This is a genomic window from Natrialba chahannaoensis JCM 10990, assembly GCF_000337135.1.
In the GTDB taxonomy this organism is placed as follows: Archaea; Halobacteriota; Halobacteria; order Halobacteriales; family Natrialbaceae; genus Natrialba; species Natrialba chahannaoensis.
Map to the genome: position 1 here is coordinate 56,427 of NZ_AOIN01000059.1, position 56,691 is coordinate 113,117.

Annotated in this window: 54 protein-coding genes and 2 pseudogenes (1 of these 56 cut by a window edge); 24 read left to right on the forward strand and 32 right to left on the reverse strand. The window is 62.6% G+C overall.

Annotated elements, in window-relative coordinates; all coding sequences use genetic code 11:
- The 5 genes from C482_RS10485 to C482_RS10505 form a co-directional block, all read left to right on the forward strand.
- A protein-coding gene (locus C482_RS10485) for a 50S ribosomal protein L10 (protein ID WP_006167579.1) crosses the window boundary here: on the forward strand, positions 1-302 show its 3' portion. It extends 736 nt beyond the left edge of the window; 302 of the gene's 1,038 nt are visible here — the last part of the coding sequence; its start codon lies off the left edge, out of view; its stop codon occupies positions 300-302.
- A 24-nt stretch (positions 303-326) separates the two neighbouring features.
- Positions 327-668, forward strand: coding sequence for a 50S ribosomal protein P1 (gene rpl12p, locus C482_RS10490; protein ID WP_006167580.1), 342 nt, complete (start codon positions 327-329; stop codon positions 666-668).
- A gap of 113 nt (positions 669-781) precedes the next feature.
- Positions 782-1,474: an HAD family hydrolase gene (locus C482_RS10495; protein ID WP_049896631.1), complete on the forward strand. Its 693-nt coding sequence runs from the start codon at positions 782-784 to the stop codon at positions 1,472-1,474.
- 121 nt (positions 1,475-1,595) lie between these two features.
- On the forward strand, positions 1,596-2,837 hold the full coding sequence (locus C482_RS10500; RefSeq protein ID WP_006167582.1) for a tripartite tricarboxylate transporter permease: 1,242 nt from the start codon (positions 1,596-1,598) through the stop codon (positions 2,835-2,837).
- A gap of 113 nt (positions 2,838-2,950) precedes the next feature.
- Complete coding sequence (locus C482_RS10505) at positions 2,951-3,142, forward strand: hypothetical protein (RefSeq protein ID WP_006167583.1); 192 nt, start codon at positions 2,951-2,953, stop codon at positions 3,140-3,142.
- A gap of 40 nt (positions 3,143-3,182) precedes the next feature.
- On the opposite strand, the gene C482_RS10510 is transcribed toward C482_RS10505, so the two are convergent.
- Positions 3,183-4,019, reverse strand: a complete 837-nt coding sequence (locus C482_RS10510; protein WP_049896632.1) for a BtpA/SgcQ family protein — start codon at positions 4,017-4,019, stop codon at positions 3,183-3,185.
- 159 nt (positions 4,020-4,178) lie between these two features.
- On the opposite strand from C482_RS10510, the gene C482_RS10515 reads away from it, so the two are divergent.
- Entirely contained in the window at positions 4,179-5,279 is a 1,101-nt protein-coding gene (locus C482_RS10515) for an NADH:flavin oxidoreductase/NADH oxidase (protein WP_006167585.1), read from the forward strand.
- A 135-nt stretch (positions 5,280-5,414) separates the two neighbouring features.
- Positions 5,415-5,894, forward strand: coding sequence for a twin-arginine translocation signal domain-containing protein (locus tag C482_RS10520; protein WP_049896634.1), 480 nt, complete (start codon positions 5,415-5,417; stop codon positions 5,892-5,894).
- Positions 5,895-6,298: 404 nt separating this feature from the next.
- Here the strand turns inward: C482_RS10520 and C482_RS10525 are convergent, their stop codons facing one another.
- A complete protein-coding gene (locus tag C482_RS10525; RefSeq protein ID WP_006167587.1) occupies positions 6,299-6,865 on the reverse strand; it encodes a thioredoxin family protein in 567 nt (188 codons plus the stop codon).
- A gap of 174 nt (positions 6,866-7,039) precedes the next feature.
- Here C482_RS10525 and C482_RS10530 point away from each other — a divergent pair, with 174 nt between their 5' ends.
- The 3 genes from C482_RS10530 (at position 7,040) to C482_RS10540 (ending at position 9,412) form a co-directional block, all read left to right on the forward strand.
- Positions 7,040-7,669 (forward strand): hypothetical protein, encoded by a 630-nt coding sequence (locus C482_RS10530; protein ID WP_006167588.1) that lies wholly within the window; start codon positions 7,040-7,042, stop codon positions 7,667-7,669.
- 82 nt (positions 7,670-7,751) lie between these two features.
- Positions 7,752-8,237, forward strand: coding sequence for an Lrp/AsnC family transcriptional regulator (locus C482_RS10535; RefSeq protein ID WP_006167590.1), 486 nt, complete (start codon positions 7,752-7,754; stop codon positions 8,235-8,237).
- Between the two features lie 17 nt (positions 8,238-8,254).
- Positions 8,255-9,412: a pyridoxal phosphate-dependent aminotransferase gene (locus tag C482_RS10540; protein WP_006167592.1), complete on the forward strand. Its 1,158-nt coding sequence runs from the start codon at positions 8,255-8,257 to the stop codon at positions 9,410-9,412.
- On the opposite strand, the gene C482_RS10545 is transcribed toward C482_RS10540, so the two are convergent.
- A complete protein-coding gene (locus C482_RS10545) occupies positions 9,409-10,164 on the reverse strand; it encodes an HAD family hydrolase (RefSeq protein ID WP_006167595.1) in 756 nt (251 codons plus the stop codon). The two genes, C482_RS10540 and C482_RS10545, sit on opposite strands and share 4 nt — an antisense overlap.
- A gap of 96 nt (positions 10,165-10,260) precedes the next feature.
- On the opposite strand from C482_RS10545, the gene C482_RS10550 reads away from it, so the two are divergent.
- Together C482_RS10550 and C482_RS10555 are read left to right on the forward strand one after the other, a co-directional pair.
- Entirely contained in the window at positions 10,261-11,544 is a 1,284-nt protein-coding gene (locus C482_RS10550) for a GNAT family N-acetyltransferase (RefSeq protein WP_006167596.1), read from the forward strand.
- A gap of 177 nt (positions 11,545-11,721) precedes the next feature.
- Positions 11,722-12,561: a hypothetical protein gene (locus C482_RS10555; RefSeq protein ID WP_006167597.1), complete on the forward strand. Its 840-nt coding sequence runs from the start codon at positions 11,722-11,724 to the stop codon at positions 12,559-12,561.
- A gap of 69 nt (positions 12,562-12,630) precedes the next feature.
- On the opposite strand, the gene C482_RS10560 is transcribed toward C482_RS10555, so the two are convergent.
- Positions 12,631-13,221 (reverse strand): dihydrofolate reductase family protein, encoded by a 591-nt coding sequence (locus C482_RS10560; protein ID WP_006167599.1) that lies wholly within the window; start codon positions 13,219-13,221, stop codon positions 12,631-12,633.
- A gap of 168 nt (positions 13,222-13,389) precedes the next feature.
- On the opposite strand from C482_RS10560, the pseudogene C482_RS10565 reads away from it, so the two are divergent.
- A pseudogene (locus C482_RS10565) lies at positions 13,390-14,706 on the forward strand (RNA-guided endonuclease InsQ/TnpB family protein).
- 85 nt (positions 14,707-14,791) lie between these two features.
- On the opposite strand, the gene C482_RS10570 reads toward C482_RS10565, so the two are convergent.
- Both C482_RS10570 and C482_RS10575 read right to left on the reverse strand, forming a co-directional pair.
- Positions 14,792-15,970, reverse strand: a complete 1,179-nt coding sequence (locus C482_RS10570; RefSeq protein ID WP_006167603.1) for an NAD(P)/FAD-dependent oxidoreductase — start codon at positions 15,968-15,970, stop codon at positions 14,792-14,794.
- A 66-nt stretch (positions 15,971-16,036) separates the two neighbouring features.
- Complete coding sequence (locus C482_RS10575; protein ID WP_006167605.1) at positions 16,037-17,257, reverse strand: NAD(P)/FAD-dependent oxidoreductase; 1,221 nt, start codon at positions 17,255-17,257, stop codon at positions 16,037-16,039.
- A 132-nt stretch (positions 17,258-17,389) separates the two neighbouring features.
- Between C482_RS10575 and C482_RS10580 the strand changes: the two genes are divergently transcribed.
- On the forward strand, positions 17,390-18,391 hold the full coding sequence (locus C482_RS10580; RefSeq protein ID WP_006167606.1) for an ornithine cyclodeaminase family protein: 1,002 nt from the start codon (positions 17,390-17,392) through the stop codon (positions 18,389-18,391).
- Between the two features lie 273 nt (positions 18,392-18,664).
- The gene (locus C482_RS10585; RefSeq protein WP_006167608.1) at positions 18,665-20,686 is read left to right on the forward strand and encodes a sensor histidine kinase; all 2,022 of its coding nucleotides are present in this window, start codon (positions 18,665-18,667) and stop codon (positions 20,684-20,686) included.
- 66 nt (positions 20,687-20,752) lie between these two features.
- Here the strand turns inward: C482_RS10585 and C482_RS10590 are convergent, their stop codons facing one another.
- On the reverse strand, positions 20,753-21,343 hold the full coding sequence (locus C482_RS10590; protein WP_006167610.1) for a response regulator: 591 nt from the start codon (positions 21,341-21,343) through the stop codon (positions 20,753-20,755).
- Between the two features lie 152 nt (positions 21,344-21,495).
- The gene (gene purL, locus C482_RS10595; RefSeq protein WP_006167611.1) at positions 21,496-23,700 is read right to left on the reverse strand and encodes a phosphoribosylformylglycinamidine synthase subunit PurL; all 2,205 of its coding nucleotides are present in this window, start codon (positions 23,698-23,700) and stop codon (positions 21,496-21,498) included.
- A 135-nt stretch (positions 23,701-23,835) separates the two neighbouring features.
- Here purL and C482_RS10600 point away from each other — a divergent pair, with 135 nt between their 5' ends.
- Both C482_RS10600 and C482_RS10605 read left to right on the forward strand, forming a co-directional pair.
- Complete coding sequence (locus C482_RS10600) at positions 23,836-24,522, forward strand: PHP domain-containing protein (protein ID WP_006167612.1); 687 nt, start codon at positions 23,836-23,838, stop codon at positions 24,520-24,522.
- Positions 24,519-25,691, forward strand: coding sequence for an asparagine synthase C-terminal domain-containing protein (locus tag C482_RS10605; protein ID WP_006167617.1), 1,173 nt, complete (start codon positions 24,519-24,521; stop codon positions 25,689-25,691). The genes C482_RS10600 and C482_RS10605 overlap by 4 nt, the downstream gene beginning before the upstream one ends.
- Before the next feature lie 2 nt (positions 25,692-25,693).
- On the opposite strand, the gene C482_RS10610 is transcribed toward C482_RS10605, so the two are convergent.
- From C482_RS10610 to C482_RS10640, 7 genes are all read right to left on the reverse strand, one after another.
- Positions 25,694-26,032, reverse strand: coding sequence for a cupin domain-containing protein (locus C482_RS10610; RefSeq protein ID WP_006167619.1), 339 nt, complete (start codon positions 26,030-26,032; stop codon positions 25,694-25,696).
- 77 nt (positions 26,033-26,109) lie between these two features.
- Positions 26,110-27,201 (reverse strand): Mrp/NBP35 family ATP-binding protein, encoded by a 1,092-nt coding sequence (locus C482_RS10615; protein WP_006167620.1) that lies wholly within the window; start codon positions 27,199-27,201, stop codon positions 26,110-26,112.
- Between the two features lie 308 nt (positions 27,202-27,509).
- Entirely contained in the window at positions 27,510-27,818 is a 309-nt protein-coding gene (locus C482_RS10620; RefSeq protein ID WP_006167622.1) for a hypothetical protein, read from the reverse strand.
- A complete protein-coding gene (gene nrfD, locus C482_RS10625) occupies positions 27,815-29,230 on the reverse strand; it encodes an NrfD/PsrC family molybdoenzyme membrane anchor subunit (protein ID WP_006167623.1) in 1,416 nt (471 codons plus the stop codon). The genes C482_RS10620 and nrfD overlap by 4 nt, the downstream gene beginning before the upstream one ends.
- On the reverse strand, positions 29,227-30,873 hold the full coding sequence (locus C482_RS10630) for a 4Fe-4S ferredoxin N-terminal domain-containing protein (protein WP_006167624.1): 1,647 nt from the start codon (positions 30,871-30,873) through the stop codon (positions 29,227-29,229). The genes nrfD and C482_RS10630 overlap by 4 nt, the downstream gene beginning before the upstream one ends.
- Before the next feature lie 190 nt (positions 30,874-31,063).
- Positions 31,064-31,738 carry a helix-turn-helix domain-containing protein gene (locus tag C482_RS10635; protein WP_006167625.1) on the reverse strand — a complete coding sequence of 225 codons (675 nt, stop codon included), beginning with the start codon at positions 31,736-31,738 and terminating at the stop codon, positions 31,064-31,066.
- A gap of 178 nt (positions 31,739-31,916) precedes the next feature.
- On the reverse strand, positions 31,917-32,795 hold the full coding sequence (locus tag C482_RS10640) for an alpha/beta fold hydrolase (protein ID WP_006167626.1): 879 nt from the start codon (positions 32,793-32,795) through the stop codon (positions 31,917-31,919).
- Between the two features lie 194 nt (positions 32,796-32,989).
- Here C482_RS10640 and C482_RS10645 point away from each other — a divergent pair.
- Positions 32,990-33,873: pseudogene (locus C482_RS10645) on the forward strand (nitrite reductase).
- A 327-nt stretch (positions 33,874-34,200) separates the two neighbouring features.
- On the opposite strand, the gene C482_RS10650 reads toward C482_RS10645, so the two are convergent.
- Positions 34,201-35,259, reverse strand: a complete 1,059-nt coding sequence (locus C482_RS10650; RefSeq protein WP_006167628.1) for a transcription initiation factor IIB — start codon at positions 35,257-35,259, stop codon at positions 34,201-34,203.
- 267 nt (positions 35,260-35,526) lie between these two features.
- Here C482_RS10650 and gatC point away from each other — a divergent pair, with 267 nt between their 5' ends.
- The 3 genes from gatC (at position 35,527) to C482_RS10665 (ending at position 37,650) form a co-directional block, all read left to right on the forward strand.
- Positions 35,527-35,805: an Asp-tRNA(Asn)/Glu-tRNA(Gln) amidotransferase subunit GatC gene (gatC, locus tag C482_RS10655; protein WP_006167629.1), complete on the forward strand. Its 279-nt coding sequence runs from the start codon at positions 35,527-35,529 to the stop codon at positions 35,803-35,805.
- 6 nt (positions 35,806-35,811) lie between these two features.
- Positions 35,812-37,119: an Asp-tRNA(Asn)/Glu-tRNA(Gln) amidotransferase subunit GatA gene (gatA, locus tag C482_RS10660; RefSeq protein WP_006167630.1), complete on the forward strand. Its 1,308-nt coding sequence runs from the start codon at positions 35,812-35,814 to the stop codon at positions 37,117-37,119.
- A gap of 180 nt (positions 37,120-37,299) precedes the next feature.
- Positions 37,300-37,650 (forward strand): hypothetical protein, encoded by a 351-nt coding sequence (locus tag C482_RS10665; RefSeq protein ID WP_006167631.1) that lies wholly within the window; start codon positions 37,300-37,302, stop codon positions 37,648-37,650.
- 57 nt (positions 37,651-37,707) lie between these two features.
- On the opposite strand, the gene C482_RS10670 is transcribed toward C482_RS10665, so the two are convergent.
- The 12 genes from C482_RS10670 to C482_RS10725 all read right to left on the reverse strand — a co-directional run bounded on the left by C482_RS10670 (position 37,708) and on the right by C482_RS10725 (position 49,306).
- Positions 37,708-38,058 carry a helix-turn-helix transcriptional regulator gene (locus C482_RS10670; protein WP_004267708.1) on the reverse strand — a complete coding sequence of 117 codons (351 nt, stop codon included), beginning with the start codon at positions 38,056-38,058 and terminating at the stop codon, positions 37,708-37,710.
- 103 nt (positions 38,059-38,161) lie between these two features.
- Entirely contained in the window at positions 38,162-39,052 is an 891-nt protein-coding gene (locus C482_RS10675) for an NRDE family protein (RefSeq protein WP_049896636.1), read from the reverse strand.
- A 94-nt stretch (positions 39,053-39,146) separates the two neighbouring features.
- A complete protein-coding gene (locus C482_RS21140; protein WP_006167633.1) occupies positions 39,147-39,302 on the reverse strand; it encodes a rubrerythrin-like domain-containing protein in 156 nt (51 codons plus the stop codon).
- A gap of 98 nt (positions 39,303-39,400) precedes the next feature.
- Complete coding sequence (locus C482_RS10680) at positions 39,401-41,098, reverse strand: class I adenylate-forming enzyme family protein (protein ID WP_006167634.1); 1,698 nt, start codon at positions 41,096-41,098, stop codon at positions 39,401-39,403.
- The gene (locus tag C482_RS10685; protein WP_006167635.1) at positions 41,095-42,186 is read right to left on the reverse strand and encodes a mandelate racemase/muconate lactonizing enzyme family protein; all 1,092 of its coding nucleotides are present in this window, start codon (positions 42,184-42,186) and stop codon (positions 41,095-41,097) included. Before C482_RS10685 ends, C482_RS10680 begins: the two co-directional genes overlap by 4 nt.
- Positions 42,187-43,125 carry a 1,4-dihydroxy-2-naphthoate polyprenyltransferase gene (locus tag C482_RS10690; RefSeq protein WP_006167636.1) on the reverse strand — a complete coding sequence of 313 codons (939 nt, stop codon included), beginning with the start codon at positions 43,123-43,125 and terminating at the stop codon, positions 42,187-42,189. It lies immediately after the preceding gene.
- A gap of 112 nt (positions 43,126-43,237) precedes the next feature.
- A complete protein-coding gene (locus C482_RS10695; RefSeq protein WP_006167637.1) occupies positions 43,238-43,960 on the reverse strand; it encodes a hypothetical protein in 723 nt (240 codons plus the stop codon).
- Positions 43,957-45,387: a DUF7350 domain-containing protein gene (locus tag C482_RS10700; protein WP_006167638.1), complete on the reverse strand. Its 1,431-nt coding sequence runs from the start codon at positions 45,385-45,387 to the stop codon at positions 43,957-43,959. Before C482_RS10700 ends, C482_RS10695 begins: the two co-directional genes overlap by 4 nt.
- An 88-nt stretch (positions 45,388-45,475) precedes the next feature.
- Positions 45,476-46,780, reverse strand: coding sequence for a DUF7405 family protein (locus C482_RS10705; protein ID WP_049896633.1), 1,305 nt, complete (start codon positions 46,778-46,780; stop codon positions 45,476-45,478).
- A 215-nt stretch (positions 46,781-46,995) separates the two neighbouring features.
- Entirely contained in the window at positions 46,996-47,898 is a 903-nt protein-coding gene (locus C482_RS10715) for a 1,4-dihydroxy-2-naphthoyl-CoA synthase (RefSeq protein WP_006167641.1), read from the reverse strand.
- 68 nt (positions 47,899-47,966) lie between these two features.
- Positions 47,967-48,920, reverse strand: coding sequence for a permease (locus C482_RS10720; protein WP_006167642.1), 954 nt, complete (start codon positions 48,918-48,920; stop codon positions 47,967-47,969).
- Positions 48,921-48,922: 2 nt separating this feature from the next.
- Positions 48,923-49,306, reverse strand: a complete 384-nt coding sequence (locus C482_RS10725) for an ArsR/SmtB family transcription factor (RefSeq protein WP_006167643.1) — start codon at positions 49,304-49,306, stop codon at positions 48,923-48,925.
- 580 nt (positions 49,307-49,886) lie between these two features.
- Here C482_RS10725 and C482_RS10730 point away from each other — a divergent pair.
- Positions 49,887-50,885 carry a DnaJ domain-containing protein gene (locus C482_RS10730; protein ID WP_006167644.1) on the forward strand — a complete coding sequence of 333 codons (999 nt, stop codon included), beginning with the start codon at positions 49,887-49,889 and terminating at the stop codon, positions 50,883-50,885.
- Between the two features lie 30 nt (positions 50,886-50,915).
- On the opposite strand, the gene menD is transcribed toward C482_RS10730, so the two are convergent.
- From menD to C482_RS10745, 3 genes are read right to left on the reverse strand one after another with little or no spacing between them, the layout of a single operon-like run.
- The gene (menD, locus tag C482_RS10735) at positions 50,916-52,766 is read right to left on the reverse strand and encodes a 2-succinyl-5-enolpyruvyl-6-hydroxy-3-cyclohexene-1-carboxylic-acid synthase (RefSeq protein WP_006167645.1); all 1,851 of its coding nucleotides are present in this window, start codon (positions 52,764-52,766) and stop codon (positions 50,916-50,918) included.
- A complete protein-coding gene (locus tag C482_RS10740) occupies positions 52,763-54,388 on the reverse strand; it encodes an isochorismate synthase (RefSeq protein ID WP_006167646.1) in 1,626 nt (541 codons plus the stop codon). The genes menD and C482_RS10740 overlap by 4 nt, the downstream gene beginning before the upstream one ends.
- Before the next feature lie 32 nt (positions 54,389-54,420).
- Positions 54,421-55,059, reverse strand: a complete 639-nt coding sequence (locus tag C482_RS10745; RefSeq protein WP_006167647.1) for a sulfite oxidase-like oxidoreductase — start codon at positions 55,057-55,059, stop codon at positions 54,421-54,423.
- A 281-nt stretch (positions 55,060-55,340) separates the two neighbouring features.
- On the opposite strand from C482_RS10745, the gene C482_RS10750 reads away from it, so the two are divergent.
- Entirely contained in the window at positions 55,341-55,640 is a 300-nt protein-coding gene (locus C482_RS10750) for a hypothetical protein (RefSeq protein WP_006167648.1), read from the forward strand.
- A 234-nt stretch (positions 55,641-55,874) separates the two neighbouring features.
- Complete coding sequence (locus tag C482_RS10755; protein ID WP_004215841.1) at positions 55,875-56,099, forward strand: ribbon-helix-helix domain-containing protein; 225 nt, start codon at positions 55,875-55,877, stop codon at positions 56,097-56,099.
- 263 nt (positions 56,100-56,362) lie between these two features.
- Here C482_RS10755 and C482_RS10760 read toward each other — a convergent pair whose 3' ends face one another.
- On the reverse strand, positions 56,363-56,560 hold the full coding sequence (locus C482_RS10760) for a DUF7550 family protein (protein WP_006167649.1): 198 nt from the start codon (positions 56,558-56,560) through the stop codon (positions 56,363-56,365).
- Between the last annotated feature and the right edge of the window lie 131 nt (positions 56,561-56,691).

A 56,691-nucleotide genomic window follows, 5' to 3' on the forward strand; every position in this document is an offset into this window, starting at 1 on the left:
CAACGGGCGAGGCCAAGAGCCTCGGCCTGCAGGCCGCCATCGAGGACGAAGAACTCATGCCCGACCTCGTCTCCAAGGCCGACGCACAGCTGCGTGCGCTTGCGGCCCAGATCGACGACGAGGAAGCCCTGCCCGAGGAACTGCAGGGTGTCGAAGCGCCCGCTGTTGAAGCGGCCGCCGACGAGGGCGAAGACGAATCGGAAGCCGACGAGGACGCAGAGTCCGACGCTGACGACGACACCGACGACGATGACGAAGACGACGGTGACGGCGCAGAAGGACTCGGCGCAATGTTCGGCTAACTAACACTACTGGAGGATACAACAATGGAATACGTTTACGCTGCACTCATCCTGAACGAATCGGACGAAGAGATCAACGAAGACAACCTCACCGACGTGCTCGACGCCGCTGGCGTCGACGTCGAAGAGTCCCGTGTCAAGGCGCTCGTCGCCGCACTCGAGGACGTCGACATCGACGACGCCGTCTCCGAGGCCGCAGCCGTCCCAGCCGCCGGTGCCGCCGCAGGCGGCGCTGCCGCAGCTGACGAGGCTGCTGACGACGGTGCCGACGAGGAAGAGACCAGCGACGTCCCGGACACGACGGACGACGACGATGACGAGGACGACGAGGCAGACGGCGAAGGCCTCGGCGAACTCTTCGGCTAAGTCGCTTCGCAACTCGCACACACGCGACTGCGACCACGACGACACAGTCACTTTTGTTTTCTTCGACGCTCACCACCGATAGTTACTTCTTCGTTCTCCGTGCCAACTCATTCGTGACAACCGCCGTGTACTTCGACCTCGACGGAACACTCTGTACGTACGACAAATCGTTCGAGTCGCTGTTTCGGCAGACTGTCTCCCCCTACGACATACCGACTGCCACGGCATATGACGCCTACGTCGAGCACCTGTTAGACGCACTCGATCGCTGCGAGCCCGACCCGTACCGCCGTGCGTTTGTAACCATCGTGACGAAACACGATCTCGAGGCCGACGTGACGCCGGCCACACTCGCCGCCGACCACTGCGAGCGCGAAGTCGACGCGACAGTTACCACGACCGGCGCGACGGAAGTACTCGAGTCCGTCGCCGCCACGAACCCGACTGGCATCATCACCAACGGCGACGGCGACCAGCAGCGCGCGAAACTCGAGTGCCACGGACTCGACGACCGGGTTGACGAGGTGCTCGTTTCGAACGAGCAGGGGGTCCGGAAGCCCGACCGGGAACTGTTCGCGACCGCGAAAGCGCGCCTCCCGGCGGACGACTACGTCTACGTCGGCGACAGCTACGAGGAGGACATCGTCGGAGCCCGCGACGCCGGCTTCCGGACAGTGTACGTCACCGGTGCCGGTGAGACCGATGTCGAAGAGCCCACTGCTGCGGACGCCGTCGTCGAGAAAGTTGGCGAGTTACGCGACCCCGGTTCGCTCCCAGGGGTACTTGAGGACGCGTTCGGATCGTAACCGAATCGGAACGCGTACCGGTCGGCGCAGGTGCGTTGTTGGACCTCATCACCAGGGTGGACGAGAGCGAGTCCACCTCACGGGCGCGAGTTTAAATTCGAAGCCGAAACCAGATGGAGCGATGGCTGTCGCCCCGGTCGAGCTCGTCACCGATCCAGCACTGACCCTCCAGCTGCTGGCCTGGACGCTAGCTGGTGCGTCGCTAGGGAGTCTGAGCGGGCTTGTACCTGGCCTCCACGCGAACAACTTCGCGCTCTTGCTCGCCGGCATCGCGGCGTCGGTTCCGGGTCCGCCGCTGTTCGTCGGCTGTGCGATGCTTGCGGCGGGCGTCGTCCACACCTTTCTCAACGCTGTGCCGGCGATGGCACTCGGCGTTCCTGACGCCGAGATGGCAGTGACAGCGCTGCCGGGCCACCGGCTGGTGCTCGATGGTCGGGGCTACGAGGCGATCCGGCTCTCGGCGCTGGGCAGTATCCTCGCCGTGCTCGTCGCGGTTCCGCTTGCAATCCCCGTGACTAGCGCCGTGACGGCGGTATACCCGACGCTTCGGTCGAATCTACCGCTCGTGCTGGCGATGGTCGTCGTCGCGCTCGTCGCCTCCGAGTACACCTGGCGTGCCCGCCTCGGCGGGCTGCTTTCCTTCTCGCTGGCGGCCGCGCTCGGTGTGCTGACGCTCGACCTCTCGCCGGATGCACCGCTCGAGGCCGGCGGGATGCTCGCGCCGCTGTTCGCTGGCCTGTTCGGCGCACCCGTGTTGATCGACGCGATTTTCGGGTCGGGAATCCCGCCACAGCGCGATGGGACGATCGAACTCCCGCGCTGGCTCGTGGGTGCAACGGCACTCGCCGGTGCACTTGCGGGCGCGGTCGTCGGCTATATTCCTGGCATTTCGGCCGCGATTGCAGCCGTTGCGGTGCTCGTGCTGGTCCCGGGAAATGCCGGCGACCGCGGCTACATCGTCGCGACGAGCGGCGTCGATACGGCGAATACGATTTTCGCGCTGTTCGCGCTCGTCGCGATCGGCCAACCCAGAACCGGCGTGATGGTCGCCTTCGAGAACGTGAACGCGCCGCTCGAACTCCCGATCCTGCTCGGTGCCGTGCTCCTCGCGGGTGTCTGTGGCTTCGTCCTCGTAATCGTCGTCGGCGAGCGCTACCTCGAACTCGTCGGGCGTATGGCGTACTGGAAGATTTCAACCGCCGTGCTGGGCCTGTTGCTCGTCCTCTCGTACCTGTTCACTGGTCCACTCGGCATCGTCGTCTTCGGCGTCGCCGCCGCAATTGGTATGGTGCCGGTCCGCCTGCGAGCACGACGAGTCCACCTGATGGGCGTGCTGATCGGCCCGCTCATTCTCGGTGGCTGACTCCGTCCAGCGAATGGTCGACACCCAATGTAAGTCACGAATACGAGGCAGGTCGTGGTGTTTCAGGACGGCATATGATTGCTAATTAATACTACGAGGATGTAATATATCCTATGACCAACACTCATCTCAGTCTCGTCGGAATACATCTCTCGCTGGTTGGCAGCGTCCTGATTATCGAAGCACGGTTGGCTGGGTTCGACCCCGGAGCTCTCTCCTACATCATGCTTATCGGCGGATTGTTTATCACGCTCTTTTCGCTCTTCAACCGACTGTCACCCGCTCCAACCAGCAGCGACACGTGATTACTCGTCGCAGTTGCTCAGGTCGCGCAGTACTCAGGTATCACTCGAGTACGCGCTGCGCTGCCGTCACAACGGACTCCACTCGACTCGAGTCGACCGGGTTCGTCGTCACACCATCCTCCTTGAGTGCCGTCCCGACGATAGCGCCGTCAGCACCGGCAGCGAAGCAGTCGCCGACCGTGTCTGCGGTGACGCCACTACCGACGAAGACCGGGGCCTGGACGCCGTGAGCAGAGAGCCCAGAGACAACGCGTTCGACGTCCTCGAGTGCAGCCTCGTTCCCGGTTCCACTCCCGGAAACGATCACGCCGTCCGCCTTCCCGCGCTCGACCGTCTCGAGTGCCGCTCGCTCGATGGCTGTCTCGCCGACCGGTGTGGCGTGTTTGACGTGCACGTCCGCAAGAATCGCCACGTCGGGTGCGATCCGCTCTCGGCGGCGGACCGTCTCGTGGGCCCGGCCCTCGAGTACCCCCTGATCAGTTGCGGCCGTGCCGACGTGGACGTTGGTGCGAATGAAGTCGGCGTCGACGGCGGCTGCGATCGAAAGGGCGGCGTCGGCGTCGTTTCTGAGGACGTTGATCCCGAGCGGCACGTCGACAGCGTCTGCGACGGTGCTGGCGATGGCGGTCATGTCGGCGACGACGTGGGATGGAACAGTCTCGGGGTAGAAGGGCGCGTCGCCGAAGTTCTCGAGCATGATCGCGTCGATGTCACCGGACTCGAGTCGAGTTGCATCCGTACGTGCTCGCTCGTGCAGAGTGTCGCGGTCACCGTCAAACTCGGGCGCGCCGGGGAGTGCAGGGAGGTGAACCATACCGATGAGCGGCCGCTCGCGGTCGAACCTGTCGAGGAATGAGTTCTGGTGTGCTGTGGTCATACGTGGTGTGACGGCGAGCGACGGTAAGTGCGGTTCCATCGATCCGGCCCGCGTGTTGTCGGCATTTCACCCCACCATGCGCCATGCCGACGTACTCGCAAGTCGGCAAGCACGTCGCCGTCCACGGGCGTTTTTGCTCCGCCGTCACTAGTCCGCTCGATGGGAGACACCGACCTGTTCTCGCCGCTCACGCTTCGGGACCTCGAGATTCCAAACCGGATCGCCGTCTCGCCGATGTGCCAGTACTCCTGTGACACCGACGGCCTGCCAACCGAGTGGCACCGCGTCCACCTCGGCAGCCGCGCTGTCGGCGGTGCCGGCATCGTCATGACCGAGGCCACCGCCGTCGAACCGCGCGGGCGGATCACACGCCACGACCTCGGCATCTGGGACGACGAGCAAGCGAGTGCACTCGAGCCGACCACCGAGTTCATCCGCGACCAGGGTTCGGTGCCGGCGATTCAGCTCGCGCATGCGGGCCACAAAGCAAGCAAGCGAAAGCCCTGGGAGGGGAACGACCCGATCACGCCCAAAGAGGGCGGTTGGGAGGTTCTCTCACCATCGCCCGAGGCGTACCCGCCGTTCGGCGAGGAACGTCCAGAAATGCGGAAGGCGACGGGAGAGGACATCCAGGACGTTGTCGATGCCTACCGCGAGGCCGCCGAACGATCGCTTTCGGCCGGGTTCGAGATTGCAGAGGTTCACGCCGCTCACGGCTACCTGCTTCACGAGTTCCTCTCGCCCGTGACGAACCAGCGCGAGGACGACTACGGCGGGAGCTTCGAGAATCGGACGCGATTCGTCCGCGAAGTGACGGCAGCCGTTCGTGAGGTCTGGCCCGACGACAAGCCAGTCTTCGTTCGCATTTCGGGCACTGACTGGCTGGACGACGGGCCGGAATCGTGGGATGTCGAACAATCCGCACGGCTTGCAGCCGATCTCGCCGAACTCGGTGCAGACCTGATCGACGTTAGTTCCGGCGGGCTCCACCCCGACCAGGACGCCACTGGCGGCCCGAACTTCCAGGTCCCGCTGGCCGAGCGCGTGGACGAGGGTGGCGATATCGCTGTGGGGGCCGTCGGCGGCATCACCGAACCCAAGCAGGCCGATGCCATCGTGAGAAACGGCCGCGCGGATCTCGTGCTAGTCGGTCGCGAGTTCCTGCGCGATCCGTACTTCGGACTGCGCGCTGCGGACGAACTCGCGGGTGAGGAGGCCCCAGCAAAGTGGCCGATTCAGTACCGACGAGGAGTTCGGTGAGCGACTGGTTCGGAAAACAGAGAGATAAGGGAATGCGAACTTATTCGCGCGAATATGTTCGTCACACTCCCACCTGTTGGGAACAACTACCTGTTTTCAACCCTTGCAAGTGCCAAGCGGAAAGTGACGACAACGATGACCGACCAGACCCACACTCGACGAACCGTCCTGCAGGCTGCAGGCGCGACATCCGTCGTCGCTCTCGCTGCCGGTTGTTTGAGCGACGATGAGGATGAGAACGGTGGCGGAAACGGCGACGATGACGACGACGAGATCGACCCATCGGAGTGGGAAGACGTCGACACGATCGAACTCGACGGCGCGGTCGGCGGCTGGGAAGGCGTCGCTCCCGACATGATCGCCGGCGAGCAGAACCCGACGATCGTCCTCTTTGAGGGTCAGGAGTACGACTTCACCTGGTACAACGCGGACAACGGTACCCACAACATCGAGATCTGGGACGAGGACGAAGAGGTTGTCGACGACTACGCGACTGACCAGGTTAACGACGACGAGCAGACACTCGAGGGTGTCGTTGCCTCCGAAGAGATGGCCTACTACCGTTGTTACCCACACGACCAGATGCAGGCACCAATTCAGGTCGAAAGCGAATAAGTGGGCCAATTCAACGCCCCTTCCACCACAGCCGACCCTGTGTGTTCCTGGGACATACGCGAACACACAGTCCGGATTCGATAGCGACGAGAGCACGGTTCCAGTAGGCACCCAGTGTCCATCCACACCAAATCACACCTGCACCCACCCAACACTACCATCCAACCGCGCATCTCGTACCCGCTATCGTCTTCCTGTCTGCATACCTGCAACCACAGCACACCCACCCTGTACCTTCTTCCCGAATCACACCGCGTAGACAGTCCTCTATCCTGTTAGCCGCCAGTCTTCCGCATATTGGAACCGAATACTTCTCACGAAGCCAAACACACGGCACAATCACCACACCACGCCTGGACAGACCGAACAGACCGAACAGCCATCACACCACCTCTCCAATACCCCTACGTCTCCACCCACTTGATCGAACAGCCACGCGACGGCTCCCACTCGAGTGCAACCTCCTCACCTGCGAGCACTGACTCGATGGCCTCCCGGATGTGGAACCGGCTCGGATCTTCGTCGGGATTGAGCGCGTCGTCGAGGCGGCCCTGATAGGCGAGAGTGAACTCGCCTGTCTCATCGTTGCGCCGGAACAGGAACGGGTCCGGTGTACAGACCGCGTCGTAGGCCTCGGCGACATCCTGTGACTCGTCCCGAAGATAGGCGTCGTACTGGATCGTCCCGTCGTCGACAAGTTCCTGCATCCGCTCGAACGAATCGTCCGGATACTGCTCGGCGTCGTTTGGATTGATCCCGATGACAGCAACGTCGTCGTACTCGGCTGCGAGGTCGTTCAGCAGATCGAACTTCGCCTTCGCGTACGGGCAGTGGTTGCACGTAAAGACCAACAGCAGCGCCTCGTTGTCAGCGAACGACGCAAGTGAGTAGGTTTCGCCGTCGGTGCCCTGGAGTTCGAACGCCGGTGCCGCGTCGCCTGCCGCAAGCTCGGTTTCGGATTCTTTGGCCATACGAACCGTTTTGTGGAGTGTCATCATATAGCTCTCGCTCCCATCACCTGTTTTCTGGGTCAGAATACCACGATGCAGGGAGGATTGACGGACGGTTCGAACGTCGCGACAGTTCGGCGAGCGAGTGTCACACGACGGCCTACATATTTGTACCCACCGGCGTATCGATGTGGTATGAAGACGCTCGAGGTCACCGACGAACAGTACGAGTTCATCCAGCGCCTGCGGGAAGAAATTTCGAAGGACGTCGTCGGCCGCTACGGCTTTGTCCGCGAACAGGACGCCCTCCAGTTCCTGCTCGACAACATCGATGAGGAGGTCGCGAACGCGATCGATCTCGAGGCTGAGTTCTCCGCGACCGACGACGTGGCGGCCTCCGTCGGCGCGGCAATCGAGGGCGAAGCAGATCCGCATGCACTCAAGGAAATCACGTACGACGAAGCCGGCGATGTGGACGGGGCGACGGACAAGAAGGCAGCGAGCGAGTCGAGCCTCGATAAATCAGCGGGTGACTCGAGTAACGTCGGAACCGAGACGGAAGCAGACGGGGACGCTGACGACAAAAGTGGCGACGACAGCGACGGTGACGACGACAACAACAGTGACAGTGACACCACCAGCGGTGAGGCCGACGATGACGACATGCTGGACGAGATGATGAGCCTCCTCGAAACCCACGACGACAAGTGGGAGGAATCCTCCTCAGCGGACTACCGCTACACCGTCACCCTCCCCGACGGTTCGACGGAAGACGTCCAGACAAAAGACGACGTGCGTGCGCTGCTGTTCAAAAATTACCGCTAACGCCCGTCTCTCCCACGTTGCGCTCTATCACGAAAAACAACAAAGAACAACGTTTTTACACACGGTCGCGCTTCGCAGTGGTATGAGCGAACGCGAGGTGCTCGAGTTGCTTCGTGAGAACGCGCGCTATTCGACGGCCGATATCGCGCGAATGACCGACCTTGAGGAAGACGAGGTCGCCGCCGCGATAGACAATCTTGAGGCGGCGGGCGTGGTGCGGGGCTATCAGGCCGTCATCGACTGGGACGAACTCGAGGAAGAGCGAGTCCGCGCCGAGGTCGAGTTGAACGTCCGACTCGATCGTGAAACCGGCTACGATGACATCGCAGAGCGTCTCGCCCGGTTCCCGGAGGTCACCGCCCTCCGACTGGTCAGCGGCGACTACGACTTCGATATGGAGGTCGAGGGCGACTCGATCCGCGAGGTCTCGCAGTTCATCAGCGAGAAGGTCGCACCAGTCCCGGAGATCACGCAGACGGTCACCCACTACGTGATGACTTCCTACAAGGAGAATGGCATCGAGTTCGGTGACGGGGAGGAGGACGACCGCCTCTCGTATACCCCATAGTGAGTGTGATTTGAGCGATGCCATTCGACCTTTCAGACCGCGTGCAGACGGTGCCACCATCCGGTATCAGACGCTTCTTCGAAATTGCCGAGGAGCGCGACGACGTCATCTCGCTTGGCGTTGGCGAGCCCGACTTCGCGACGCCGTGGGCCGCCCGCGACGCCGCCATCGCCTCTCTCGAGGCCGGGAAGACCTCCTACACGGCGAACCGGGGCAAGCGCGAACTTCGCGAGCGGATCGCCGACTACGTCGCAGACGGCTTCGGCCTGGACTACGATCCAGCGGACGAGATCATCGTTACCGCAGGCGCGAGCGAGGCCGTCGACCTGGCCTTTCGCGCGCTCGTCGATCCCGGCGACACCGTCGCGATCGCCCAGCCGTCGTACATCTCCTACGAACCGGGCGTGATCTTCGCCGGCGGCGAGGTTCTCTCCGTTCCGACCAGCAAGGCGGACGAGTTCACACTCACCGTCGAGGCACTCGAGGCGGCCGGCGCGGACGAGGCCGACCTGCTCGTCCTCTGTTACCCCAACAACCCGACCGGCGCAGTGATGAGCAAGGCCGAACTCGAGCCCGTTGCCGAGTTCGCTCGCGAGCACGACCTGACGGTGCTTTCGGACGAGATTTATGCCGAACTAACCTATAATGGGTCTCACACATCGATCGCGACACTCGAGGGGATGCGCGAGCGAACCATCGTCTTCAACGGCTTCTCGAAGGCCCATGCCATGACCGGACTCCGACTCGGCTACGCGCTTGGCCCTGCGAAGGCGATCAACGCGATGAACAAGATCCACCAGTACACAATGCTCTCAGCGCCGACAACGGCCCAGCACGCGGCAATCGAAGCGCTCGATTCGTGTGATGAAGAGGTGCGCGAGATGGTCGCCCAGTACGACCGCCGCCGGCAGTTCGTCCTCTCACGATTCCGTGAGATCGGGCTCGATGTCTTCGAGGCCAAGGGCGCGTTCTACTGTTTCCCCGAGGTCCCCGACGGCTGGACCGCAGAGGAGTTCGCAGAGGGCGTGCTCCGCGAGGAAGGCGTTGCGGTCGTCCCCGGGGATGTCTTCGGTGCTGGTGGCGAGGGCCATCTTCGGGTGTCCTACGCAACCGGGCTGAACGACCTCCGCGAGGCACTCGACCGGATCGAGACGTTCGTCGAGGAGCACGTCTAAGCCGACCAAGTCGATTTTCCTGAGAACAGTCCACGACAAACGACACGTTGTCGTGCACCGAAGCGACTCAAACACAGCTGGGAGATCGCCCATCGATGCAAGCTGTGCTGTCGGTTTGGGCTGTGGCTCGGCGGGAGGCTCAACTGCCGGTTCGGGAACCCAGACCGATTGCCAGGAGGCCGCACGCGCACCGCCAACGTCTTTTTTGAGATCGTTCCCGATGTAGTGTAGACGGTCTCGGTTGGACGCGTTCTGAGCACCTCGAGCGCCCGCTCGAACGGCTCGGGATCTGGCTTTCCCGGGATAGTCGTCGCTGAGCCGCAAAAGACGGTTACATCGAATGTGTCGGCAAGTTCCAGAACCTCAAGCTTCGCCGTCTGCATCTCCACGCTTCCCTGTGTAATCAGCCCGATCGGACCTCGTTCGCGAGCGACCCGAAGTGCCTCCTGAGCACCGCTTCTGAAGCGTACTGGTGGCTCGGTTTCGAGTACTGTTACCGTCGCTTCTGCGAGCTGCGGCGCGTGTGCAGGATCACCGCCAGCAGCGGTCGCGACCGCGTGGTAGATGTGCTCCCAGAACTCCGTGATCGACTCGGCAGACGGAAGGGCAGCGGGGTCGACAGCGTTCACCGCCTGGGGTCCGAAGAACGGGTCAACATCGACGCGGTCGAAGACGGCTTCGTGGAACAACTCATCATCGCGAAAGCAGAGCGTGCCATCCAGATCGAAACAGACGGCTTCGATAGTGTCCATATAGTTCTTGTCTGAGTGGGAGAAGTATTAATCTTCTATCACTTACTGACGAACCGAACCACGAACGTTCATCTCGGTCGCTGGACTTCTCTTCATATGGTCCACTACCGTCCGCTTCGTGACGGCGAAGCCTTTCACGAGTTCCGCCAGTACGCGTTCAGACCTGCCTCCGGCATCGAACCGTACGATCCAGACGAACACGAGACACCGCGGGATCGTCGCGGTGGCCGCCGTGCGATCTACGAACACGACCCTGGCGAGAACGAAGACGAGGGCGGGGACAGCGACAACACAAACCCAGACCCGCGGAGTATCTGCCGACACTACTGGCTCGAAACGCACGTCCGCGGGGACACCCATCCAACCGCCGGCCTCGCCTCTGTTGCAACTCCGCCGGAGTTCCGCCGACAGGGCTACGTCCGCGACCTCCTCGCCTACTCGCTCGAAGAATACCGCGAGCGCGGCTGCCGGTTCTCCGTCCTGTGGCCCTTCTCCTACAGCTTCTACAACACCTACGGCTGGGACACAAGCAACCAGCTCGCCCGCCACGCGTTCGACCCAGACCTGCTCTCGTTCGCGAGCGCAGCCCTCGACGCGAGCAGCGCCGACTACTCGTTCCAGCCACTCGAGTCCAACGCGTTTGTGCGACTCCAGTCGGTCTACGAAGCCCACACTGAGCGATACGCGCTCGCAATCGAGCGCGACGAGTGGTGGTGGCGTCATCGGGTTTTCGAAGGCCACGACGTGGACCCATACGTCTATGCCGCAGAGCGCGACGGTGACACGGTTGGCTACCTCGTCTACGGCTTTGACAGCCACGGCGACAGCGAACTCGGCGGACGAACAATGGTCGTCTCCGAACTGGTCGGCGAGGATCACGAGGCGTTCCTGGCGCTGCTCGCGTTCTGTCACCGCCACGCCTCGCAAGTCGAGGAGGTGGTACTCGAGTTACCCCCCGAAGCGCCGTTCCGGGAGACAGTTCGCACACCGGGCGAGGTTGAGACGACGGTGAAGAACGGGCCGATGGTTCGGGTGATCGATGTTGCAGAGACGCTCTCGGCGCTGTCCTACCCGCAGGGTGTGGAGACGACGCGCTTGCTGTCGGTGACGGACCCGCTCGCCGACTGGAACAATGGGACGTTCGAGTTCGCGGTTCGGGACGGAAGCGCTGCGTGTGAGCGTGTTCTGGATGGAGATGACGAGCACGATTCTACCGCCGACGCTCGCCTCGACATTGCCACACTCTCCCAGCTCGTTGTCGGCGCTCGCAGTGCCCGCGAACTTGCACGGACGAATCGACTCGAGGCGTCAGATGAGGTCGTCTCGGAACTCGAGGAACTCTTTCCGAAGACTGGCGTCTACCTGAGTGACCACTTCTGAGACGGGAACTAGTATCCTCGGCACAACTACGGACAGGTTGCGGTTACCGTCGAATCGGTACTCGGTCCAGATCCAGATGGCGAGCAAGCGCTGGAACCGATCGTGGGAGAGCGCACGGTACAAGGCATATTTTAGTTAGCCAACAGGCTTTCCGTCTCGACCACGATTGTTCGACCGATGCGACGGCGCAGGTACCTCACCGGGCTTTCATCGGTCGCGACCGCCGGAATCGCAGGCTGTGCAGGACACACCCCGGCGGACGACGACCAGTCAGCACCAGGCATCGGCGGGCGCAGCGATACTGATGTCGACGTCGATATTGTTACCGAAACACAGTTCGAGGACGATCTGACGCCGCTTTGCGGAGCCGGCGAATCACTCCCGGCGAATGTCGACGGTGTGAACGCGGCCTTCGTGACCGACCACGAGTTCGTCCCCGATCACGAACGCGGGCACTACGGCGTTCGTGGCCGGATTGTGCAAGGAGACTCCGAAGAATCCGGAGCTGACGGAGCGCCCAGACGACGCGGAAACGTCCCCAGCGTCCACGTAGCGTTTTCCGACGGTTCGACCGCATCGGAACGCATCTACGGTCTCGAGTCGGACGAATCGTACGCGTTCACGGTTGTGACAGCAGCAGGTGACCTCGACGACATCAAGTCGTACGAGCTCACCGTTCCTGACGGTGCAACCGCTGACATCGGACACGTCCCGGCGGCGTACGCGACGATCGACGACGAACAGTGGGGACAGATCGGAACTCACGACGGCGACGCCGTCTACGGCTGCGTCGCATCCGTAAAGAACGACCACGACCGGTCCGTGGAACTGTATCCGCGGTACAAGGCGTTTCTCGACGAGACGACGGTCGCAGCCAGCGGCACAGCCATCGAGTCGAGCCTCGTTCTCGATCCGAATGAGACGCAAACGGTCTCCTTCCCGTACCGACGGTGCGATCCGGGTGCAGTCGTCTCCGTCGACACCTGGCTCGAGTGGTCGACGATGTTGTACCCGTGACTAGCCGGCCGTCGAACTGCTGGGGCGAATAGGCACGTACTCGAGTGCTACTTCACCAAAATCGATGACTCACCGCTCGCCGGTCGCCTCGATCCGGTACCGGAGTTCGACCACCCCGGTTTCGCGCGGTGTCGTCTCGAGTAACTCGAGTGTGCGGTGCGTCCCGTCCTCGGAATCGCCGAACAGTGAGATGCCACTGCCAAGCAGGAACGGGACCAGCGTCAGTCGGAGTTCGTCGACGCAGTTCGCGCGTAACAGCGACTGTGCGGTGGTTGCACCGCCGACGAGCCAGATGCGATCGTGCTGCCGTTTCAGCCGTTCGACGAGCGCGGCTGGCTCGTCGTCGACCAGTTTCACGGCATCGGTCGCCAGTGGTAACTCGCGGCTCGTGAGGACGTACGTCGGCCGGTCTTCGTAGGGCCATTTGCCGAAGCCGAGCACCTGCTCGTACGTCGTGGATCCCATCACGAGGCAGTCGACGCTGGCGAAGAACGCGTCGTACCCATCGTCTGTAGGTTCGGTATTTTCTGTGGTCGTGGTATCGGCTGCGGACCCATCGGCCTCCGCGTCCGAGACCTCCTCGAGCCACGAGATGCCACCGTCGTCGGTCGCGATGAAGCCGTCCACGCTGGCGGCGATGTAGAGGATGCAGTCGGCCATGTGTTGTTATATGCTGAACAGGCGTAATACCATGGCCTGCAGGCCGTGGATACGCGCCGTCACTCAGTGCCATGTTCCACCGACTTCGACAGGGCTGGATATTCTACTGTTCTCAATCTTAACCTTTACAGATGAAGCGAGTATAAGTAGTTATACAGGCGCTTAACGATGCTGGAGGTCCACCGCACCCATCGAGCGAAAATCCGCAACCACGCACAGGTAGCGGAGTCGCTCGACCGGCACGGGTGGAGTGCCAGCAAGCTCTGGAACGTTGCGAACGATCACTCCCGGGAAGTCTGAGAGGAGACGGGCGAGATTCCTGACCACAAGGAGTTGAAAGACGAGTTGAAGGAACATCCAAAATACAAAGGACTACACTCACAGTCCAGTCAGCGGGTTCTGGAGGAACTCGCTGAAGCCTTCAACTCGTGGTACTCAAGTGACGATAACAGGGACAATCCGCCCGGCTACCGCAAACGCAACTACTACGACGATGAGGGCCGTCGCGTCCACGAAGAACACCCGCGTTCCACCGTGACGTGGAAACAAAACGGTATCCGCCACGACACCAAACACAACCGTGTCCGCCTCTCCAAGGGTGCGAATCACAAGGAACACCCGAAAGCGTGGGAGTACATCCTTGTCGAATACGAGACGCGCCCCGGCGTCACGGTCGAGAACCTGCAACAGGTTCGCGCTGTCTACGACCAATCGAAAGAGCGGTGGGAACTGCACCTCGTCTGCAAAGACGAAATCGAGACGCCCACTGCGCCCGGTAACGAGACAGCGGGCATCGACCTCGGCATCAGCAACTTCGCTGCTGTCGCGTATAGCACCGATGACGCCGACCTGTACCCCGGCAACCGCTTGAAACAGGACGGGTACTACTTCCCGAAGGAAATCGCCAACTGTGACGACAGTGGTGGTGAACGAGCCACACGTCTCCACACGAAGTGGTCTGGGCGGCGCACCCATTTTTTCCACAGTCTCGCCAAACACATCGTCCAACGATGTATCGAGAGGGGTGTTGGCCGAATCAATATCGGGGAGTTGGAAGGCGTCCGCGAGGACGAGAACGGCGGCTCGAAGAACTGGGGCAAACACGGCAACCTCGACCTACATGGGTGGGCATTCGACCGCTTCACCTCGATTCTCGAATACAAGGCGAAAGTCGAAGGTATCGAAGTCGTGGAGGTGGACGAGCGCGACACGAGCAAGACGTGTTGTGTGTGCGGTCGGGAAGATGAGAGTCAGCGTGTTGAACGCGGGTTGTACGTGTGTGATGAGTGTGATGCGGCGTTTAATGCGGACGTGAATGGGGCGGAGAACATCCGTCTCAACATCAACGGTGAAAGTAACTCCGAGTCTCCGGCCAGTTTGGGTGGGGATAGGAGTACCGGCTGGTTGGCACAGCCCGGAGTCTACCTGTACGACTTGTCCAGCGGATTCCAACCGCAGGAACAAGTGGTAGACTGCAAACCCTAATATCCCAACCTCGGGATTCCTCCGCCTTCAGGCGGAGGAGGATGTCAAGGATAACAGCGAACCGCTCTCGCAACGCGGTGCCCGCTCAGACCACGTTTCGCTCCGTGCGCTCGGCGGCCGCTCCATCATCGTCGTCCTGATCGAAGCGGGTACTCGAGAGCGCTTCGATATCGAGCAGCGAGGGCTCGCCATCGAGGGCCAGTTCGGCGACGAGTTGACCGAGTGCGGGCGCGTGCTGGAAGCCGTGCCCGGAGAAGCCGGCGGCCGTGATGAAGCCCGGAATCGTCTCCTCGACGATCGCGTTGTCGTCGGGTGTGACGGCGTACAGGCCGGCCCAACCGCGCTTGATCGCGGATTCGGGGCCGAAGTAGCTGGTCCAGTCAGCCGCGGCCTCAAGGGCGTCAACCGCCCACTCGAAGTCCATCGAGCGGGTGTAGCCATCGGGATCGCGGGCAGGGTCCGTCTCAGCGAAGTGGCCGCCGACGAGTGCGTCGCCGTTGCGTTCGGGGCGGAAGTACGAGCCACGATCGAGGTCGATGGTGAGCGGGTCCGTTTCCGGAACCGGCGTCTCCGGCTCTGCGATAGCGATCTGTCGACGCTTCGGCGTGATTGGCAAGACGACGTTCGCCATCGCGGCGGCCTCGTGCGCCCACGGGCCGGCAGCGTTGACGACAACGTCGGCCTTGAGCCGTTCGTCGGGCGTTTCGACGCCCGTCACGCGCGGATCGCCACCCGAATCGTCACGGAGCACGTCGACGACGGGCGTCTTCGTTCGCACGTCAGCGCCCGCCGCCGCAGCGGCCTTCGAGTACGCCTGCAGCGCGAGATGGGGGTCGGCGAAGCCGTCGGTCGGCGAGTACGTCGCGGCAATGAATGTGTCTGCATCGATACCCGGACAGTGCTCCTGTGCGTCCTCGGGGCTCAGGATCTTGCTCGGCACGCCGCAGTCGTTCTGCATCGCAACGGTATCCTCGAAGGCCGCTGCGGTCTCCTCGCTGCGCGCGAGAAAGAGATAGCCGTTCTTCCGATAGTCGATATCCGTCCCGAAGCGCTCGTCGAACTCATCCCAGACACGCATGCTCTCGCGGGAGAGTTCGACGTTGATCGGTGTCGAGAACTGCGCGCGGATACCGCCGGCGGCGCGCTCCGTGCTTCCAGAACCGATCGACCCCTTCTCGCAGACAGTCACGTCAGCGCCGCGTGCTGCCAGTTCGTAGGCGCTCGCCAGGCCGACGATCCCTCCACCGATAACGACGACATTCATGTGGTGTCCAAACACACCACGACGAATAAGGATTCGCTCGCTCGGCTGGCACTACAGCGAGTCCGATCAGAACCGTTCTGGACCCACCCGCTCCAGATGCTCCCGATCCAACTCGCCCGCAACCGCGTCGGCAACGAGGTCGGCCACCGCCGGCGCGAGCGTAATCCCGAGTCCCGTCAAGCCGCAGGCGACGACGAAGCCCGACACCTTCGTCTCGCCGACGATCGGCCGGCCGTCAGGCGTCACCGTCCGGTAGCCGACCCACTCCTCGGTGATCGTCGCATCGTCGAATCCGGACACAAGACTGGCGACATCCGGTGCATCGCTTCGGAACGAGTCGGGGAGGTCGCGCTCATCTAACTCGAGTACACTCTCCTCAGCGTACCCGGTGTTGAACTCGCCGACGACGGCACGACGTGGTGCCGGTGAGCCGTCTGCGGCACCGGGTCTGACGTAGCGTTTGGACTCGAGGATGGTGAACGGGGTGGCTTTGGGGTTGGAGTTGGACCTGGTGGTATCGGCGTCCTGGGACGCGGACGAGGGGCACTCGAGTTCAGCCATCGGGCCGACGGTGTGTGCGAGGGGGAGGGAGACGCCGACTGTGTTGTTCAGTTGCGGTGCCCAGGGACCGGCGGCGTTGATGACGGTGTCGGCGTCAAGGTGGGTGGTATTGGTGACGGTGTTGGTGTCAGTGCTGATGTCGACACCGGAGACAGATCCATCTCGAGTTCGGATGTCAGTGACCTCGACGCCGGTACGAACGTCCACACCAGCATCTCGGGCGCAGGCTGCGAACCAGGACGCGACGGCAGCCGGATTGCATCGCAGGTCCGCGGTGGTGTGTAGCCCGCCGGCGAACTCGTCAGGGACCTGTCCGTCGTCGAAATCCGTCGAGCCGTCGAATCCCGTGGGGTCGATACCGTACTCGGTGAGTTCGTCGGACGTTCGAAACGCGGCATCGACACCGTGTTCGGCAAGCGTCGCCGCGGAGCGCTCAAGGCGCTCGGCGTACGCCGGCGTTTCGGCGAGGTAGAGCGTTCCAATCCGTTCTGCCTCGAGATCACTCTCTTCGAAGAGTCGCTGGTAGGCCTCCCAGGCGCGGTTCCGGAGCCCCACGTCGAACGGCGTCGGCTCGACCGCGGCGCGCATGACCATCCCCGCGGAGGCCGCCGTCGTTTCGGTTCCGATCTCGCCGCGCTCGACGAGCGTAACCTCGTGGTCCGTCGGGCCGAGCCGCGCGGCGGTCGCGGTACCGATACTGCCGCCGCCGACGATAACGATCTTCATGAGATATAGTACCACGGCATCCGGGAAACGCGCTTCTATTCTGGTAGTCTCGTCGAACACATGGGACCTGACGGATGAACCCGCGCGTCCGACATAGACTGAAGTAGCCACCGAACAATGCACCGGTAAACCATGGTTCGCGTCCTCTCTGCCGACGACGTGGCGTCAGTCCTCGAGATTGACGACCTCTTGCCAGTCGTCGCCGAAGCGTTCGAAAAGCAATACGCCGGCGCGGTCGAACGACCCGACCGTCCGCACTACCCGATCGGTATCGGGCTGGACGCTGACGCGCCCGAAGAGCCAACCAGCACGGGGCTCTGCATGCCCGCCTACATCCACGGTGCAAACTACGCTGCGACGAAACTCGTCGCCGTCTGCGAAGACAACGCTGAGCGAGATCTGCCGACGGTCACCGCACAGCTCTCGCTGACCGACGCCGAAACCGGCCAACCCGTGGGCTATCTCTCCGCCAATCGAATCACCAGCGCCCGGACCGGCTGCATTGGCGGCCTCGCCGCGCGCGAACTCGCCGCCGACGGCCCCATCGACCTGGGAGTCATCGGCGCTGGCACACAGGCTCGCTGGCAAACCCGTGCCATCGCCGCCGCGACGGACGGTGCACTCGAGTCTATCCGCATCTACTCGCCGAGCGAGTCGCGGGTCGCCTGCGCAAACGAACTCGAGAAGGAGTTGGGCGTTCCCGCGGAGCCAGTCTCGAGCCCGCGCGAAGCAGTGTCGGACGCGTCGGTTATCGTGACGGGGACGACGAGCACGGAACCGGTGTTTCCGGGTGACGAACTCGGGCCGGGGACGCTCGTGATTGCCGTGGGAGCGTACACGCCAGAGATGCGGGAGTTGGACGACGAGACGATCGAAAGTGCAGATCGGATTATCGGTGACGTGCCGGACGAGGCGGCAGAGACGGGCGACCTCCGAGACCATCCAGATCAGGAGATAGAGCCATTGGGAGCGGTTCTGAGGGACGAGACTGGACGACAGCACGACGATGAACGCATCGTCGTGAAGAGCGTCGGGTCAGCGGTCCTCGACGCCGCGAGTGCAGAGACGGTGTTCGACCGAGCGGTCTCGGATGGGGTTGGAACGACTGTTCCATTAACTGGTGATGAGGTGTGAGAAGTTCGAGAGTGGCGAAGGTAATGAGAGTGACGAGAGCGATGAGAGGAGCGAGAGTTGGAAGAGGAGCGAGACGAGTAAGAGCACTAAGAAATGTATGAACCGGCACGTATTGACCTCGGCCGCGACACTGAAATATGGGCTTCGATAAGTACCTCTAGAGTAGTTGAGAATGGGCCGCACGAGTGTCGATTCTCCGGGAAGGGAATCATGGTGGCGTTGGTGGAATTGGACAGCCGGTTCGGGCTGGCTGAGCACAGCGGGTGAGCAGTTGTGACGCTTCGCTCCGTTCCGGTCGTCGACCGGATCACGGACGCCTTCTTCGCGCTCGATACGGACTTTCGGTTTACATACCTCAACGATCGCGCTGAGACACTACTGGAGCGCTCTCGGGCCGACCTGATCGGTCGCGTCATGTGGGACGAGTTTCCACAAACCGTCGAGACGCAGTTCCCCGATGGCTTTCACCGGGCGATGGAGAAGCAGGTCTCAGTCTCCTTTGACATCTACCACGCCCGGCTCGAAACGTGGTTCGAGGCGACGGCCTACCCCTCCGAAACCGGCCTCTCAGTGTACATGCGCGATGTCACCGAGCGCAAGCAACAGGAACGCGTGCTCGCACAACACGCCGCCGTCGTCGAGGCTATCTCCGATGGCGTCATCACGCTGAATCGAAATCGCGAAATCGTCTCGGTCAACGACGCCATGGAGTCACTTCTCGGCGTCGACCGTGAGAGCCTGCTCGGCGAACACGTCGAGATCGTACCCGAACTAGCTGCGATCGACAACGAGGACGCTGTCGAGATCGGCCGCGCCATCACTGACGTCGACATCGGTACCGCCGACACACGTCACGTCGAAGTCCCGTTTACTGACGCAGACGGGACGGACCGGATGGTCGAGTTCCGCTTCGTCCCTATCGAGGACAACAACGCAACCGTCGCCGGCATCATTCGTGACGTTACCGACCAGTACGAGTACGAACGCGTCGCCGCCTCGCTCCACGAGGTCACGCGCTGGCTACTCGAGTCCGACGATCCCGAGGAGGTCTGCTCAATCGCGGTTCACGCCGGCAGTGACCTTCTCAACCTGCCGATCAGCGGTATCTGGCTGCTTGATGAGGAGCAGGGGTATCTCGATCCCGTTGCGGGAACGGCGGGTGCATATGAGGAGTTCGGCGGGCTGCCACGGTTCAACCCGCCGGAGGGTCTCGTCTGGGATGTCTTCGAAGCGGGTGAGGTCGAATACTTTGACGACCTCACCGAGGTCGATGGGTTGTACAACGACGAAACGCCGTTGCAGTCAGAAATTATCGCGCCGATCGGCACCCACGGCGTCCTGATGACCGGATCGCTACAGCCAAACCGGTTCGACGAAACCGATGTTGAACTGCTCTCGACGCTGGTGGAGAACACCCGTGCGGCGCTCGACCGCGCCGACCGCGAGCAACTCCTTCGTGAGCGTACGAACGACCTCGAGCGCCAGACCGAGCGGCTCCAAGGCATCGCAGACGTGCTCTCGACTGATCTGAAACACCAGCTCGATGCTGTCTCCGAGGCACTCGAAGACGAGCGCGCAGGGACTGATGCCGGAAGCGGAACCCAACACAACACAGGCACCGCCAGCACCGACAACGCCTGGCAGTTCCCGCTCGCCGAGGACTCCGTTGAAACGATGCTCGATCGCACGGAACGGCTCGTCGACGATGTCAGAGAGTTCGCCCGGAACGCGACTGCCGTCGGCACGCGAAACCGTATCCTCCTCGAACAGGCAGTCCACACGGCCGCAACCGCGTCGCGACTCGACGCGGATGCAGTGGCACTCGAGGAGCCCGCCGTCCTCCGGGCGGACGCTGAGCGCTTTGCCCGACTGCTGGAGACGGCGTTCGACGACATTGCTGCCCGCGTCGATGAGGATGAAGCACCGGCTGGTGGGAGTGGTGATGAGACTGATGGTGCTGATGGCAATCGCACCACCGTTCGCATCGAACTGCTCGGCGTTTCAGACGACGGGCAGCCAACACCCACCCAGCCACAGGCTGTGATTGGGAGTGAATTCAACGAGCGCTCGCGTGGATTCGTCCTCGTCGACACCGCCGCGTCACCACCGATTGAGCCGTCTGATCGCGTGTTCGACGCCGACGCAGACGCCGACGACTCCGAGATGGTCGACGGACTTGGGCTCGCACTCGTCCGCGCGATTGCTGACGCACACGACTGGACGCTGTCGATCGAGTCAGCAGAGAACGGAACCCGCATCGAAGTTCGAGATGTGACGACGCTCGAGCCGCTGTAGACGGACACAAAGAGAGAAAGGGAGGAAAAGAGAAAGAGAGTGTATTACTCGGTTTCGCCGGCTGTATCAGTTCATCTCGTCAGCGTCGTCCGTCTCGTTCACCTCACGTTCCTCACTCGCCCTGTTCGCTTCGATCGCATCCGCAACCACCGTCGATATCTCCACTCGTGACCCCGCGAGCTGTGCTTCCAGTCGCTCGTACGCCTCGCTGTCAGCGAGTTGTTCCGGCGTCTTCTCGGTATCGAGCAGCGCCTTCTTCTCCGCAAGTGTAAACAACTCCTGGAGTTCCTCGTCGTACGTTGCACGCACTTCGAGTCGTTCGACTGCCTGTAACAACTCGTCCTTTGACACTGGCTTGACAAGGTAGTCGTCGAATCCCATGCTGACGATATCGAAATCCGGTTCGACTGCAGTCACCATTGCGATGCTGCAGTCCAGCTCGCGCTCACTGATCGTCTCCAGAACGGTGTCGCCAGAGAGTTCGGGCATCCGTCGATCGAGCAAGACAACGTCGACCGACTCGTCGATCAACTCGAGTGCCTCGGAACCATTCGAGGCCATTCGAGTGTCGTACTCGTCACCGAGCCAGACGGTGTAGAGATTCGCAAGATCGGGCTCATCCTCAACGATCAGAACGGTCGGGGTGTCAGTAGCCATGAAGCGAGATCCTCCGGTGTGTCGTTGGGGAACGACAGGGTTGTCATGGCAGTTGAACTGAGAATATATCAACATACCGGGACCAGATTCAGAACAGGGCGGTACGTGACGACGCAGTCCGATCGCAGCGACACGCGGCGTCGTGTATCGACTTACTCGAGTTCGTCCTCGATCGTCGAGCGCAGATTGCGAATCTCGGTTGCGTCGACCGTGATCGTCTCGTCGTCGACGGTCAGCGAGAGGGTGCCGTCGGTAGTCGCCGCGCCGAGAGAGACGACCGGCGCAACGTCGTCGAACGCGTCGCGGACGGCTGCAGGCGAGTCGGTCTGAATCACTGCGCGGCCGGGCTGTTCGTGGAACAGCGCACCCGCGGGATCGCTCACGTCGGGAATCGAGATGTCGAGACCCGCATCGTCGGTGACCATCTCTGCGAGTGCAACCACGAGGCCGCCGTGGCTCACATCGTGTACCGCGAGCGTCGCCTCGTCGTCTGCGACAGACGCGAGCGTGCTAACCAGATCGGCTGCCTGCTCGTCCGATGGAAGTACGGGGAACTGATCGCTGCCGTCGAACTGCGCGAGGTACTCCGACCCGCCGAGCGCGAACGCGTCGGACTCGAGTGCGAGGTCGCCGACGAGGAGGAGTTCACTGTCACCCTCCGCTGTGGGCTGGGCCTCGAGCGGCGGCGCGTCGTAGCCCGCCTTCGTGCCGACCATCGCGAGCGTCGGCGTCGGCGGGATCGGGCCGGCGACGGAGTCGTTGTACAGCGAGACGTTGCCGCCGACGACGGGCGTCGAGAGCGTCTCGCACATGTCTGCGAGACCGTCAACGATTCCTGTGAAGCCACCGTAGACATCCGGTTTCTCCGGGTTGCCACCGTTGAGACAGTCGACTGCCGCGAGCGGCGTCGCGCCCTTGGCCGCGATATTCGTCGCGTTCTCGAGTGCGATTGCGCGCGCACCGTCGTACGGTGCGGTGGTCGTCCAGTGTGGGGCTGCGCCGGAGGAGATAGCGAGTCCGGTGTTCGCTTCTCGAACAGCAACGATAGCCGCGTCGTCGCCCGGCCCGACGCTCGTCCGCACGCCGACTTCGTGGTCGTACTGGCGGTAGACCCAGCGTTTGGAGGCCGTGTTCGGGCTGGAGACGACCGAATCGAGGGCCTCGGAGAGATCGGCGTCCGGCAGGACGGTGTCGGGTTCCGCGGGGTCGTCCGCCGGCAGATCGTTCATCGGCGCACCCTCACCCAGGAAGTACGCGTCGACATCGACGACCGTCTCGCCCTCGAAGGTACAGGTGTAGTTTTCCTCGGTGACTTCGCCGATGACCGAGCAGCCCAGATCGAAGCGGTCTGCGATTTCTGCGACGCGGTCGACGTTCTCGGGTGCGACCTCGTAACACATCCGCTCCTGGGACTCGGCGAGCAGGATCTCGAGTGCCGACATATTCGGCTCACGCTGATGGACGGACTCGAGTTCGATCGCTGCGCCGAGGCCGCCCTTGGCGACGAGTTCGCTGGAGGCACCGCCCAGGCCGGCAGCGCCGAGGTCGCGTGCGGACTCGATCAGGCCTTCGTCGACGAGTTGTTCGTTGGCCTCGATGAGGAGCTTCTCGGCGTAGGGGTCGCCGACCTGCACGGCGGGTCGGTCTTCAGTTTCGGCGTCCTCGGCCAGGTCTTCGCTGGCGAAACTCGCGCCACCGAGACCGTCGCGGCCGGTCGCGTTGCCGACGAGGACGAGTTTGTTGCCGGGCTCCTGGGCTTCGGCGGTGACGAGTCGCTCCTCGTTCGTCAGGCCGACGCAGGCGACGTTCACCAGGGGGTTGCCCTCGTAGTCTGGGTGGAAATCAACGCTGCCCGCGACCGTCGGAACGCCGATACAGTTGCCGTAGTGGCTGATCCCTTCCACGACGCCCTCGAACAGGTACTTCGAGTGTTCGCGGTCGAACTCGCCGAAGTACAGTGAGTCTGCGAGCGCGATGGGGTAGGCACCCATCGAGAGGGTGTCCCGGACGATACCGCCGACGCCGGTCGCAGCGCCGTCGAACGGGTCGACGTAGGAAGGATGGTTGTGGCTCTCGATTCCCATCGTGATGTACGTCTGTGTGTCGTCTCCGTTCGTGTCCGCGTCCACGTCCGTCCCCTCGTCTTCGATCTCGGGCAACGCGACAACCGCAGCGTCGTCACCCGGTCCAATGACGACCTGGTCACCTTCGCTCTCGAACGCCGACAGCAACGGTCTCGAGGAGCGGTACGCGCAGTGTTCGCTCCAGAGGTTCTCGAACAGCGCCGCCTCCGCCGGGGTCGGCTCTCGACCCAGTTCCTCGACGACGAGTTCGTGATCCGAATCGGCAAGGCTCATTCACCTAGGTGATGAAAGTGCGGTGGTAAATGGGTTTCCATATCCACGTTCGTGTATATCGTCAGCGGCTACGGTCGTGACCGTGACAGCGCGCGGACCGAGGCGCTTTTGATCAGTCGCCGTGAACACGGAGGCGTGCTGTCGGTCGAACTCCACGCCCACTCGGCGCTGTCGTACGACGGCCGTGACCCGGTCGAACTCATCTTAGAGCAGGCCGACGCCGTCGGACTCGACGCGATCGCCGTGACAGATCACGACGAGATCGACGCAAGCCTTGAGGCCGCCGAACGCGCCCCCGACTACGGGCTGGTCGGCATTCCCGCCATGGAAATCTCGAGCAAAGCCGGCCACATCCTCGGCTTCGGACTCGAAGAAGCCGTTCCGCCGGGCCTCTCCTACGAAACAACTCTCCAAGAGATCCACGACCAAGGCGGCCTCGCCGTGATCCCCCACCCCTTCCAGGAATCGCGCCACGGTGTCATGGCCCGCATTTCGCGCGAAGAGCTCGCAATGGGTGACGCCATCGAGGTCTACAACTCGCGGCTGCTGACCGGCCGCGCCAATCGGCAGGCCGAACGGTTCGCTACATCTCGAAACCTCCCCATGACCGCGGGCAGCGACGCCCACATCAGCGAGATGGTCGGCCAGGCCGTCACCCGCGTCGACGCCGACGAGCGCTCCGTCGACGCCATCTTGCAGGCGATTCGGGAGGGCCGAACCACAGTCGAAGGCAAACGAACGCCCTGGCACATCAGCTTCCGCCAGGCCGCCGGCGGCGTCTCGCGGCGGGTCCGAAACGGCGTTCTGGGGCTATTTCAATGACTCCCACACCTCCATCGTCCCCACCGTCTGCGCCCGCGACCACACCCCAACTCCGCGGAACCGACCCCGACACAGTCCGGACCGCACTCGAGTCCGGCGAGCCACTGCCCGGCACGTCCGGCTTCGCTGGCGTCGTCGACATCGACGGCCGAGACCACCTCGTTCGCGACGTTCTGGGCCGCGTGCCGCTGTTCGTCGAGCGCGATCAGGCCCCGACCCCAACACCGACTGACGCGTGGGCGTACACCCCCGAAGAACTCGACGCTCCACTCCCGTTTCCCGCTGGAGCCGTCGCCACCCCTGACGACAGTGCACCGCAACAGCGGTGGACGCTCCCCGATCCCGACCCCGACCCGATCGAGGATGTCGACACAGCGCGGGCTGTACTCGAGTCCGCCATCGAGACGGCGGCGACCGAGGCCGCTGCAACTGACGCGGATATCGCGGTCGCCTTTTCGGGCGGTGTCGACTCCGCGCTCGTGGCCGAACTGCTCGATGCGCCGCTGTACGTCGTCGGCTTCCCGGATAGCCACGACGTTGAGGCAGCCCGCAGTGCCGCAGCAGCGATGGGCCGTGAGCTAACCGTGGTCGAACTCAAGCCGTCCGATCTCGAGCGTGCCGTTCCCGAAATCGCGCGTGCGACCGGGCGGGTGAACGCGATGGATATTCAGATCGCGCTCCCGCTGTATCTGGTCGGCGAACGCGTCGCTGCTGACGGGTTCGACGCACTCGCCGTGGGACAGGGTGCGGACGAACTGTTCGGCGGCTACGAGAAAGTGGTCCGACTCGACCACCGCGTCGAGGCCGAGACGACCCGTGGAGCGGTCCGTGAGCAGATTCGAAGCCTTCCCGAGCAACTTCCGCGAGACGTACGCGCCATCGAAGCCGCCGGCCTCGAACCGATCGCGCCGCTGTTACACGACGAGGTTGTCGACGCGGCGCTCCGCTTGCCCGACGAGTTGCTCGCCGACGAGGAAACGCGAAAGCGCGGCTTCCGCCAGGTTGCGGTCGAGTATCTGCCGGAGGAAGTCGCGATGCGGGACAAAAAGGCCGTGCAGTACGGCAGTCTCGTCGCGCGCGAACTCGACCGGCTGGCCCGCCAGGCGGGCTACAAACGCCGGATGGACGACCACGTGTCGAAGTACGTGGACTCGCTGCTCGACGAATAGCGTCAGGACGGCAACGGACACAGACTCGCCGTGAAGACCACCGTCTCGTCGGTCTCGTTTTTCGCTCCGTGGGCGACACCCCGCTCGTGGAGCACAGTTCCCGGCGCGTCGATTTGTTCGTGCTCGTCGTCCTGAATCACCGTCACCGTCCCCTCGAGAACGTGAAAGACGTTCGTGCTGTCGCCGTGTTCGTGTGCCGCCAGTTCAGCACCGGGGCCGAGCGCGAACGCCTTCACCAGCACGTCGTCGGTGACGACGAGTTCGGTGGACTCGAGTTCCCCTTCGTCTGGATCAAGCGCTGCCAGTGCGTCGTCGTATCGATCGAGTGATTCCGTGGCCATGGCTATCTGGTAGTCGATTCGTACCATGAACAGATAAAACAAGACGACAGCCTGGCCCTGCCGGCAGCGCCAGTACGTCAGTCCTCGAGTTCCGTCGGCAGCTTATCGGCTGGGTCGTCCGACGTGTTCGCATCGACGGTTCGGCGGTTCGTCTCGCCGATCCGGTCTGCGATGTTGGCGACGACCTCCTCGACGGACTCCTGTACCGGGCTGTCGTCGTCCTTGACGATCGCACCCTCGCTTCCCTCCGCACCGAAGTCGGGGTGGATCGGGATCTGGCCGATCAGTGGGACATCGTACTTGTCGACGATGGAATTCGCTCCCTCGGTGCCGAACAGACCGTGCTGGTCGTCACAGCTCGGACAGACGAACGAGCTCATGTTCTCGACGACGCCCAGCACCGGCGTGTCGTGCTTGTTGAACATCTGAATCCCCTTTCGGGTGTCCTCCAGGGCCATCTCCTGTGGCGTCGTGACGACGACCGAACCCGTCACCGGCATCGACTGCAGCAGATTCAGCGTCGCGTCACCGGTACCCGGCGGCAGGTCGACGATGAGGTAGTCCAGGCGACCCCACTCGACACCCTCCAGGAATTTCAGCATGAACTTGTTGACCATCGGGCCGCGGAGAATTGCCGGGTCGTCCTCCTCTTCCATCATGAAGCCCATACTGATGACGCGGACGCCGTCGGACCGGGGCGGAACGATGTCTTCGCTCGGCGTCACACCGGGTTCGCTTTCGACCGGCAGAATCTTCGGGATGTTCGGTCCGTGAATGTCGGCGTCGAGCAGCCCGACCATCGCGCCGCGCTTCTCGAGTCCGGCTGCGAGATTTGCTGCGACCGTCGTCTTCCCGACACCGCCTTTCCCGGAGGCGACGGCGATAACGTTGCGAACGCGGGGCAGGACCTCGTCGTCGAAGCCGTGTTCCGCGCCGGCGTGAGCGCGCAGGTCGGCCTCGAGACCGACGTCGTCACAGACCTCTCGAATCCGGTTGCCAAGCTCCATCTCGGAGGGCGCGTACGGCGTGTTGAACGCGAGCGAGATGCGAGCGGTCTCGTCCTCGATGGTGACGTCGTTGACGAGTCCGAGCGAGATGATATCCTCGCCGATATCCGGATCCTCGATCCCCTCGAGCTTGATCTTGAGTTCGTGTTCTGTAATGCTCATACTGAGTCTGTGTGTTATCTAGAGTACGGTTGCGAAGCGGGATACGTGTGATGGTTCACCTGTGGAACGAGTGTGCAGCATGTGAACCTGTGGACGGTGTAGACGTGCCGCTTGACTGTAGCTAGCAACAACCCGATCGTCGAAACCCGCTGGAACGAGTACACGAGTGGAACCGCAGTGACCCACAAAGACAGCGGGCTCGCTGTCAGCTGTGGTGTCGTCAAGAAATGGTGTGTCGGCGGTGCCGGTTGTAATTCGTGTGAACCGCAAGGCACCGGACCGGCACCGCAACGGCACTCGAGTGGTCCTTACGGACCAGGTGCCCCGAGTGGTTCCGGCAGGCCGCCATAGAAGACGACGCCGATGATGACGGTCAGGATGAACATCCCGATCCACATCTGGGCCGTAATCCCGACGAGGTAGGAGACGCCGAGCAGGCCGGTCTTGCTATCGCGGGGTTGTCCGATGAACCAGGCAGCGACCATCACGTAGACGGGGACGAGGATGACCCCGAAGATGAGGTAGGTCCCGATGTTCGGGAAGCCCGTCACACCCTCGGTCCCATCGTAGCCGTGATAGAGGATGAACGAGAGCGCAGTGGTAAGCGCTGGGATCATGCTTCAACCTCCGGCTGCTCTGCACTTTCGTCTACCGATTCGTGGTCGTGGTCGTGACCATGGCCGTGATCGCCACGAAGGTGTTCGACCGCGTGGAGTTCGACCACGGGGACGAGCTTCGACAGCACGAGGAAGAACAGAACAACCATACCGATCGTTCCGACGATCGACAGGAGTTCGATTACGCTTGGGAAGTATTCTCCCGGTGAGCCATCGTAGATGCTGAACGACGGGTACCAGAAGCCAGAGAGGACGAAGTACGTCTTCTCGACCAGCGTCGCGGTCAGCACGAGCAGGCCAGCAGCGATCGCGCGGCCCTTACTGAACAGCGACGGGCGGATCGTCTGTGCGAAGATGTACACCAGCACGCCGAGCACCATCAGCATCGGGACGACGTACATCGGGTGCGAGAACTTCGACGCAGTTGCGTCTGCGTGGTCCGTCGTTGGGTGGAAACTGCCCGTGGCGAGCTGCTGGAGCTGCAGCCAGAGGAACAGCAGGCAGAAGAATCCGAGCCACAGGAGCAACCCACGGAAGATGTCGTCAGTGATGATGTGGTCCCAGTCGTACGCGCGGCGGAACGCGTAGGACAGGAGGATCACGCCACTGATTGCCGACGTGAGTGCGATCGTCAGGAACTGTGGTCCCTGAATGCCACCGAACCAGCCAGGGTAGTTTGGCAGGACGGCGAACAGCCACGGAATGACACCGCCGTGAAGCAGCAGTGGTGCCATGATAATGATCGCGAGTGCGACCCACCAGACCATCCGGTCGATGACCTTGTCTTCGGCCTTGGTGTAGCCGAGGGTCAGCACGTTGTAGACCGGTGCGAGAAGGTCGGGAAGCTGCTTCCCGCCTACGTTGGGCGAGAACGATGGCAGGTCATCGCGTAGGCGTGCGATGTCGTATCGGAGCGTGAGCCCGAGGTACGTCGCGGTCAGCACGAAGTAGGCCGTAATGACAGTAACGTCCCACACCAGTGGCGAGTTGTTGACCGTGATGTGGTAGTGACCGAGGACACTCGTGACCATGCGGTCCGGGCGGCCCATGTGCACCAGAATGTAGAATCCTGCCGCGGAGAGGCCGGCGAGCGTCAGCATTTCTGCGAGGCGGGCGACCGGCATGTATCGATCCATGCCGAGCAGTCGGACCGCAGCGGAGAGGATAATTCCGCCGTGTGCGATCCCGACCCACCAGATGAACGCGCCGATGTACAGTCCCCAGGTGACACCGCCACCGCTACCCCAGTCGGAGAGACCGGTAACGGCCATTCCCTGTTGCAACTGGTACAGCCACCCGACGAGGAACGCGCCAAGGGCCAGTGCCGAGATGACGAACAGGAGGACGTACTTCTTTGTGAACGTGTGCATCGGCCGCAGGATGTCGTCCTCAGATGGCGTCTTGGTGCTCATAGGGACACCCCAGCGTCACCGACCGTCATCTCGTCGAGGACTTCCTTGCGGTTGTCTGCGAGCGGCACGGAACGCCCGTCAGCGAGGTCAGCTTCCACGTCCTCGTAGGCAACTGGCCCATCAACCTGCTTTGCCTGCGGGCCTGGCTCGTTACCCAGGTAGATGATGTTCGGGTTGGTACCCATGTCCTGGAGCAGTTGGAAGTTCGATTCTGGCTCTCCGGCTTCGTTCACGAGGACGGTCTGTGCCGTGCTCTCGCTTGGGCCATCGAACTCCTCGTCCTCGTCTGGTTCGTCAGCGAGGTCAAGCCCAACGAGGACTTCCTCGCTGTCGAGGTCAAGCCCGTGTGCTTCGAGCGCATCGAAGGCCTCGATGATGTTCTGTTCGTATTCGACGTATTCAGCATCGCCCTCACCGAAGTCCTCGGAGACGATTTCGATCGCCTTCATGATCCGGAGGTCCTCCTCGTCGAGGTCCTGGGACGCCTCCAGAACGGACTCTAGGTCGTCGTCCGCACCATCGAGGTCGTCCTCAAGTGCGGCCGCCGATGGAACGGTCATGTCGATATCAGAGAGCGCCCGACCACGAGCCGGGTTGTCGGCGTACCGCTGTGGGTCGCTGTTCTCGTCGAACATATTACCGAACTGGATCGCGTCCGGCGGACAGGCGTCCTCACAGGCAGTCGTACCAACCTTCTCTTCGCCGGCTAGACCGTCTTGGAAGGTTGGACACATCGTACACTTGCTCATGACGCCACGTGGAGCACGACTGTCGACCCAGCGACCACGGTCGTCGGTCATGTGATCGGCCTCGTGACCTTCTCCTTCCATTTCTTCGTGTGCATGTGCCTCGATGTCTTCCGTGGAGACATCCGGTTCGTCCCACTGGAAGTAGTTGACACCGTACGGACAGGCGACCTGACAGTACCGACAGCCGATACAGACGTCGTAGTCGGTCAGGACGAGCCCGTCCTTGTCACGAGTGTGACGCGCGGTCGTCGGACAGACCTTCTCACATGGTGCGTCAGTACAGTGCTGGCACGGCCGGACGAGTCGATTCTGACCGATGTCGACGGCGCTATCGTCCTCGTAGTCGAGGACGTACATCCAGTTGACACCACGGTCCAGGTTGTTTTCCTCTGCACAGGCCTTGACACAGGAGAGACACCCGTCACAGCGGTCGAGGTCGATCGCCATGCCCCACTGAACATCCTGCTCAGTGTTGTCGCCTTCCTGGGCGGCGGCGACGTTCGGCTGGCTCTCGCTGCCACCCTCTGCAGCACCGAAGGCACCGAGACCGACGAAGGCTGCACCGGCACCCATCTTCTTCATCATGTCGCGGCGACTCTCTTCGCCGTCGCTGTCGACACTTTTCAGCATCTCGGCGAAGCCGCCAGCATTCTTTTGGGCCTCTTCGTAGGCCTCCTCGGTTGGGCGGTCGTCGACGCCGAACTCCTCCATCACGTCGTCGTGATACTTCTCGTGGAAGTCGGCTTCAGAGAGTTCGCCCTTCGTGACGCGCATGGCGTCTTCGGCCATCTGCATCCCGAGGTCGCTGTCGTACTCGGTATCGTCGAGCATCGTCTCGAGTTCATTCTCCCACTCTTGGCCGAGTGGGTGGAACGATTCGTCTTCCGTACTCATCGCGTTAGAACACCTCTTGACATACGATTCCAGTCACAACGTGAGTACGCAACGGCACCCACTTGAATACGTTCATTTGCGGTTCCTCTAGAACGCACTCACAACTAGATATGTAAGAAGAACACAGTCGATTTCCACACCGTGGGAACCAGGGCGAATATATTCGTGTGTATAAGTACTGGCAGTCCCGTCAGCTACGTGCAAGCTGATCTTCGATCGCAGTTTCGGGGTCGGTGTCCGGGACGCGGTCGAGGAATCGCTTGATAATCGCCTCCTCCGCGCGGTGGAGTGTCTCGCTGCATGTCGACTTCGCAATGCCAAGATGCTCGGCCAGTTCGGTCAGTGAACTCCGACGCGGCGTATCGTAGTAACCCTGCTCGACGGCAGCAGCGAGCACCTCGAACTGTCGATCCGAGAGCAGTTGACTCTCGTGTAGCTGCTCAGTGACAGTCTCGATGCGATACTGCAACCCCAGTTGTTCGAACTGCGCTGCGAGTTCACCCAGCCGCTCGCGCGAACCGGTCACCTCGACCGTCGCGAGGCCGTCCTGAATCGTCACCGGCAACTCGATCGGCATGCCGGCGTCCCGCGAGGAAAAGAGCAACAACGGCTTCGTCGTCTCGAAATGCACCGTCGCCTCGCCATCGCTTCGCTGTGTGAGCGTCACCTCCGTCAGCTGCGGATGGTCGTTCATCGTCTCGAGTACCTGCTCGACGTTCGACCCGGTGATCTGGACGAGCGCGAAGCCGGTGTCTGCATCGGGAACCGCGGCGAGCACCCGGAACGTCGCGTCCGGGTTCGCGGTCGATACCTGCTGAATCCAGACGTGGTCGGGCAGCGTGATAGTGAGGGTCGCCTGCGCCATGGCAATCGTTCATCTGAGTGTTTGGACTGCACAACCAATAGGCTCAGTCACATTCCTACCGCGTGGGAATGACCGAGCGGGCCGGTCGAGAAGGGAAAATTCAACGAAGGAGGTTTCAGACCGGAGAGGGTCACACCTGTCGTGCAGATTGGACTCTCGAGAATTCCCACACACCGTCTCACGACGACAGGTGTGCCAGCAACTCCTCGGAGACTAACGCTGATGCCTCGTGTTGGGCCCAGTGGCTCGCTCCCGAAACCTGCACGAACCGACGTTGGGCACACTGCGAGATACTCCGCTGTGCGAGTTCCGTCGTCAGTGCAACATCCTCGTCACCCCAGATGAGAAGCGTGGGCGTTTGGAGTTGGTCGTCGTCGGCCGCGGGCATCGAGGGACCGAGCCTGATTAGCGGGTACCGGCCACTCGCACGGTACCAGTTGAGCATTCCGGTGAGTGAACCTGGCTGTTGCCAAGCGCGACGGTACAGTGCTCGGTCCGGTTCCGGGAACGTTCCAGTTTGCGCAGTCTCCGTCAGCGCCCGCTCGAGACGCTCGTACTCGTTCGCCCCGAGCAGTCGTTCGGGAAGCCAGGGGAGTTGAAACAGGAAGGCGTACCAGCTCCGGGCTTGCTGTTCGATCGAGGACCGCAACACCCGCTGAAACACCGCGGGATGCGGCGCGTTGATGACCGCCAGGCGGTCGACCAAATCTGGATAGCGGGTGGCGAGATCCCACGCGACGATGCCGCCCCAGTCGTGGCCGACGACGTGTGCGCGCTCTCGGCCTGCCGCCTCGATCTGATCGACGATATCCCGCGTCAGGTATCGCAGTCGGTACGCGCCGACACCCTCGGGCTTCTCGCTGCGGTTGTAGCCGCGCTGGTCCGGCACCACGACACGGTAGCCGGCCTCGAGCAGCGGCTCGAGCTGGTGTCGCCAGCCGTACCAGAACTCCGGGAACCCGTGGAGCAAGACAACCAGTGGACCCGACTCGTCGCCACCGGTAACCACGTGGAGACGAACTGTTGAGAGCTCGCGGGTACTCGAGTCCACGTCCACTGCTGGACAGACTGCTGCGTCGGGGGCGGTTGCGTCGTCAGTGGGTGACAGAGGGGACACTATAGGTGTCTGTCTCGACCCAGCCCCGTAAATCAAATCTGGGATGAACATGTTCGCCAGTGTTCTTCTGTCTCAAGAATCATCGATGCAGGTGACAAGGAGGAACGCATTTGTACAACTGAGGAGGAAGCCCAATGACCCAACCCACGGTACTCGCAAACCGACGACAGTTCGTTCAGGGAGTCGGCGCAGCCGGCGCGATTGCCGTCGCTGGCTGTCTCGACGACAGCGTGAGGCGGCCTGACGCGTCCGATGTAGAACCGGCTGCGGCTGACCGAGACGACGACGAAGAGCACGAAGACGACGGACTCCCACCAGCGGAGTCGCCAGATATCGACCACATCGCAGCCGACCCACAGGCACTCCCACCCCCGGTCGACTGGGACGAACCCGAACGCACGAGCTTACACTCGAGACGATCGAGGCCACGGTCGAGATCGAACTCTACCACTGTGCGGTGCCGGCGATGGACCAGCACATCAGCCTAGGGATGTTCGGTGCGATCCTCGTCGAACCCGCTGATGGCCTCCCGGAGGTCGACCGCGAGTTCTACATCGGGCAACACGAACTCTACACTGACGGCGAGACCGGCGAGGAGGGCCACCACCAATTCGACTTTGACGCCTCCGCGGACGAAGACCCGACCTACGTCCTGCTGAACGGTGAGGTCGGCGCGGTCAGTGCCGACGGCCCACACGGTGCACCTGAGGCCGAGGTCGGCGAAACCGTCCGCGTCTACTTCGCGAACGGCGGCCCCAACTTCACCAGTGCACTCCACCCGATCGGCAACGTCTGGTCGCGTCTCTACCGGGACGGCGACCTGCTCACGGAACCCGCAAAGAACGTCGAGACGACGCCGGTCGCACCGGGGACCAGCGTCGCAGGAGAGATGGAGCTGGTCGTTCCCGGCCCGATCAAACTCGTCGACCACGCGCTCTCGCGGGTTGTCCACAACGGTGCACTCGGCGTTATCGAGGTCAGCGGCGACCCCGACCCGGCGGTCTACGACGAGTCGTGATCCAGCGGCTCATCCACACGGTCTTTTTCTACGCAGATCATCGCAAAACACCTCGCAACTACGTCCACACCCGCAAACACTCACTCGAACAGAAGTGCAAATCGATCTCCGCCCCGTCGGTTCCCGCGTCGTGCGTCGTCAACGTGTACGCAACGTCTGGTTCTCGACAGTTGTCGCACTCGAGTACAGCAGCCATAGCCGAGTCGACCGGACAAACAGGCTTGAGTATGCACTCATTAGCACTCCATTCTGTCGAGTAGAACAATCTGGCGCAGCGACGAGCGCCAGTAAATAATTCGTTGAGTGCACTGCAATCGGCGACTCGATCTACACCGGTGCACCGCTCTCGGCTTCGAGCAGTTCGTGATACCGATTGCGAATCGTCACTTCGGAGATGCTCGCGACCTCACTGACATCGTTCTGAGTCACTTTCTCGTTCGTGAGGAGTGCGCCGGCGTACACCGCCGCCGCTGCGAGCCCCACCGGTGACTTGCCGCTATGGATGCCCGATTCCTTGGCCGTCTCGAGTAACTGCCGAGCGCGGCGTTCAGTCTCGTCGGAGAGGTCGAGATCGCTTGCGAAGCGCGGCACGTAGCTCACCGGGTCCGCCGGTTTGACTTCGAGGCCGAGTTCGCGGATTACGTAGCGGTAGGTGCGAGCGATTTCGTCCTTCTCGACGCGGCTGACGCCCGCGATTTCGTCGAGACTGCGCGGGGTGCCGGCCTGTCGGGCCGACGCGTACAGCGAGGCGGTCGAAACGCCCTCGATGGACCGACCTGGGAGCAGGTCCTCCTCGAGTGCCCGCCGATAGATGACGCTCGCGGTCTCGCGGACGTTATCGGGGAGGCCGAGCGCGCTGGCCATCCGGTCGATCTCACCGAGCGCCTGCTTCAGGTTGCGCTCCTTCGAATCGCGGGTTCGGAAGCGCTCGTTCCAGGTGCGAAGACGCTGCATCTTCTGGCGCTGGCGGCTGGAGAGGGACTTGCCGTAGGCGTCTTTGTCCTGCCAGCCGATGTTCGTCGAGAGCCCCTGGTCGTGCATCATGTTGGTGGTTGGGGCACCGACGCGGCTCTTTTCGTCCTTTTCGGCGGCGTCGAACGCGCGCCACTCGGGGCCGCGGTCGATCTCGCCTTCCTGGACGACGAGGCCGCAGTCCGCACAGACGGTTTCGGCGTGTTCCGCGTCGGACATGAGACGGCCGTCACACTCTGGGCACTGTTCTTGTTCTTGGCTTTGCTCCTGTTCCTGTTCTTGTGCGTGCTCGCGTTCGCGCTGTCGCTGTCGGTCGCCTGTCTGCCCGTCCTGCTCGTCCGTCTGCTCGCTGGACTCCGCCCGCTCAGTCGTGCGTCGCTCGCCGCTGTGAGTTCGAATACTGGAGTCAGTCATTGGTGGTGATACCGATCGAACCGTCGCTGAAAACGCCCTGTCAGTCATAGTCTAACACTCCGGCGTAACTTAAAAACTGTGATCGTACGGATATCTGAACGCGCGCCTGCGGAAGTAATCAGCGCTTCAGCCGTTCACACCCGATTCGATAGTCCTCCTCACTCGCCAACGTGCGCCCGAATCGTCGAGGCGAATGCAGGCCACATCACAGCCGCCAGCTGTCGCCGTATCGAAACGCTTACTCCCGACAGGGCGATTCGAACACGTATGAGCGACGACGCCGTCAACCCCGAGGCAGTCCGCCACGTTGCGGAGCTGGCCCGCGTCGACCTCGATGACGAGGAGGTCGAGGCGTTCACCGGCCAGTTCGCGGACATACTCGAGTACTTCGAAACCTTAGACGAGGTGCCGGAGGTCGAGCGCGAGGCTGCCCTGACGAACGTGATGCGCCCGGACGAAGAGCGCGACTCGCTGGACCGCGAAGAGGCGCTTCGGAACGCACCCGAGACCGAGGACGGCTTCTTCAAAGGACCGAACGTCTCCTGATCGGCTATGGTTGACAACATCTTCATCACGGACGAGCGAATCGAGGGCGACGAAGTCGCGGACGCAGACGGCCCACTCGCGGGCCGCACAGTCGCCGTCAAGGACAACATTTCGACAAAGGGCGTCGCAACGACCTGCGGGTCGGCGATGCTCGAAGAGTACGTGCCACCGTACGACGCGACGGTCATCTCGCGGCTCAAGGAGGCTGGCGCGACCATCGTCGGCAAGGCCAACATGGACGAGTTCGGCATGGGGTCGACCACCGAAACCTCGGCGTTCGGCCCGACGGACAATCCCGCTGCACCGGGCCACGTCCCAGGTGGCTCCTCCGGTGGCTCGGCCGCTGCCGTCGCCGCCGGCGAGGCCGACCTCGCGCTCGGCTCGGACACGGGTGGCTCGATCCGCTGTCCGGCCGCCTTCTGCGGCGTTGTCGGCATCAAGCCGACGTACGGCCTCGTCTCGCGATACGGCCTGGTCGCCTACGGAAACAGCCTCGAACAGATCGGCCCGTTCGGCGAGACCGTCGAGGACGCGGCCGCGCTGCTCGACGTTATCGCGGGACCGGATGAGCGGGACGCGACAACGCGTGAGGCTGCTCCCGAGGGTGAGCGCTACGCCGATGCCGCAACCGGCGACGTGGACGGCCTCACCATCGGTGTTCCCACCGAACTCCTCGAAGGAGCCGACGAGGACGTCGTCGACACCTTCTGGGACGCCATCGCCGACCTCGAAGACCAGGGTGCAGAGTACCACGAGGTCTCCCTGCCGTCCGTCGAACACGCCGTCGAGGCCTACTACGTGATCGCGATGTCCGAAGCCTCCTCGAACCTCGCCCGGTTCGACGGCGTCCGCTACGGCCCCGAGGCCGAAACCGAGGGCGACGTCGATACCGGGGGCAACTGGAACGAAACCTTCTCCCAGGTCCGCAAGGACGGCTTCGGCGACGAGGTCAAGCGCCGCATCCTCCTCGGCACCTACGCGCTCTCGGCGGGCTACCACGACAAGTACTACAAGAAGGCCCAGGACGCCCGCGCCTGGGTCAAGCAGGACTTCGACGAGGCGCTCTCCGAGGCCGACGTGCTCGCCTCGCCGACGATGCCGGTTACCCCGTTCGAGCAGGGCGAGAGTCTCGACGACCCGCTCCAGATGTACCTCGCCGACGCCAACACCGTCCCCGTGAACCTCGCAGATCTGCCCGCAATCTCGGTTCCAGCCGGCGAAAGCGACGCCGACGGCCTCCCCGTCGGCCTCCAGCTTGTCGGCCCCGCATTCGGTGAAGAGCGGTTGATTCGCGCGGCAAGTGCACTCGAGTAACATCGAGTAACGGTCCGACTCGAACCCGATTTTACGTCCACTCGTGGTGTGGCTGAGACCGCCGATAGCTGGGAGCGATGCCGCCGGAGCTGGTCACACAGCCAGTCTTGACCCCGAAACCAGTCGTTGAACCGATCATTGGTCTGTATACTTAAGCTCACAGCTGCTGACGGACGTGCTATGATCGGGGTTGGATCGACGCAGGTCGTCGCCGCGTGCTTTGCGGGGACGATGATCGTCGTGAGTGCAATAGGGCTGTTAGAGCGGGCGTTCTCACTGGAGTCGGTTGCCGAACGCTACGGTCCGGCGATCGTCGTCGCGGGCTGGGTGCTGCTCGGGACGCTCGGAGTGGCGATGGCTGGGCAGTTGCTGGCCGGCGAGACCGTCTCCGTCACCGTGGCGTTCACCGGCTTCGCGGCGACGCTCGCCTGGGTGTTCGTCGAACAGAGCGTGACGCAGTCGCCCGAGAATCCGACGACGCCCCTCGGGCGCTGGCTACTGAGACGGCTCTCTACGAGTTCGAAGGAGTGAGAAATCGGGCGGCTGCTTGCTGTGTTCGTCTGCGGTTCGGTTGCTGTTTCCCGCTCGCTACTCCTCGTAGGCGAGGTTCATAATCCACTGCGAGAAGGCGTCACTGTTCGGATCGACCTCCTCCTCACCGATGAACGGCGAGAGCATGTCGCCAGCCATCAACAGTGTAAAGTCAAGATCGCGTGCGGTCGGCGTGATGTAGTAGGTGTTGTGTCCGTTGTACACCGTATCCTCGCGGTTGACGAGGTCGTACTCGACGAGCGACTCGACGATTCGACTTCCCTTGCGCGAGGAGACATCGAGTTCCTTCCAGAAGTCGCTCTGGTGGATACCGCCGGTCTCTCGAACGAGTTCGAGACCGGCCCGTTCGTCCTCCGTGAGCTCCGATTCGGCCGCAGAGACGCTCACGGCAACCACCCCTCCGTGCTCGTACTCGTCGCGACAGCCAGGTGTGCGTCCATGTGCGTATGAGAGGCAGGGAGCCGCTTAAATGTGCCCTTCGACGCCAGTGTCATTCGTTTCGACGAGTCCATTCTTCGAACGTGAACTCGGCACCCGTCGTAGGGTCAGTTGGCCCGCCGGAGTCTGATTCGGGTTCGAACGTGAACTCGGACGCAGACTCGGAGCCGGAGTCGGACTCGAGTGCAAGCGCAACCGGCTGATATGCCGTCTCGCAGGGTGGGCCGGACGCGAACCAATAGGTCGCGCCGGCGAGTCCGTTTGCCCCGTCCGAATCCGGGGCGATCGCGAGCAGTGAGGACGACCGCGTGCCGTACCCGTCGCCGTGGATACAGACACCGAACTCGTGGTCACCGAGGACGGTGCCGGCGCGTGCGAGCCAATCTGGGGCGGATTCGTCCGTCTCGGCTGCGAGTTCGGCGCGAACCGCTCGTGCGTTCTCGGCCTGCGCGCTCGCAACCTCGGTCCGGAACGACGGGAGGTCCACCTCGTCGTCCGCGGCAACGTTGACCACGACGTGGACGCCAGGGTCGAACTCGGTAACCGAGAGGTCGCCGTCCCACTGATAGCAGTATGCGTCGGTCGCATCGGCGATCACGAGCCAGAAGCCGTCGTACTCGTTCCCATCTGTCGCCTCCTCGACGATATCGGCTGCGTCCGACGCGGAGCGGGCCTCGAGGACGTCTGCGACGAGCAGTCCCCGAGAGCGGTCACCGGCGAGGTCGGCGTCGATCCACTTGTTGGTGATGCCGGCGAAGAGGCCGTGTTCGTTGAAACCGATCCACGTGCCGCCGGCTTCGGCGTCCTGCGGGGCGACGACAAGCGGGCCCTCACTGTAGATGGCGGGTGGGTGTGAGTCGCGGTCGACGGCTTCATCCCGGTTCGCGGCGACAGCAACCGGCACGTCATCGAAGACCTGCCAGGCGAGCGTCAGTGTGCACACGTTCGAAAAAAGGCGGTCAAGCATCTTAAGTGACGGTCTGCCACTCTGTGCCCGGGTTCAAAGAACGGACGGCACTGAGAACAATGCGGACCCGCTACTCGATCGATTTCGCGCGGTTCTGAAAGTCACCGCCACACAGCTCACACTCTCCCGGGTTCGTCCTGGCTTCGACGATTCGACCGCACTGAAGACACTCATACGCAGACGTTAGCTCCGAGGTGTCGTCTTCGACATCTTGCCCGTGTGGCATATGATAGCATTCGATCTCAGCGCATAAAGATTGTTTGAGGCACCAGATGTTTGACACGCTATCGTTTTATAATTGCTGTGTCGTGCCTGTGACCGGAGTTAGCGGGCTGTCGTCAGGTCGACACCGACTGCGAGCAACCGCTCGCGGGCCGCTTCTCGATCGACCGTGCCCGAGTGTGTCCGCGGGAGTGCATCGACCACACCGATCGTCTTCGGACACTTGAATCCCGCCAGGTTGTCGTCACAGTGAGCACGGACGGACTCGAGTATCTCCGAGTCCGAGTCTAATTTCGTCCCGCTCGCCTCGGCGGGGACGATCAGCGCGCTCACGCGCTCGCCCCATTCTGGATCCTCGAGACCAACGACGGTAGCTGTCTCGATGGCCGGGTGGGCGCACAACACGTCGATCACCTCACCGGGGTCGACGTTCTCGCCGCCGGTGACGATGCGGTCGCTGCGCCGGTTGAGGATCCACAGCCGGCCACCCTCGTCCCGGTAGCCCACGTCACCGGTCCGAAGGCCGCGGTCGCAGAACGCGTCCGCCGTGCGTGTCTCGTCGAGGTAGCCCGGCGTCACAGTTGGTCCGGAGACGACGATTTCGCCCGCCTCACCTGCCGGAACCGGTTCGCCGTCGTGACCCACGATCGACACATCTGTGACGATGAGCGGCTGGCCGACTGTCCCCTCGTGTCGCGCTGCCTCTGCCGGTGTCGCGGTCGTGATCTGCGAGGCCGTCTCCGTCATGCCGTAGGTCGGGTAGGCCGGCACACCCGCTTCACGGCAGCGCGTCAGAAGTTCCGTGGAGGCGGGTGCGCCACCGAGGAGAACGAACCGGAGCGCATCAGCCGGCTCCCAGTCGGCGTCGAGCAGGCGCTTGCACATCGTCGGGACCAGTGAGACACCCGAAATATCGTACTCGTCCAGCACGCGGCCCGTCCCGTGCTCGTCGAACGCCCGCTGGATCACCGTGGTCGTCCCGTACAGCGTGGACCGGATGACCGGCGCAATGCCGCCCATGTGATACATTGGGAGACAGCAGAGCCACCGGTCTGACGGCGCTACGCCCAGTCGGAACGCAGAGGCCGTCGCGCTCGCGACCAGATTACCGACGGTCAACTGGACGATCTTCGGCTCGCCAGACGTCCCTGACGTGAACATGAGCAGTTGCACGTGGTCGGACTCGAGTACAACTGGTTCGATGGCAGATTCTTCAGCAACCGGGTCGGCGTCGGTTTCTGTGCCGATTCCGTCGTCGGTGTCCAGGCCAACGGCCGACGGGAGTGAGGAGAGCGACACGACGCGGTCTCCCTCACTCGTCGGCTCGTCGACCGAGTAAACCGGCGGCGCGGACTCGCCGCCAGTCGTACACGCCACTGCGACCGCTTCGGTATCCCGCTCACAGAGCAGCACGTCGAGGTCGAGTCGGTCAACCTTCGAGGTCAGCTCCCCCGTCGTCTCACGGACGTTCAGCGGCGCAACCGTCGCTCCGAGGCGCATCGCGGCGAAAAAGAGCGTCGCGAAGACAGGTCGGGTGTCCATCAGGATACCGATGCGGTCGCCGCAGTTGACGGAGGGGCCTGACTCGAGTTCCGGCACGGATCCAGATGCAGCTTCGGTTTCGGACTTAGACTTGGACTCGGACTTGAGTACCCCCGCGAGTCGATCCACCCGCCGGTCGAACTCGGCGTAGGTCCATTCGGTGTCGGTATCGACGTCGACCAGTGCCGACCGCTTGGGCGTCGCGGCCGTGCGATGTGAGAGGAGGTCCCGTGTCGGCCACTCGTGCGTGCCGATCATTCGTGCCACACCCCCTGGATGCCGAGCCCCTTCGCCTGCGGGACGACGGCAGCGCCGTTCTCGAGAAGGACTGGATCGCGGCCCAGATCATCGGCGAGCAGGTCGCCCGTTGCGAGACCGCACGCGGGGAGTTCCGGGATGGCCGCGGCGAGGTGGACGGCACCGGTCCGGGCGACGACGCCGTCGATGGTCGTCGTCACGAGCGGCCTGATGCCGAGTTCGGTCACCCAGGCGGCGATCTTGCGCGCGATGTCGATTCCGCCGAGTGCCATTGGCTTCAGGACGAGGATATCAGCAGCCTGTGCCTCACATACCGCGTCAAGGCCGTGCTCGAGTAGTCCCTCGTCGAGCGCGATGGAGAGTTCACCCGCCGCGCGCTCGCGAAGATCGGCGTGGCCCTCGAGCGCCCCCGCCGGAAGCGGCTGCTCGACGATCGACACACCGAGCTCATCGTCGACGAACGTGTCGATCGCCTGTCCGGCCTCGTCGAACGTCCACGCCTCGTTCGCGTCGACGCGCAACTCGACCTCGGGGCCGACGACCTCACGGGTTCGCCGAACGCGTTCGATGTCCGCCGAGACGGGACGGCGACCGACTTTGAGTTTGCAGCAGTCGAAGCCGCGCTGGACGGCGTCCGCAGTCTGGTGTGCCGTCTCCCTGGGATCGCCGTCACCGATCGTCGCATTCACCGGTACGCGGCCAACCATCGGCCCCTGCCCGATGTACCGATACAGCGGCGTCGCCTCGCCCGTCGCTCGGCAGTCCGTAATCGCGAGCGAGACGCCGTGTCTGGCCGCCGAAGCGCCCGCAGCCGCCTCGAGTGCGTCCTCCAGATTCCCACCATCGCGGAGTGCCCGACTGGCACGCTCGAGTGCATCCTCACAGTCCGCAAACGGCTCCGTCCAGCCCGAAAGCGGCGTCGCCTCGCCGTACCCGACTGTTTCGTCTCCGCCCGCTCGGTCCACAAGTCGGAGCAGAAATCCCTCGCGTGCGTCGATCGACCCCGACGCCGTCTCGAGTGGCTCTCTGAGAGGGAGCGAAAACCGTCGGTACTCGAGTTCGAACCGTGAGGCGTCACCACCGGACACTTAGATCACCATCCCTGCGGCGAACAACGCTGCATACAGTGCGAGCAGTTTGCCGGTCGCCTCGAGCGCCGGGTTGAGCGCCTCGCCGTCGGTTCTGGTCCAGATCGTCTGTGCGATCATGGCCGCGTAGGGGAGCGAGACGAGCGGGAGCAGCACACTCACGGGGAAGCCCTCGCCGAGCCAGAGCCAGACGGGGACGAGATATGCGAGCGCAAGCATGGCAGTGTACTCGATTCGACTCCCGCGATAGCCGAGTCGGACAGCGAGCGTTCGTTTGCCGGTCTCGGCGTCGGTCTCGCGGTCGCGGACGTTGTTGACGATGATGATCGCCGTCGAGAGTGCGGCGATCGGGAGACTGGCGAGGAACGCACCCCAGGTAATCGTGCCGGCGGGAATCGTCGTAATGAACGGCTCGACCGCCGCGGCGGCCTGTACGTAGTAGGTGCCGACGACGGCGACGATACCGAAGAAGACGAACACGAAGAGATCACCGAGGCCGTGGTAGCCGAGCGGGTAGGGGCCGCCGGTGTAGGCCCAGCCGCAAAAGACACTCACGAGGCCGATGACGAGAATCGGGAGGCCGCCGATATAGACGAGATAGGTGCCAGAGAGAATCGCCAGGGCGAACGTGACCGCGGTCGCGAGTTTGACCTGTTCAGGGGGGATAATTCCTGCCTGCGTGACGCGGGTGAACCCCTCGCGGTCGTCGGTATCTGCGCCCTTAATCGCGTCGTAGTAGTCGTTCGCAAAGTTCGTCCCGATCTGGATCAACGCAGCGCCGACGAACGCCATCAGCGCTGGTCCGGGTGCGAAGACGCCGTCGTGGATCGCGAGTCCCACGGCAACGATGATCGGGGCTGCGGCCGCGGGCAAGGTCTGGGGGCGGGCGGCCAGCAGCCATGCCTTCGTCCGGGACATATCGACCTCAGCCGTACTCATGCATCGAGTGTCCAACTCGAAAGAGTGTCAACGTTGGCATTGCAGCCGACCGCGTGGGGAAGCCCCATACCGTGAGTATCGGCCGCGACACTGCGCAACACGTCAGCTACCGTCAGTCGCGGCGTTTCACAACTGCCGCAAGCGCGAGCGCAGCCAGTACGCCGAGTGCAGCAATACCCGTGAAGCCGGGGACGCCGTCTGCGTCACTCGCACCCGCCGCAGCCGAGCCATCGATCTGCACATGCGCGTCACGGTCAAAGGTCCCCTGCGGGTAGTCACTAATGAGAATCGCCTCTGCATCAGTAATCTCGATCGTCTCGTTGCCACTCGGGGCATCCGACGCAACCTCGAACGTAACCGTTGCCATCGGCCCCGTCGTCCGCGCACCGTCACCCGACGGCTCGCGCTCCTGCTCGATCGTCACCGCCCCCGAATCCTCGTCAATTTCCTCGTGCTCGTGTATCTCGACAGCCGAATCGCCGTCAGCCAGCATCCGCTCGTGCTCGATCGCTGTGACTGTGAAGATCTCGCTGTTGTACTCGAGTGTCGCCGCCAGTTCGTCGACGCCGTCACCCACGAGGTCGCCGTGGGTACTCGCGACGAGCTCGAGTTCGAGCGTGTCACCGGCGGCAGCCTCGGTGTCTTCCGGATTGAACCAGAAGCTGGCGATGTTGTCGCCGGCACCGACGGGTGCGGGGACGAACGCGACGGCCACGAGGGCGAGACAGCACGCGGCGACGAGGGTGGCAACGCGGAGCTCGCGCCGCCTGCCATTGTCGTCGCCATCGCCGTCGCCGTCACCGTCAGTCACTGCACTCGAGTGTAGCGCCGTCATTGCTCGGGAACGGTGAACTCAACCGGGGGCATCTCGAGGAAGGCTGTGTCGTACCCCTGGTGGCGCGCGACCTGCGGTGGTGAGTCGATCGTGACCGTTACTGAGTCACCGGCTTCGATCTGTGCATCGTTGACCACCAGTCCGTAGTGGATGCCGTACTCGCTATCGAGCGTTTCCGCGAGCACCGCGTCAGGACCGGCGATTGTGTCGTCGCCGCGCTCGACGGTGACGCTAAGTGCGGCGTCGGCGAGCGGGACACGGTTGTACGGCGTTCGTGGGGAGACGAGGAGGTACTGGCCAGCGGTAACGTCTCCATCTCCGTCGTCAGAGAGTCGTTCCGCGTCCGCGGACCCGTCCTCGAACAGCGCTGCGAGGATCGCCGCGTCGTCGCTCCGTGGGAGCGAGTCGTGGTCGGTTGGAACGCCGTCGGCACCAGACTCGTCGTCGGCGGTAGCCAGAATCGTGCCGTCGTACTCCTCGACCTGGGGGAGAGCGGAGTAAGGGACGTGTGCGTGGTCGTCGTGGCCGTTGTGATCATGCTCGTCCCCGTGGTCCTGTTCGTGACCGTCGTGATCGCCGTGGTCGTGGCCGTCGTCGTGTTCATCCTCGTGGTCGTGATCGTCGTGACCATCGTGGCCTCCATGCTCACCGTGATCACCGTGATCCATCGGCTCCAGCGCGCCACGGTCGCCCCACTCCGCTTCGTCGAGATACTGGACGCCGCCAATAACCTCGTGGCGGAACTCGTCATCGTACTCGAATTCGAAGGTCGCGCTCACGCGCTCGTCGAGTCGGCCCACAAGGTCGCCGGTCTTTCGCACCGAAACCGGCGGGATCGTCACTTCGACGGTGTACGTGCCGTCTTCGGGAAGGGTGACGTTATCGCCAAAGTGAAAGCCCATCTCCTGGGAGATCATCGACCACGGTGAGACCGGTGACCCAACCTGCTCGTCGCCGTCGTAGACGCGGATCTGAACGCCGTCGTCGACTGGCAACACAGTTCCCGTCTGCTGGTCCCAGAGCGTGAACATCATGTGGACGCCGCGCCCGCTATTGGGACTCTCACGTTCGACGGCGTCCTCGCCGGTGCCCGCGATGGTCCAGAAGTCGTGCGGATACGAGAGCATCGGTCCGAGCATGATGTCGCCGGCTTCGACCGGGTCGAGCATCCGCATGGCCTCGCGGTGGGTCGGGAGATAGACCGCGTTCGGCGGGTCCTCCACTTCGATCGTCGGCCGACCGTCGCCGTAATCCTCGCCGGCACCGTTCTCGTCGCCGTTTTCGGCGTCCGGATCGTCTTCGTCTTCCTCATCGTCACCGCTGAAACAGCCGGCGAGTGCGAGCACCCCCGTCGCTGCGCCCGTCTGGGCGACGAACGTTCGTCGGTCGATCTCGGTTTCGTCTGTGGTCGGCGTGAAGTCCTGCATGGTGTATCTGTCGTGTCTGCTGGTTCGCGTCTCGTGTTTCGTGTCCCATTGACGTTTCGCGTTTCTTGTCTCTCGAGAGACCGTCTGATCAGGCGTCCGGATTCGCCGCCGGCAACGCGCGCAACTCCCGCGGCGGGAGCAGGTAGTTCCCGCGCCGGTTGACGAAGATGTAGTGGAGGATCCCGTTGTTCGCCGAGGCAACGTCGAGATCCGCACCCGTCATTGCCTCGCGGACTCTGACAAAATCCTCGATTTCGTGCTGGAGCGAAACGAAGTGCAACCCCGGCCGGTCGCCGTCGATCGTGTTGAAATCGCGGCGCAAGAGTGGCGGGTCGCCGTCCTCGCGTCCGCGTGCTGCCTTCTGAGCGTGGCCGACGACCCCTTCCTGTCGAGCATCCGCAGCCGTCGCCTCGATCCGCTCGTCACTCAGCCCGCTGTCAGCCCCAAGTTCCTCGCCGACGTCACCAACAAGATCCTCTGCAGCGTGTTCGGGGCTGAACATCTTCGAGACGCGCTGGTAGTGGTTCTCCTGCTCGAACCAGACCTCAAGCTGAATGTCCATCGAGGAGACGTGCTGTGTCGTCCCATCGGCGAACGGCCCAGAATCGATGGTCACGTGGTCCTCACTCGCCTGCGTCCGGTCGAATCCCGAGCGAAAGCCCATGAAAAACGGCGCGTCCTCAGGGACCGCGTCGGGGACGCCAGCGACATCCGTGTGTTCCACCGGCAGACCATCACCGACGAACCCAGTTCGCCGATTCTCGTCGACGCGCTCGAAAACTTCTGTGAGATCGGACTCGAGTACAACGCCGTTACGTTCCGGCTCCTCCTGGTCGCCGAACAGTCCCTCCTCGACTTCGAGGACGACCTCAGGATGATTGCTCGCGAGGTGGAGCAGGGCGTCGAACTCGTCGAAGGAGGGGTCTTCCCGTGACGTGAGTGCCTCTGGTTCGGGGAGATCAACCACCTCGGGGAGGTCTTCGTCGAACCGCTCGAAGTACGCCGGCGTGTAGCCGAGCGTGAACAGGAGTCCGTCGGTGCTCCACTCGTAGGCGCGTTCGAGCGTTCGGAGGGCGGACTCGGTGACCTCGCGGGCGTCAGCAGTCGGTTCTCCGTTGGCGGTCGCACGCTCAGTCAGCGCCAGTGGGAGCAAGACGTGGTGTGCCGGCGGCTGGACGTTTCCGTTGTCGTCACGCGGCGCGAACTCGTTCCATGCGTACTGGCGAGCGGGCAGCGAGTCAAGGTCGTCGGTTCCCGAGGGAACGTTGTTTTCCTCGCCGTTCTCGTCGCTACTCGCGTCGAGACACGCACTGAGTGCCGTCGCGCCGCCAACGGCGACGAGCGAGCGGGCGTACTCCCGGCGGGACAGCGTGGACCGATCGGGGAGCGTCACTAGTACCACCACTGGATCGGATGCTCCAAAACGTTACTCTTTGTGACGAGTCTACCGTTATCGTCGACAGAACGTGTTCGGGTTTCAACGGGAGCAGTCGCGGGAACTCGACACAACACCATCGTTTCGGGGACGGACTCGAGTACCCACGGCTCGTAGCTTGCGGCAAAGATTGCGATTGTCATGTGAGAAGTCACCAGCACCGAATTTCCTGGTCAGTAGTGCCACGGATAGTCGTCGAACTCCGGATCGCGGCCCTCGACGAACGCGTCGCGGCCCTCCTTCGCCTCGTCGGTCATGTACCCAAGTCGGGTTGCCTCGCCGGCGAACACCTGCTGGCCGATCATGCCGTCGTCGGTCATGTTGAACGCGTATTTCAGCATCCGCATCGCCGTTGGGCTCTTCGCGTTGATGCGCTCGCCCCACTCCAGCGCCGTCTCCTCTAACTCCTCGTGGGGCACCGCCTCGTTGACCATCCCCATCTCAGCGGCCTCCTCGGCGCTGTAGGTCTTCCCGAGGAAGAACACCTCGCGGGCCTTCTTCTGACCGATCTGCTTGGCGAGGTAGGCCGAGCCGAAGCCGGCGTCGTAGCTCGCCACGTCGGGATCGGTCTGGAGAAACTTCGCGTGTTCCTCGCTCGCGAGCGTCATGTCACAGACGACGTGCAGCGAGTGACCACCGCCGACGGCCCAGCCGGGGACGACGCAGACGACGACCTTCGGAATGTGGCGAATGAGGCGCTGCACTTCGAGGATGTGGAGTCGACCCTGCTCGGATGCGCGGGCAGTCTCGTTCTCCTCGTCCTCACCCGTGTACTGGTAGCCGTCGTCGCCGCGGACCGTCTGGTCGCCGCCGGAACAGAACGCCCAGCCGCCGTCCTTCGAGGAGGGGCCGTTGCCGGTCAGCAGGATACAGCCCACGTCGGTCTGGCGCTTTGCGTGATCCAGCGCGTCGTACAGTTCGTCGACCGTCCCCGGGCGGAAGGCGTTACGAACGTCGGGGCGGTCGAACGCGATGCGAACCGTCCCAGAGTCGACCGCGCGGTGATAGGTGAGATCACGAAAGTCGAACTCGTCGACCGGCTCCCACCGGTCTGCGTCGAAGCATTCCGAAACCATTGGCCGACTGTCGGGGGCGAATCCTGATATAGGTTCTCGTCGTCCAGTCTCGGAGGATCCGGTACCGGTTAAACGATGAGGGTGTTGAATACGACACCAACGAGTATGCCTATTGTTACGACGGTCCCCGCGTAGACGAACAACAGCCTGCGCTTGAACAACGTATTTAGCAGAACCAGATTTGGAATGCTGACGCCGGCACCGCCGATAACGAACGCCAACACGGTTCCAATAGCAATTCCCTGGTCGCTGAGTGCTGCTGCGATCGGTAACATTCCACTAAGACTGATATAGACAGGTGCGCCTGCCAGCGCAGCTAACGGAACCGCAAGCGGATTCTCCTGGCCAAGTACTGTATGGAGAAGTTCAACCGGGATGACACCATGAATGAGTGCACCGATTGTCATGCCAAGAACGAGGTATGGGACCGTATCGGTGAAGAACGACCACGCTTCACGGGCCGCAGTCTCAACGCGGTTTCGGTGTGTGGTTGTCGACGTTGCTCCAGCACAGCAAGAGTTTGCTCCGCCATCCGTAGCAACTGCTTGTCCCTGTTGATCCTCGATTCGAACGTCCTTCACGTAGTCTGTAAGCCCAAGTCGTCCGATGATGAGCCCGCCAACGATTGCCGCGAGAAGCGTGAGTATGACGTACCAGACGGTGATTTCGATGCCAAATAGTCCGAACAACAACAGGATTGCAATCCAATTAACGAGTGGCGACGCGAGCAAGAACGAAAACGCCAGTCCAAGTGGTGCACCTGCTTGAAGCAGCCCTGCCAATACAGGAACAGTCGAACAGCCACAAAACGGTGTCACCGCACCGAGACCAGCGGCGGCAACGTTGCCTGATCCCTCGTCGTAACCGCGAAGTTTCCGTTCAACTTTTTCTGGAGGAAGATACTCCTGTGCAAGCGCAACGAGGAATGATGCGCCAATGAACAATGGGACGAGGATGACAGCAAGGTAAAGAAAGTAGTTCCAGGACTCGAGGAGTGCACTGGAAAGACCCGGCGAGAGCATTTTCAGTCGTCCTCCTGGACCGCGTTGGCGAGGTCAAGGAGTTCAAAGACGGCGGTGTCAGCGATGCGGTAATAACTCCATTTCCCTTTCTTGCGGGACTTGACCAATCCTGCGTCTTTCAGTTTCCGGAGATGCGTCGCAACCGTTGATTGTGGAGCATCGAGAATTACCTGTAACTCACAGCCACAGCACTCAGATTCACGGAGCGCATTGAGAACTCGGAGTCGATCTGTATTCCCGAGGGCCTTGAAAACGTCCACTTGGCCGGTAACGTCCTGCTCAGATGGTTTGATTTGTTGTAAGTCAGCGACTCGTTCGTCTGGATTATCGTAGAGGCGATCAAGTGCGTCGTAGGCGTCGTCCGGTGGTGATGTGTTTCCAGTCATATCGTGTGTTTCTGAGTTGAATTATTCACAGCAACGATCCGATCCGTCGGCTCCCGATGCAGATTCTACGTCTTCGGTTTGAGAGCCACAGCAGTCCGATCCACTATCTGATTCAGAACCTACGTCTTCGGTTTGGGGACCACAGCAATCCGATTCACCGCTCGATTCAGATCCTATTTCTTCGATATGAGGCCCACAGCAATCCGACTCACTATCTTGCTCGTAACGATTTGAAAGGCGATTCCAGAGGCGTTCGGGTAGGCTTTGAGCCATTACATCAAATTGTATTTCTACGATCTGTATAAGGCTTTGGGTAATGGGATGCCAACCAATTTGCTATGTGAAAACATGCAACACTAATTTGTAGTTAGCACCTCGTGACCTCCGTCACAGCACCGAGCTCGTCATAGATTCACTAGTATTCGCAACGCTAGGCACCCCAATTCAATATAGCACTATCTGGTTTACTAGGTCTAAACTGAACACTGCTTCCAATCGAACAACAACAAAACAATTCAGGACAACAACACTTACCACCCAAGATATTGTTCTACTCCGATAGACGACTGGCTGATAGCCGATGGGTGAAACGTACTACGACGTGCTCGATGTCGAGCCAACCGCCACACAGGACGAACTCGAGTCCGCCTACCGCGAGCGCGTCCTCGAGACCCATCCGGATCACAACGACGCCCCCGACGCGACCGAGCAGTTCCAGCGTGTCTCGACTGCACGCGAGGTGCTAACCGACGAGGCCGAACGAGCGCAATACGATCGCCTCGGGCACGATGCATACGCTCGCTCCCAAGATAGCGGTCCCGAAACGCAGGCAGGGTACGCGAGTACGAACGCCGCGACAACAGCAGAGCAGCAAACGAGACAGGAGACGAATCGCGGCCGCCGAGCGGGGCAGCGGCGGACTCGCGACTGGTCGTTCGAGGAGATTCGCCAGGAGGCTGAACGGGAGCAGGCGCGGTCCCAATCTGGGTCGCGGTCCAGTTCTCGGGCCGGCTCTCGGTCTCGATCCCGGTCTGGTTCCCATAGTCAGCACACGAACGACACCCAGCACAGCAAACAGACACAGCACCAGCACGACCAGACCCGAACCACCACAGGAACAACGAGCACAGGACCTGAATCAGGAGGATCAGCAACTCAGACGGACAGTACAGCCGACGCCGACACCAATGTCGACTTTCAGTATGCCGTCCACGACTGGAACGACGAGGTGGAACTCGAGTGGCAGGGACGAACGCTCGACCACCAGACTGTCGTCGGGCTCGCCTGCATCTGGTTACTCTACCCGGCGTTCATCTATGCGAGCCTGACGCCGACGTTTCCAACGAGTGCCAATGCAATCGTCGCCGTCTGTACGCTCGGACTCGTCGCCTACCTGCTGACACTGCCCCGAATCGCAGCCGGCATCTTCGGTTCGTGGAGTCTGCTCGTGTCAGTTGCGCTTCTCACGATCGAGGCGATTCCGATCGCCGTGCTGTCGATCTACGGCTTTCTCACGCTCGCGGGTGTCTGGGTGCCGTTCGGGTATGCGCTCGCCGTCTGGTGGGTGTTGCGGCCCTGACCCTGCACATCAGAATTCTAAAATTACGCGCTAGTCGTCATCTGCGCCGACCGCAGCCCGAACCGCCGCATCTAGCTCCTCGCGCCGCCGGTGGCTCGCTGCCGAGTCGAACTCGACCGAAAGCACCTGCGTTCCCTCACTCGCGAGCGACTGCCGATACGCGTCCTCGAAATCCGTCGTCGTCACGCGTTCGAACTCGAGTTCGTACAGTTCTGCGAGCGCGTCGAACTCGAGTCCGTGGGGCGTTTTGAACTGCGACGTAAACGGCGGGTCGAACTCCTCGACGGGGAGTTTGTGGAAGATTCCACCGCCGTCGTTGTCCAACAGGACGATTGTTGCGTCGACGCCGCAGCGCTCCAGTGCCAGCAGGCCGTTCGAATCGTGGTAGAACGCGAGGTCGCCGGTGACGAGCACGAGCGGCTCGTCGGTCGCGCTGCCGGCTCCGAGTGCCGAACTCGTGATGCCGTCGATACCGCTCGCACCGCGGTTTGCGAGAACCGTGAGATCCGCTTCGCGTGGGCGACCGAAACGGTCGCCGTCCCGGATCGGCATGCTGTTCGAAACGAAAACCGTCGCCGGGTCCGGAGCCGCCTCGAAGACGGAGGTGAGGATCGCGCCCTCGAACGGCGTGGACTCGAGTGCCTCATCCGTGCACGCGTCGTCGCGGTGGGTCCAGTGGATGTGTTCGGCCTCGGCGAAGCGGGTTCGCCAGCCACTCTCGCTGGCGGCAGTGCTGGTGGTACTGGTGCTAGTTCTGGTACTGGTATCTACGAGTTCGTCGGCTAGCGTCCCGAAAACCGCACCAGGTTCGGCAGCGACCAGATCAGTGGTGGTGAACGTCGCCTCGCGCCACGCACCAGCGGGATCAAGCAGGAACTGCCGCGTATCGGCATCTCGGAGGAAGTGCCGGAGCCGTTTCGAGGTTGGTGAGGCACCGAATCTGAGGACGGCGTCAGGTGCTGGCAGTTCGTCGATGTAGCCGTCGTAGCCACCGTAGATCGGCTGCGTGTCGGAGGCAGATCCGTCAGGGGCGACGTGCGGACCAAACCGAAGATTCGAGAGTGGATCCGCGAGCACCGGCGCACCGACCGCATCCGCGACGGCGACGACGTCGGCGGGGTCCAGCTGAGACAGTGACAGTGTCACCGGATCCGCAGGCCCCGCGACGATAAGCGGGCGCGCGGCCGACTCAAGTACCGCCCGAAGCGAGTCGACATCGGTGGCGTTGACCGTCCCCCGCTCTAGCTCCCGTGTCTCGACGAACGCACCGTCGCGACCGCGTCCAGCAAGCGTCTCGGAGAACGCATCTGGAACGGACTCGAGTCCGTCAGTTTCGATCGGCTCGAGTGGCTTCCGGAAGGGGCAGTTGAGGTGGACGGGGCCGGGTTCGGAGACAGTCGTCTCGAGGAGCGCGCGTGCGGCGCTCGTCCGAAGACTGCGAACGGTTCGCTCGCTCGCTTCGGGAACGGGGAGTTCGGCGTGCCAGCGGACGGCGTCACCGTAGAGGTCGAGCTGGTCGACGGTCTGATTTGCGCCGCTGTCGCGTAGCTCTGGCGGGCGGTCGGCCGTGAGTACGAGCATCGGGACGCGGGCCTGGTCGGCCTCGATGACGGCGGGATGGAAGTTCGCCGCCGCCGTGCCCGAGGTGCAGACGAGCGCCGTTGGCTCGCCGGTTCGGCGCGCGCGTCCGAGTGCGAAGAAGGCTGCCGAGCGTTCATCCAGGTGCGAGAAGACCTCAATCCCCGGGTGCTCGGCGAATGCGATGGTCAGCGGCGTCGACCGGCTCCCCGGTGCGAGACAAACCGCCTCGAGCCCGCCCGCCGCGAGTTCGTCGACGAGAATGCGACCCCAGAGCGTCGCGCGATTTGGGTGAGTCGTCATCGGGGGTATGGTCGTTCGCCACCGGTTTCGGTGGCGGCCGAGTCAAGCTGCGTTTCGGACTGGTCCGAACTGGCTTTCTCTGGGCGCAATTCGTCCAGAATCGGCCGGAACTTGAGCTGTACTTCGTCCCACTCGTCGTGTGGATCACTGTCTGCGACGAGGCCGCTTCCGGCAAACAGCGTCACGCGTTCGTCCGTTGCGACGCCGGATCTGAGCGCAACGGCGAACTCACCGTCGCCGTTGCCGTCGAACCAGCCGATCGGCGCAGCGTACCAGCCCCGGTCGAACGGCTCGGTTTCGTGGATCGTCTCCCAGGCCTGGTCCGGGGGCATGCCGCCAACTGCGGGCGTCGGATGCAGCGCTTCGACGAGTTCGAGCACGTGCGTCACCTCGTCGTCGAGCGTCGCCTCGATCGGCGTCCGGATGTGTTGGATGGTCGCCAGCCGGCGAATCTGCTGGTCGTCGGTCGTCAGACTGCTGGTCACCGGCGTCAACTGGTCGCGGATCGCCTCCGCGACGAGGACGTGTTCGTGCTGAACCTTCTCGCAGTCACGGAGCTGGTCGGCGAACTCCTCGTCCGCTTCAGGTGTCTCGCCACGCGGGGCAGAGCCCGCGAGCGCCTCGGTTTCGACATGCTCTCCGCGTTTCGAAACCAGTCGTTCCGGCGGCGCGCCAAAGAACGTTCCGCTGGCGTCGTGGGAGCCAGCGTGGCTGTGGTCGATCAAAAACCGATAACAGTTCGGATACCGCCGTCGCAGCCGTTCAAGCGTCGCCGGCACGTCGATCTCGGCGTCGAGCCCAACTGACAGCGACTGGGCGAGTACGACCTTCCGAAGCGTCGTCGTCTCGATGCGCTCGATCGCGTCTTCGACCTGCTCGACCCACGCCGCGCGCGAGGTCGTCCGTTCGGTGTCGGTGACGCCCGGCGGCGACCCACTCGAGCGCATCGCGGGGAAACTCGAGTCCGCCAGTCGATCGTGCCAGTCGTCTAGGCGCTGGGTTGCGGTGTCGGCGTCCAGGCTGACTGCCGTGAGCCACGTCGTCTCGTCGCTCCGGACGACGAGCACCTGCGGAACGACGAACGAGGCGGCGGTGAAGCCGTGCCACGGCGCGGTGGTGGGTGTGGCGTCTGTGGCGGAGTCCGACTCTCTATCTGTATCTGAGTCTGTAGCTGTATTGGCACTACTCTCGAACGAATCGTGAAACGACAACCCACCGAACGCTCGCGGGCGGGCCACTGCCGGCCCGTCGTACTCGAGTGCCTCGAACGTTCGGGCGGCCTGTTCGCGAACGTCGTCGAATCGGGTCGGACCGGTTGCGGTGAATCGGGCGGCGACGCCGCGGCCGACGATCTCGAGTCCGTCGGGGGTGGCCCACTGGATGCGGGGCTCGTGGCGGGTGTGAGTGGCAGTGTCAGTGTCCGTATCGGTACCGATGTCAATATCGATATCCGCGTCCAGCAGTGCCCCAAAGGAGATGTCCGCAGCCGCGTCAGTAAGTTCGCGACTCCGACTGCAGAGGGACGATGGGATTGGGGGTGTGCGGTCGTGATCATGATCGCGATCACGATCGTGAGACGGTGCAGTTCCCGCCAGTTCCCCCTCGCCCGGCGTACGATTCATCGAGCACAGTTCAGGACCGACGCGCCTTCAGCCTAACTATATCGCTCCTCTTGCCACGGGTTCGCCGTCTCGGAGTAGCCGCGTCGTTCCCAGTAGCCGAGTTCGGGTTCAGTAAGGAACTCGACTCCGTCGACCCACTTCGCGCCCTTGTAGGCGTACTTGTGCGGGGTGACGACCCGGAGCGGGCCGCCGTGGTCGGCAGGGAGGGCCTCGCCATCGTACGCCCACGCGAACAGAACCTCCTCGCGCATGCAGTCCTCGAGTGGCAGGTCCGTCGTGTAGTTATCGAGTGCGGAGAACATAATGTGGACGGCGTCGTCGTCGACACCGGCCAGGTCGGCGAGAGCGGGGAATGGAACGCCGGTGAACTCGCAATCGAACTTGCTCCAGCCGGTGACACAGTGGAAGTCCTGACGCTGGGTTTCACTCGGTAGGTCGCGAAACTCGCCCCACGACAGCGAGAGTTCGGTCTCGACGGCACCGGTGACGGTGAACTCCCAGGTATCAGGGTCCCAGTCAGGCGTGCCGCTCTTCGAAAGGACGGGGAAGGCAGTCGTTTCGCGCTGGCCGGCAGGGAGTCGGTCGTCGCCAAACTCGTGGTAGAGGTCGGTTACGTCTCGGACGGACGTGTTGGCGTCGCCGTCTGTCGTCTCGGTCGACTCCGTGGTCATGGCTGACTCTTCGTGGCGAGCTACGTAGGTGTGACGCCACGCGGACAGGCATCGACAGGGAAGGCCGACTCAGTTCGCGCTGGCGGCAACCAAAAGCAAGGGACACCGTGGGTGGATTAGAGATGACAGCAGGCCGTACGAGCAGCCGGACGAAAACAGAGATTTCCAGGCAGGGAGCGCGGTCGAAACAGTCTGAAACGACGCACGTCGCAGGCAAGTCGGAGCCTTCCGTTCGAAACCCTCGCCAGCACTTAGTACAGTCTCGTCGAGACCATATCCGTATGGCGAGCAAACAGCAAATGACAGAACGGGACGTCTCCAAAGAGTCAGCAGAGGCAGTTGGCGAACAGGCCCTTGGGCCCGCGTTCCTCGCGGCAGCGGCGTCCGTCGGCCTCTCGTGGTACTATTTCTTCATGCGCGGGGACCGCGAGCGAGGACTGTTTGTCGGCCTCTGGCCGCCAACGATCCTCGCGTTCGCGAGCTACTTCAACCAGCGGAAGATGCGCCAGCAACTCAACAGCATCACGCAGCCAGGAACCACAATCAAGAACGCCCTCGATTCGATGATGGGCAACCGATAGCCTGGTAGCTCACACCTCGACGCTCGACGACCCGGCCGACCGTCGACTTCCCGATTTTCACACACTCGAACGCCGTTCGACTACCCACTGACACGCTTCTTTCGATACTCGACAGTCCTCTCAGCTAAATCAACGCGTACCTGAACCGTCAAAAATAGTCGAAAACTATTGTTGTGTCGGTCGCTGCAGAGTCCCCGTCAAACCTAAATACCCCCTCACCGAAAGCCGAATCAGATGCCGAAAGTAGAGATCACAATCCCCGAACACCTCGAGATGCAGATCGCCCAGATGGTCGAGCGCGGCGAGTTCGTCAACCGTGAGGAGGCAATCGAGGACCTCCTCTCGACGGGCATTAAAGCCTACAAGACCAGCGGGCCGATGGACGAAGAGGAAGCAGCCGGCGGTACCGGCCTCGAAGACGACGGAATGATGGGACACGACGACGAGTACGTCTTCTAATTTCAGTTCGATCATCGACCGAGTGTCAGACGGATAGCAATTCGAACGGTTCGATCCGCGGCTTGCCGCCGACAGTCACCCGTCTCCTGTTTCGTCTTTCGTGTTCCGCGCTGGTCGCGGATCCACCAACGCACCAAGAGCGATCGGTAGGTGCCGAAGAACAGTTGATGAACAGGAACAGGAACAGTCAGTGAGCACTGGCAAGTGGCGTTCTACCTGTCAAACTCACCGACCACCATCTCTGAGTCGGCACACCCGTGTTCCTACAGTCCCATCGCGACCAGTGGAATCCCAAACGAGATCACGACGCCGACGACCATGACGAGAAAGCCGATGCCAACCGAGCGCGAGGAGTAGTCACTCATCGGTGCAGTCGTCCGATCGGCTGCGAGGTCGTGGCCGACATCTGCGGCCGAGTCGTGGTCCGCAGCGGGTTCCGTGTCGTCCGTATCGTCTGCCATACCTTTGCGTTTCCGCCTCAGTTCCTTAAAGACAGCTATCGAATTCGTTATTGACGGACCGCTGACCGACCTGCTCCAACAAATCCGAACACGGTCGCGTTACCTGATCCAGTCTCCTTTACTACGCTGGG

Excerpts from the sequence above, each read along its gene's own strand:
- C482_RS21140 (WP_006167633.1), bottom strand. The coding sequence starts at position 39,302 with ATGCCACACGGGCAAGATGTCGAAGACGACACCTCGGAGCTAACGTCT.
- C482_RS10750 (WP_006167648.1), top strand. The coding sequence starts at position 55,341 with ATGGCGAGCAAACAGCAAATGACAGAACGGGACGTCTCCAAAGAGTCA.
- C482_RS10630 (WP_006167624.1), bottom strand. The coding sequence starts at position 30,873 with ATGAGTACGGAAGACGAATCGTTCCACCCACTCGGCCAAGAGTGGGAG.
- nrfD (WP_006167623.1), bottom strand. The coding sequence starts at position 29,230 with ATGAGCACCAAGACGCCATCTGAGGACGACATCCTGCGGCCGATGCAC.
- C482_RS10680 (WP_006167634.1), bottom strand. The coding sequence starts at position 41,098 with ATGATCGGCACGCACGAGTGGCCGACACGGGACCTCCTCTCACATCGC.
- C482_RS10555 (WP_006167597.1), top strand. The coding sequence starts at position 11,722 with ATGCGACGGCGCAGGTACCTCACCGGGCTTTCATCGGTCGCGACCGCC.
- C482_RS10605 (WP_006167617.1), top strand. The coding sequence starts at position 24,519 with ATGACTCCCACACCTCCATCGTCCCCACCGTCTGCGCCCGCGACCACA.
- C482_RS10530 (WP_006167588.1), top strand. The coding sequence starts at position 7,040 with ATGAAGACGCTCGAGGTCACCGACGAACAGTACGAGTTCATCCAGCGC.
- C482_RS10635 (WP_006167625.1), bottom strand. The coding sequence starts at position 31,738 with ATGGCGCAGGCGACCCTCACTATCACGCTGCCCGACCACGTCTGGATT.
- C482_RS10510 (WP_049896632.1), bottom strand. The coding sequence starts at position 4,019 with ATGACCACAGCACACCAGAACTCATTCCTCGACAGGTTCGACCGCGAG.
- C482_RS10725 (WP_006167643.1), bottom strand. The coding sequence starts at position 49,306 with ATGACTGGAAACACATCACCACCGGACGACGCCTACGACGCACTTGAT.
- C482_RS10505 (WP_006167583.1), top strand. The coding sequence starts at position 2,951 with ATGACCAACACTCATCTCAGTCTCGTCGGAATACATCTCTCGCTGGTT.
- C482_RS10615 (WP_006167620.1), bottom strand. The coding sequence starts at position 27,201 with ATGAGCATTACAGAACACGAACTCAAGATCAAGCTCGAGGGGATCGAG.
- menD (WP_006167645.1), bottom strand. The coding sequence starts at position 52,766 with ATGACGACTCACCCAAATCGCGCGACGCTCTGGGGTCGCATTCTCGTC.
- C482_RS10730 (WP_006167644.1), top strand. The coding sequence starts at position 49,887 with ATGGGTGAAACGTACTACGACGTGCTCGATGTCGAGCCAACCGCCACA.
- C482_RS10525 (WP_006167587.1), bottom strand. The coding sequence starts at position 6,865 with ATGGCCAAAGAATCCGAAACCGAGCTTGCGGCAGGCGACGCGGCACCG.
- C482_RS10520 (WP_049896634.1), top strand. The coding sequence starts at position 5,415 with ATGACCGACCAGACCCACACTCGACGAACCGTCCTGCAGGCTGCAGGC.
- C482_RS10575 (WP_006167605.1), bottom strand. The coding sequence starts at position 17,257 with ATGAAGATCGTTATCGTCGGCGGCGGCAGTATCGGTACCGCGACCGCC.
- C482_RS10690 (WP_006167636.1), bottom strand. The coding sequence starts at position 43,125 with ATGAGTACGGCTGAGGTCGATATGTCCCGGACGAAGGCATGGCTGCTG.
- C482_RS10590 (WP_006167610.1), bottom strand. The coding sequence starts at position 21,343 with ATGGCTACTGACACCCCGACCGTTCTGATCGTTGAGGATGAGCCCGAT.
- C482_RS10550 (WP_006167596.1), top strand. The coding sequence starts at position 10,261 with ATGGTCCACTACCGTCCGCTTCGTGACGGCGAAGCCTTTCACGAGTTC.
- C482_RS10760 (WP_006167649.1), bottom strand. The coding sequence starts at position 56,560 with ATGGCAGACGATACGGACGACACGGAACCCGCTGCGGACCACGACTCG.
- C482_RS10715 (WP_006167641.1), bottom strand. The coding sequence starts at position 47,898 with ATGGTTTCGGAATGCTTCGACGCAGACCGGTGGGAGCCGGTCGACGAG.
- C482_RS10545 (WP_006167595.1), bottom strand. The coding sequence starts at position 10,164 with ATGGACACTATCGAAGCCGTCTGTTTCGATCTGGATGGCACGCTCTGC.
- C482_RS10755 (WP_004215841.1), top strand. The coding sequence starts at position 55,875 with ATGCCGAAAGTAGAGATCACAATCCCCGAACACCTCGAGATGCAGATC.
- C482_RS10560 (WP_006167599.1), bottom strand. The coding sequence starts at position 13,221 with ATGGCCGACTGCATCCTCTACATCGCCGCCAGCGTGGACGGCTTCATC.
- C482_RS10500 (WP_006167582.1), top strand. The coding sequence starts at position 1,596 with ATGGCTGTCGCCCCGGTCGAGCTCGTCACCGATCCAGCACTGACCCTC.
- C482_RS10745 (WP_006167647.1), bottom strand. The coding sequence starts at position 55,059 with ATGACCACGGAGTCGACCGAGACGACAGACGGCGACGCCAACACGTCC.
- C482_RS10700 (WP_006167638.1), bottom strand. The coding sequence starts at position 45,387 with ATGCAGGACTTCACGCCGACCACAGACGAAACCGAGATCGACCGACGA.
- purL (WP_006167611.1), bottom strand. The coding sequence starts at position 23,700 with ATGAGCCTTGCCGATTCGGATCACGAACTCGTCGTCGAGGAACTGGGT.
- C482_RS10610 (WP_006167619.1), bottom strand. The coding sequence starts at position 26,032 with ATGGCCACGGAATCACTCGATCGATACGACGACGCACTGGCAGCGCTT.
- C482_RS10720 (WP_006167642.1), bottom strand. The coding sequence starts at position 48,920 with ATGCTCTCGCCGGGTCTTTCCAGTGCACTCCTCGAGTCCTGGAACTAC.
- C482_RS10570 (WP_006167603.1), bottom strand. The coding sequence starts at position 15,970 with ATGAATGTCGTCGTTATCGGTGGAGGGATCGTCGGCCTGGCGAGCGCC.
- C482_RS10620 (WP_006167622.1), bottom strand. The coding sequence starts at position 27,818 with ATGATCCCAGCGCTTACCACTGCGCTCTCGTTCATCCTCTATCACGGC.
- C482_RS10580 (WP_006167606.1), top strand. The coding sequence starts at position 17,390 with ATGGTTCGCGTCCTCTCTGCCGACGACGTGGCGTCAGTCCTCGAGATT.
- gatC (WP_006167629.1), top strand. The coding sequence starts at position 35,527 with ATGAGCGACGACGCCGTCAACCCCGAGGCAGTCCGCCACGTTGCGGAG.
- gatA (WP_006167630.1), top strand. The coding sequence starts at position 35,812 with ATGGTTGACAACATCTTCATCACGGACGAGCGAATCGAGGGCGACGAA.
- C482_RS10650 (WP_006167628.1), bottom strand. The coding sequence starts at position 35,259 with ATGACTGACTCCAGTATTCGAACTCACAGCGGCGAGCGACGCACGACT.
- C482_RS10695 (WP_006167637.1), bottom strand. The coding sequence starts at position 43,960 with ATGACGGCGCTACACTCGAGTGCAGTGACTGACGGTGACGGCGACGGC.
- C482_RS10665 (WP_006167631.1), top strand. The coding sequence starts at position 37,300 with ATGATCGGGGTTGGATCGACGCAGGTCGTCGCCGCGTGCTTTGCGGGG.
- C482_RS10740 (WP_006167646.1), bottom strand. The coding sequence starts at position 54,388 with ATGAATCGTACGCCGGGCGAGGGGGAACTGGCGGGAACTGCACCGTCT.
- C482_RS10535 (WP_006167590.1), top strand. The coding sequence starts at position 7,752 with ATGAGCGAACGCGAGGTGCTCGAGTTGCTTCGTGAGAACGCGCGCTAT.
- C482_RS10515 (WP_006167585.1), top strand. The coding sequence starts at position 4,179 with ATGGGAGACACCGACCTGTTCTCGCCGCTCACGCTTCGGGACCTCGAG.
- C482_RS10540 (WP_006167592.1), top strand. The coding sequence starts at position 8,255 with ATGCCATTCGACCTTTCAGACCGCGTGCAGACGGTGCCACCATCCGGT.
- rpl12p (WP_006167580.1), top strand. The coding sequence starts at position 327 with ATGGAATACGTTTACGCTGCACTCATCCTGAACGAATCGGACGAAGAG.